The following is a 46,431-nucleotide window of genomic DNA, read 5'->3' on the forward strand; positions in this document are numbered from 1 at the left end:
CCAGCGGACCTCGGCGCCCAACGCGACGAGGGTCTCGATGAGCACCGCGGTCTGCACCGTCATGTGCAGCGAGCCGGTGATCCGTGCACCGGCCAGCGGCTGCGACGCGGCGTACTCCTCACGGATGGCCATCAGACCCGGCATCTCGTGCTCGGCGAGGACGATCTCCTTGCGGCCGAAGGCCGCCAGGGAGAGGTCGGCGACCTTGAAGTCCTGGCCGTTGACAGCTGTCGTCATGCGGTCTGCTCCTCATGGTTTCGAGCGGGAGTGGGTTCGAGGCGCGCGCCTAGAGCGCTGCGGGGCGCAGGTCACTGCATGTGCAGTTGGGCTGTGGCGGGAGGAGGCCGATGAGTTCGTGGAGCACGCCTGTGAGTCGCTTGAGGTTCCGGGCGAAGGCATCCATGACTTCTTCTTGTGTCACGCCTTCGCCGGCCTCAACGCCCGCGTCGAGGTCTGTGACAAGGCAGAGCGGGATGTAGCAAAGACCCAGTTCGCGGGCCAGCACGACTTCTGGATGTGCGGTCATACCGACGATCGACCACCCCTGGTCGGCGTACCAGCGGGATTCTGCACGAGTGGAGAAGCGGGGTCCCTGAATGACTACTTGGGTGCCACCGTCTACCGCACGCCAGTCGCAGCGCTCGGCAGCTTCAAGAGCAGTGTGGCGGCTATCGGAACAATAGGGGTCAGCGAAGGGGGCGTGAGCGACGTTTGGTCCTTCGAAGTACGTCTGGTCTCGTCCGTTGGTGCGATCGACGAGTTGGTCCGGCACGACGAGACTTCCAGGCGGGATATCGGCCGTGAGACTGCCTACGGCGCCTATGCCGACTACCTGGGAAATGCCCAGTTCTTTGATGGCCCACAGGTTGGCTCGGTAGTTTACGCAATGTGGGGCGAATTGATGCTTTCTCCCGTGTCGCGGCAAGAAGGCGACTCTCCGGTTGCAGATGGAGCCGATAGTCAGCGGATCGCTCGGCTTCCCATAGGGCGTGTCCGGGTGAATCTCTTCGGCTTTGTCCAGCAACGCATAGAGGCCGGACCCTCCAATTACGGCAATTTCTGCAGACTGACTGGTCATGGGGCTCCGTCGTATGCGTTATCGGTGGTGCTGGAAGCAGGTGACTATGCGCTGGGCAGCGACCTTCATTACTTCGTCGTTCTTGCAGAACGCGAAGCGGACGAGGGAGCTGTAGCGTTTCGTGTTTTCGGGTGCCGAGAATGCCTGGGTGGGAATGGCGACGATCTTTCCCATATGCGGCAGATTCCGGCAGAAATCTAGGGCTTCGGGTTGGTCGGTGGGTGACACGTCGGCTTGGAGGAAGTAGCCACCTTCGGCCGGCAGCACGTTGAAGCCTGCTTTGCGGAGCCCTTGGGAAAGAATCTCCTGATTCGCTGCGAGGTTGCGTCGGAGTCCGGCTACCCAGCCTTCTTCACTGGTCAGCCCTATGGCCACTGCATCCTGCAGCGGGGCTGCGGAGGCGAAGGTCAGGTACTGCTTGACAGATCGCATCGCGCTCACCAAATGGGTGGGGCCGCAGGCCCAGCCGACTTTCCATCCTGTGAGGCTGAATGTCTTGCCGGCTGACGATACGGTGAGAGTGCGCTCCTCCATGCCAGGGAGTGATGCGAGCGGTGTGTGCTCGTAATCCTCGTAGGTGAGGTATTCGTATACCTCATCGGTTACCGCGATGAGGTTATGACGAATGCACACATCTGCGATGTTCTGAAGTTCAGCTGAGGTGAAGATCTTGCCGGTGGGATTGTGGGGGGTGTTGAGGACGACAAGCCTCGTTTTGGCATTGACTGCCGCGGCAAGTTCTTGCGGATCGAATTCGTATCCGTGAAGGGTTGGGCACAAAGGAATGCGTCGACAACGTGCTCCGGCGAAGCGTGCAGCTGCTGGATAGACGTCGTAGGCGGGGTCGAACGTGATTATTTCTTCGCCGGGTTCGCAGAGTGCAAGTATCGCTGCGGTGATGGCTTCTGTGGCTCCGGTAGTGACGACTATCTGCTCTTGAGGGTTGTAAGGGGTTTGATAGCGGTGCTGTCGCTGGTTCGCGATTGCTTCCCTGAGAGGTGCCGTCCCGTTGAGCGGTGGGTACTGGTTCGCTCCGTGAGATAGGGCTTGTCTCGCAGCCTCGATGACCTTGGAGGGGCCGTCCGTGTCCGGGAACCCTTGCCCCAGGTTGATGGATCCGGTGCGGAGAGCGAGGTCGGTCATCTCAGTGAAGATGGTCGTCCCCAGACCTGCGCCTCTGCGCGTGGCCTGAGTGGGCGTCCTCGTCATGAGGTCTCCCTTCGAGCGACTGAGAGCAGATCAGGATATGTGGCGTGATCACTTGATTCTGGGGACGGATCTTCCTGGGGGCGTTTCACCCAGCCGGTGCGCCATTGCGCTCGACGGGCGGCATCGAGCTCTTGACGGCTGTCGGAGACGAAGAGAATGAGCTGAGGCTGTACGTCGATGCATTTCGCTATGGCGTGGTATGAAGCAGTTTCACGCTTCGGGCCCGCTGTCTCCGTGTCGAAGTAGCCGGCCAAGTGGCCCGTGAGGTCGCCATAGGGTGTATGAGTGAACCACTGCTGCTGCGCCAGAACCGACCCTGAGGAGTAGATGAATAGGGGCGTTCCGCTCACCCGCCACGTCTGGATCGCTTGTACGCTGTCGGGATAGATGTGTCCCTGCAGGTCACCGCGGGCATAGCCTTCTGACCAGATCATTCCCTGCAGGGTCTTGAGGGGTGTGACCTTGCGATCCTCGTCCGACCATTGTTCGAGTACTCTGACGAGTTCAGCTTGATCCCCCGACTGACGGACAGAGTGCTCCCGGATAAGCTCGCGCGCTTCGTCCAGGGCGGCCTTGACCCGAGGTTCGTGGCCGCGGTCGTTGACCCAGTCCGCGAGCCGTTTCCGCGCGTACGGGAAGAGCAGGTTCTTGACGTGAGCGGCTGCGCTGGTGGTGCCTTCTATGTCGAGAACGACAGCGCCGTTCATGCGGAGCGCAGTTCATCAAGGGTGGGAAACCGCGAGGCGATGCTGTGGGGCAAGAACTGGCCGACCCAGCCATCCTCTTCTTGGAAGAAGCGTATGGCGGTGAAATGCGGCTCACTGCCCATGTCGAACCAGTGCACGGTTCGACTGGGGACGGACAGCAGGTCACCCGAGGTGCACACCATCGCATAGACCTTGCCGTTGACGTGGAGGTAAAAGCACCCTGTTCCCTCCACGAAGAACCGCACCTCGTCCTCGGTGTGGAAGTGTTCCTCCAGGAATTTCTCTCGCGCCTTGCGGGCAAGTGCCGGCCAGTTTGGGTCTTCTGGGGCGGGTGTCATACGCGCGACGTCGACGAGTCGGTACCCCTCTTCGGCGCAGATGCGGTCTATGTGACTGCTGTAAGCATCGGTGATCTCGGAGTCGGCGAGGTCGGCCGGCAGCGGGTGGTCAGCTGCCCATCGCTCGTATCGCACCCCGATGTTGCTCAGTTCGCCCTGAATGACCTCTGCGTCGTCTGTGCGGAGCGTCACTTCCTGCGGGGCCTCATCAGGCATGATCTGCAGAAGGGTCATCGGAGGTCCTCCATCTTCTGGACAGTGTGCGCACTGGTAAGGATCAGCTGGTGGCAGAGTGCTTCGATGCACTCCATTCGGTTGCGCGCCTGTTCGAGATCCCGGCCCCAGGTGGTCACGCCGTGTCGGGCGATCAGCAGCACTGGGGGCTGGGTGCTCTGGGTCTTGAGGTATGTGCTGACCTCATCAGCGATGCGCTGCACTTCGAACCAGTTGGGGAACACAGGGACTCGCACGTCGTTTGGGTCCTCGACGCCCAATCCCTTGGCGAGCTCCAGTTCCTCGAACCGGGCGTAGCCAAGGGTGTTCGCTTCTGCCGTCAGGGAGGCCAGAGCTGTCGCGTGCGGAGAATGCGTGTGGACGACCGCTCCACTGTCAGGGATGTTCTGATAGATGGCCAGGTGAATCGCTGTCTCTGCCGATGGCCACTCGACTTCTCCGACGAGAGGAAGCCCGCTGTCTCCGTCCACGATGACCGTGTCCTGACGGGACATCTGTCCCTTGCTGCAGCCGCTTGCGGAGATGACGACCGCTTCCCCGGACCTCGTGGAGACGTTGCCTGCGGTGCCTTCCATCCACCCCCGCCGGTACAGCTCTCGGCACGTTGCGGCGATGAGTCCTCGATGCACTTCCACGGAGGGCTCAAGCTTCACGGGTTTCACTCTCGGTCCTTTCGGGTTATTGCTGTGGTGGGGGCACGGTTCGCAAGGCGTCCACGGGTGTGGGAGCCAGTCGGCTGGCCCCGCCCAAAGCAGCGATCTGGGTGATCACACCGAACCGGCTGACTCGTGCTCCGCATGCTTCGACCAGCAGGCGGGCTGCCTCGAGAGTCCCGCCTGTGGCCAGGACGTCGTCGATCACGAGAACGTCGTGCTGGGGTCCGAGTGCGTCAGCAGGTATCTCCAGCTGATCCTCGGAATACTCGCTGCGGTAAGTGGTGGATTGGATCTTTCCGGGTGTTTTTCCGGGCTTGCGCGCCAGTACAAGCGGTACGCCAGCGTCCGCTGCCAGTACGCTGGCAAGGATGAAGCCTCTGGCTTCGATTCCGACTACGGCGTTGAAGGTGCCGCGTGCTCGGCGGGCAAGCTCGCGGCCGGCGGCTCTCAACAGCCCAGCATGTCTATAAGCGCCCGCAAGATCCTGGAAGACCACTCCCGGCGTGGGGTAGTCGTGCACTACCGCGGTGAATCGCTCCAGGTCTCTCTCGAGGTCAGTGGGCCGAGGGGTCCAGATCCCGCGCTCTGTCACGATGGCACTGATCAAGTCGTGCGGAGTCACGTCGAAGGCCGGGTTGTATACGGCGGTGCCAGAGGGAGCGACCTGAACTCCAGCCACCGAGGTGACCTCTTCCGGGCCTCGCTGTTCTATGGGAATTGTTGTTCCGTCGAGCAGTGAGACGTCGATGGTGGACTCAGGGGCGACGACGATGAACGGAATGTGGTGCCGAGCGGCGGCGAGCGCAAGCGGGTAGGTTCCGATCTTGTTTGCCACGTCACCGTTAGCAGCGATCCGGTCAGCGCCGACGATGACGCAGTCCACATCGCCCGCCTGCATGGCTGAGGCTGCTGCGGAGTCAGGCCCGAGCCGTACGGGGATGTTCTCTTCCTGAAGTTCCCAGACAGTCAGTCGTGCGCCCTGGAGCAGTGGGCGCGTCTCTGTGGCCAGGACCTCCCGGACAAGGTCGCGTTCGTGCAAGTCGCGTATGGCACCGAGAGCAGTGCCCCATGCGCCGGTGGCCAACCGCCCAGTGTTGCAGTGGGTCAGGATCCGCAAGCGATCGCCCTGCGCAACATTGGCTATGAAGTCAGCGGCATGTCGGGCTGCTGCGCGATTGAGGCGTTCATCATCTTCGAGCATGGTGAGGGCTTCGGCGAGTACTGCCTCGGCGCCCTCTGCAACTCTCTTGAGAGCGCGCTTGACTCCCCATGAGAGGTTGACGGCTGTGGGGCGTGATTGAGCGATGCGGTGTGCGTCAGCACGTACAGATGTGTGATCGACTCCGGCCACGGAGGTATGTTTCGACGCAGACAGGGCCACGCCAAGTGCGCCGACCAGTGCCAGGGCTGGTGCACCGCGCACGGCGAGCGTCGTGATGGCTTCGATGAGTTCGTCGACGGTGGCGATGCGCAGCCAGGAGTGGGTTCCGGGGAGCGCGCGTTGATCCACTAAGTGGATCTTTCCGTCCTGCCAGGCGATTGATCGGGACACCCTTTGCTCCTTAAGAGACCGACGCCGGCCCCCTGTGCCGGGGGGTGGCTGCGGGGGCCGGGCCGGGTGGGGGGCGGGTCAGAGCTTTTGGGTGAGCTGGAAGACGACGGAGTCGTCGGCAGTGGTGCGCTGGGCGAGCACCTTGAGCCGTCCCGAGCTCTCGCGGAGGTGGCGGTACTCGTCGAGAGCGAACTTGAGGCAGTAGTTGGTGACGAAGATGCTGTCGTCACCAGTTTGGGAATTGCGTATGCGCTCCGCGGTGACCGCGGCCATGGTCGGCGCCCCGTCTGTACCGAGGGACAGTGGCACCAGGTAGACCCCGTATTCGGACTCCACACGCGGCTTGCTGCGCTCGAGAGCGAGCTTGGAGAACCTGCGCATCAGGTCGTTCTGATAGAAGTTGAAGATGGGGTGCCACCCCGCATCGGAGAGGATCTGCATCTCCGAGAGGAAGAGGTCACCCGGCTCAAGGATCCGGTCCAGCATCTCGTTGATGGCTGCGGGGTGTTCGTTGCCCTCTTCGAAGCCGAGCATCGTGATCAGGTTTCGAACCCCGGGCAAGCGGTACTCGCGCTCGCCGAGCTCTTCGAAGAGGGTCTGCTGGTAGGCGAAGCGCTCGGCCGGGATGATGGAGGATAGTTCGCGGGCCATCGTCTCCTTCGACGCCGGATTGATGTCGACGCCGTTGTAGCGCTGGATATCGACGCCACGTTCCTTCAGGCTACGCAGGATGTACTTGGTCTTGACGGGCTCCGGTCCCAACTCGGTGTACTGGAGCGGCTCGCCGTCCAGCTGCTTGGCGATGTCGTCCAGGGTCTCATCGAGTGCTGTGGTCAGCGATCGGGTTCGAAGCTCGGTGTTTCCGATCTGCTGATCGGAGAGGCCTCGTTCGTTGAGGGCCCACATGAGGCGGAAGACTTCTTCCAGGGCGGGGTCCGACTTGGTCGGGGCGTTCTTGTCGTGGTACTTGTCGACGTTCTTCGGAACGTCGATGCTGTCTTCGGGAACTCGCAGATAGGTGGAGAGGCCGCTCCTGATCTGCTCGATGAGATTCGATCCGGACTGCACCGGGGCTGCAACAGCCTGAGACATGGACATTCCTTCACTTCGGGCCGCTGTGCGGCTGTTTTTTCGCAGGGCTGAGCCCTCGCGAAACTGGGTGAGGATGATTGAGTGCTTCCCTGGACCTGTCGCCTTGGCGGGCTTCGCAGATTCTGGCTACTGAAGGTCCGACCAGGTGATGGCAGGGCTGCCGGCTCGCAGGCTGAAGTCTATGGACGGATTCTTGGTCGGCCACTTGAGGCGCAACCAGTTGGGAATTGTGGCGAGGATTCCGTCATCGCCGGCCAGGTGCCAGAAGGTGTTGGAGTCCTGGCTGGAGAAGTAGGGGCAGAACAGGGAGAGCACGAAGGTGACGCGGCGCCCGGAGGTCACTGGTGTGACGGCGTGGTACATGTGGCTGCCGTGGATGAACAGGGTCGCTCCGAGGTCGTCACACGGAGCTTCCTTGATGCGCTCGTCGCTCTCGGTGACACCGTCGAAGTCGTCGGTGCGGCCCTGGAAGTATTTGAAGCGGCCGCCCTCGTATTCGCTCGCGTCGTTCAGCTGGATGGTGAAGACGTAGTCCATGCCATCTCGGTGCCACTTTGCGATCTCGCGCTCGTCTCCTGAGCGCCCTTCGAAGTAGTTGATCTGCACTGTCGGCGTGCGCAGAGGGTGCGGGATGAGGGGCACTCCCACCATGCGGGAGCACGCCAGGAGGAAGTTGCGGTCGCGGATCATGTTGTTGATGAAGGGCGACATGAGATCGGCGCCGCGCACCCGGCGCGTCACGATGAATTCGCTGCTGCCAGCGTAGGCTTCGAGCTTGTCGCATACGCCCTTGAGGGAAACGACCCCTTCGGGCGTCAGGAGTTGGGTGGGGCCGGCGAGGGCGGTCTCATCGATCGTTCCGTAGCCGCGGTTGAGTTCGCCTGCCTCGTAGCCGAAGTCCTGCAGTTTCAGGGTCGGCGGTTTGATGTCCTGGAGGACGAAGTCGCTCCTCCACCGAGGTTCGGTCGGGAGTTTGCCGTCATAGCGCGGCTTACGTGCACGGACGGCATGGAACACCTGGTCAAACCCGGTTGCCGTCTTGGGGAGCTCAAGCGCTCCCTTCCTCTTGTTGCCTGAAAGGTCGATCGCCATGGTGCATCTCCTTAGGCGTACACCCTAGGTATACTCACCGGTGTGGATACAGACAGTAGAGGCGTTTCCCCGGGGGCGTCAACCGCCTTCGGAAGAAAGGATTCCGCCAAATGCTCAAGACACGTCGAGCGACATGACACTGTGAACTGCACGGACAGGGAAAACGCCAGGCCTATGGCGTCTCCTCACTCGCCTTCTCTCCACCGTCGACGCGAGATGGGCGATAGGCAGTGGACAACTCGGGCAGCTCCATCTGGGGCGCCGTGGGGGGCATTGACGACGGCTGCTCGCTGGTCGCGGCCGAGTTTCGTCGGTGCACGAGGTAGACGCCGGCGACACAGACGACGAGACCGACGGCGCTGACCAGGCTGATCCGGTCACCGAACATGACGTATCCCCAAATCATCGTGGCCGGCGCCGTGAGATAGATGAGGCTGCTGACATAGGCAACGCCGTGCCGCTGGAGGATGATCCAGTACAAGCCGTATCCACCCATGGTGGAGAGAATGATGAGCCATGCGATGGCCAGCCAGAACTGACCATCCGTTGACATGGGGGCTTGTCCGGTCCAAAGACCCACAACCGTGAAGAAGACCGCACTGGCGCCGCATTGCACCGCGAGCGAGTCAGAGAGCGAAGTGCGAAGGTTCGCCTTGCGTTCGATGATCGTTGCCACGGTCAGGGCCACCATGCCTACGAAGGGAATGGCGTAGGCCCAGGTCGGCACTCCAGGGCGCAGCCCGAGGTCTCCACTGATGACCACGCCGACACCCAACAGCCCGATGGCCAGACCGGCCCACTTGCGCAGAGAGATGTACTCACTCAACAGGAGGCTGGCAAGCGTGCTGGCCAGCACTGGTTGCAGAGCGTCCACGAGCGAGACGATCCCGCTGGTCACCCCCAGCTCCACCGCCTTGAACATGCTGAACAGATAGATGCTCTGAGAGAAGATGCCGAGCAGCGCAAGCACTGCGACTTCACGGAGGGTCAGCCGTCGGCGCCTGATTACGAACTGCCAGGTCACCAGCAGGACACCTACGACGATGAAGCGCCACATCAACAGGGTGACCGCACTGGAAACCGCGGTTCCGATGGCAGCTCCGATGAAGCCGGAGCTCCACATGATCACGAAGACTGCGGCGACGACCGGTTGAGCCTTGAGTCCTGCACGTAGCCCATCCAAGATCTCGACTCCTTGCAGGTATACACACCGGTTTACCTAGTGACGTAAGCATACCGTTGGGTGTAACGTCAAGGGCATGAGCGAGGACGGCAGCGCGGCAAAGCGGCCGGGAAAGCGTCGTGATGTGCAGCACCAGACGCCAGCCGGCCTGAAGATCCTGGAGACCGCTTCGCGGCTCTTCTACGAGCAGGGCATACGCGCTGTCGGCGTTGACACCATCGCCGAGGAGTCCGGCGTCACGAAAAAGACGATCTACGACCGATTCGGCTCCAAAGAAGATCTGATCCTGGCTTACCTCCGCGCTCGCGACGGGTTGTGGCGATCGACCCTTGTCCAGCACATGAACGGCATCGACGGCCCTGCAGAGGACAAACTGCTCGCCACGTTCGCGGCTCTGCGGAGCTGGATGCAAGAGCGCAACCCCCGTGGCTGTGCCTTCGTTAACGCCTACGTCGAACTACCTCAGGACCACGCCGGCCAGGAGATCGCGCGCGATCAGAAGGCTTGGCTGCACGCTTACCTGGGTGATCTGGCTGCTGAAGCAGGAGCCAAGGAGCCGGAGCGGCTCGCCAGCCGTCTGCTGATCCTGCATGAAGGTGCCTGCATCGCCAACTCAATGCGCTCCGTCGAAGACGCTGCCGACCTTGCCGAACAAATGGCCGCTGTCCTGATCCGGGAAGAACTCAGCGCCTCTTGAGTCTGCCTGATCGAAGCTGAAGGTAGGCGGCGCTCATCAATCGATGACGCCACTGCCCGACATTAGAGGCTGTTGTCTTTCCGTACTTGATCGCTGACTTTTTGCTGGTCAGGCATGGTGTCGTGGGTTTCGTGGCATGCAGGACACGTTGTGTCGTTGCGGTCGTGGAGGTTCGGGATGCCGTCGGTGGTCGGGCTGCTGGAGGAGCGGGAGCGCGGTGCCCGGGAGCGGGTTGAGGCTTTGCGTGAGGAAGTCGACCGGGTTCGTGCCGAGTTGCGTGACGCGGAGCTTTTCTGGGAGCGCTTCGTGACGGCGCGAGAGGTTCTGGCCGAGGTGGTGGCTGGTCCGGTTGGTGGCGGTCTCGAGGAGGTTGCCGCGGCGACCGCGGCGCCGGTGTCGGGAGACGGTGCCGTGCCGGGGGCGATCGTGCCGGTGTGGAGTGAGGGCCTTGGGGTGTCGGTGCTGTCACCCGCCTATCAGCGGATCATGGGGATCCTGGCCGGCTCGGGGGCGGCGTTGGTCTGCCGGGAGATCGCTTCGGAGCTCGGGCTGGAGCCGGTGCCGGCGAAGGTCGAGGGAGTGCGCTCGAAGTCGAACCGGCTGGCGGACCGGGGCTGGCTGGTCAAGGAGGGCTCGGGGCGGTTCACGCTCGCGCCGGGGCTGCGAGGCGGCGGGTCATGAGCATGGTCATTGACCAGAGGATCATCACCTCGCTCGTGTCGGGGCGGCGTTCGTAGTCGCGGGCCAGGCGGCGTGAGCGCATCAGCCACGCGAACGTGCGCTCCACCACCCACCGTCGCGGCAGGACGACGAAGCCGGCGACGTCGTCACTACGTTTGATCACCGTGACGACCAGGTGCAGGGCGGCCAGGGCCCAGGTGATCAGGGTGCCGGTGTAGCCGCCGTCCGCCCACAGTCTGGCGATCGTGGGGAAACGGTCGCGCAGGACGGGCAGCATGTCGGCGGCCGCCTGGCGGTCGGTGACCGAGCCAGCGGTCACGTTGATCATCAACAGCACGCCGGTGGTGTCGCAGATCAGGTGCCGGCGCCTGCCATTGATCTTCTTCCCGCCGTCGTAGCCCCGGCTGGTGGAGCCGACGACCGCGTCTGCCTTCACGGACTGCGAGTCGATCACCGCTGCCGTGGGTTCCGCGTCCCGCCCCTGTGCCTCGCGGACCGTGCCCCGCAGCCGGTCGTGGAGCTCGGCGACCAGTCCGGTCTCCCGCCAGCGGCGGAAGAAGGCGTAGACCCGGTGCCAGGGCGGGAAGTCCACGGGCATCGCGCGCCACTTGATGCCACCGTCGACCACGTAGAAGATCGCGTCCAGCATCACGCGGTGGCAGTAGCCTTCCGGCCGTCCGCCCCGCCCCTCCATCCACGCCGGAACCGGCAGTAGCGGCCGGATTCTCTCCCACTCGGCATCGGTCAGGTCCGTGTCATAGGCCCGGGCACGATCAGGCCGGTCGGCGGCGTTCCCGAACCGGTGAGCGAGGCAATCGCACGACACGTCGGACGAGTTGAAGTCCACGGGCGTCAGCACGTACAACAAGGACAACAGGGCCTCCGGGCGCATTCGGTGTCTCAGCAACTCCGAACTGCACCAGGGGCCCTGTCTTCATGCACGACCGCCGCAAAATCACCCGCCCCACCAGCCACTTTCGATCACACCGCACTCAAGATCGATAGGACTACAGCTTCTTAGCGATACTGCGTACGTTTCGATCTCTGTGACGAGACGTTGGTCTCGGAGGGGGCAGCGGCAACAAGCTCCGACCGGCCTCTTGGTGGCCCGCATGCGTCGGAGCGGCAGGTGACGCTGCCGGTTGACGCCTACGGCCGCTCGCGTGCTTCGACAAGCCCTCGAGGTGATCCGCATCGATGCGGGCATGCCGACCACCCTCGGCCACCCTCGGCCACCCCCACTCACCCCCGGCTCGGCCTGCCGGCCCATCGTCAGTTTCGACGGCTCCGAACCGGCTGACCAGGTACGATCACGGCTGTCCGCGATGCTCGAATAGGTCCGTCACTCCGCTTTGGGCAGGGTCGGGTGACCGGTGGGGTAGATGCCGATCGCGAACCCGTACATGGTTTCGCCGGACCTCGGCATCCGGTCGAACTCATCAACAAGTTCGGCCATCCGGTCCCAGAACTGAGAGGCCTGATCCTCCGAGATGCGCGCATGCCGGATGAAGCCCCAGAGCCTTCCCTGCTCGAACGCCTTCGCGGACTCGCGTGCAGCCACCTCGAAGTCGTTGAAGTCGCCCGGCACCCCTTCTCCAGCCGATGATGGCTCCGCTGCCACGTGGAACATGCGCGCGGTGCGCCCGTAGAAGCGCTCCTCGATCGCCCGCACCTTCCGTGTGCGCACCACTTGGAGCAGGCCGTTGCGGGTGAGCACGTCCACGTGGTGCGCGACCGTGCTCTTGGGGCGCTCGACCGCGGTCGCGAGGTCGGTGACGGTCGCGGCCCGCTCGTGGAGGAGCTGCAGGATCGTGGTGCGGAGCGGATGGCCGATGGCCTTCACCTGGGCCGGCCTGGTCAGGGCCATCCGGTCGGCCAGCTCGTAATCCGGGGGGTTGTCGACCATGGAAGAACAGACTAGCATCCCGGAATGTTCCAAAAGAGTCGAACAATGGGCGAGGGAAACCGCTGACATGGCCGAAGTGCTGCTGTTCCACCACATCCAGGGCCTGACCGACGGAGTGCATGCCTTCGCCGACGGCTTGCGACAGGCCGGGCACACCGTGCACACGCCCGACCTGTTCGACGGCCGCACGTTCGGCAGCATCGAGGAGGGTTTCGGATTCGCGCGTGATACGGGGTTCGACGCGATCCGTGAGTGCGGCGGCGCCGTGGCCGACGAACTAGGCCCCGGGCTCGTCTACGCCGGGTTCTCCTTCGGCGTGACGATCGCCCAGCGGCTTGCGCAGACCCGTCCCGGTGCCCGCGGGGCGCTGCTCATGGATTCCTGCATCCCCGTCGCGGAGTTCGGGGAGGCGTGGCCGATGGGGGTGCCGGTGCAGATCCACGGCAAGGAGGGCGACGAATTCTTCAACGAGGACCTGCCGGCCGCACGCGGGCTCGCCGGCTCCACGGCGGCCGCCGAGCTCTTCGTCTATCCGGGCGACCAGCACCTTTTCGCCGATGCCTCGCTCGACGCGTACGACCCGGAGGCAGCCGCGCTGCTCATGGAGCGGGTGCGGGCGTTCCTTGCCTCCGTCTGACCGCCGCAGCCCAGCCAACTGGCCCAGGCTTCGTCCTGAATGCGGAATGTTGAGTGACCGTATCGCGGCTATGTCCGTGCGCCTTGGCATCCGGAGCCCGCAGACGGGCCCCACGTACGCCTGTCCGTGCTGTGGTTACCAGGCCCTGCCGGGCAGAGGCGATAAGACCTGTGCCCCGTGCGCTGAGGGCGATGGCCATAGCGGCGGCAAACCCCCCACCTGCCGCCACCGAACAGGCAGGCTTGGCGGGCTCAGGCCGGCTTCTGCCGGCGTTCAGCGGCCTCCAGACGCTCGCGCTGCGGCACAACGGTGTACCGGGGGTCCTCGGCGGACGCCACCCCGGCGTAGAACACGCCGAAGCGGGTGCACGCCGAACCGCACAGCAGCGCGGCTCCGCCCACGGCGGCCGCGAGGCGGCTGCGCCCGCCCATGAGCCCTGCAACGCCCATACCTGCTGCCGTGAGGGCCTGCGCGGCCCGCATCAGCCGGCCCGCTTTCCCGTCACGGTAGGCCTGCCCCACCAGGCCGAGCCGCCGCTCCATCACCCCGCCGATCGCCAGGTCCAGGGAGCCTCCCAGCAGGGCTGCCGCCCGGGCCGGGCCGTTGTCGTGCAAGGGGGACACCGCCAGCGCCATTCCGGAGGCTGCAGCCGTCGCCGACGCAGCAAACAGGTAGGGCAGTTCCCGGTAGGCGTCATGCCAGGCGGGTACGGCCGTGTCGGCGGCCAGCACACCGGTGTAGGTGGCCACCGCGGGCCCGAGGACAGCGGCCGCCAGCGTCGCCGCGGCTCCTGCCCGGGGGAGCCTGCCGGTCACCGCACTGGCCGCCGCCGCGCCCGCGGCCGGACCGTAGACGGCCAGCAGCCAGGAACCCACACTCATCGGCGAGGTGGGTTTGACCACGCGCAGCATGTTGACGAAGCGTTCCGGTTTGCCCAGGTCGTGGACCAGAGCGGCCGCCGAGAGGGACACCGCCCCGAGCGAGGACAGCTTCATCGCAGTGGCGAAAGCACGGCGCCCGGTCAGCTGCGCCCCGGCGGCGAGCACCGAGCCCGCCCCGGCCAGCCCGCCGAGGAAGAAGTAGCCGGCGATATCCCGTGCCTGCCACGACGGCGGCTTGATCACCGGCTTGCCGTAGTACGAGGTGAAATCGGCGCGGGGAACCATGTGTTCCTCACCGCGCCTGCGGCGGCGCCGAGTGCGCGGTGCACCGTCCTGGGGGCTCATCCGGCAGACCTCCGAGATGTGAACGCAGCAGCAGCGAAAGACAGAACCGACCCTGCGACCAACGACAGCGCGGCAAGACCAGCGTGCTTCCACATGGCCGGCAGATCACGAGTCGTCACAACGGGATCCGGCGGGAGACCGTAGACCTCCGGCTCGTCCAGCAGCAGGAAGAAGGCGCCGTCGCCGCCGACACCGTCCTCCGGGTCGTGCCCGTAGAGCCGGGCGTCCTCCACGCCGGCCCGGTGCAACTCATCGACCCGCAGCGCGGCGCGCTCGCGCAGTTCGTCGAGTGGTCCGAACTGGATGGACTCCGTCGGGCAGGCCTTGGCGCAGGCGGGTTCCTGGCCGGCGCCGAGCCGGTCATAGCACATGGTGCACTTGAACACCCGGCCGTCGTCCTTGCGCTGCTCGATGACCCCGTACGGGCAGGCGGGCACGCAGTACCCGCACCCGTTGCAGATGTCCTCCTGCACCACGACCGTGCCGAATTCGGTGCGGAACAGCGAGCCCGTGGGGCACACGTCGAGGCAGGCGGCGTGCGTGCAGTGCTTGCACACGTCGGACGACATCAGCCAGCGCAGCTCCGTGCGTCCTTCGGGCTCAGGTGATTTCGCCGCAGGAGCGTCCTGCTCGATGAAGGCCACGTGACGCCAGGTGGAAGCGCCCAGCCCCTCGCTGTTGTCGTAAGACATGCCGGTCAGCGACATGCCGTCCTCAGGAATCGCGTTCCACTCCTTGCACGCGACCTCACACGCCTTGCAGCCGATGCAGACCGACGTGTCCGTGAAGAAGCCGACACGCGGCGGATGCCCGTCATGGCCGGCATCTCCCGCAGGGTCGTGCTGCGGACCGGACAGCTGGCGATGAATGTCGGTCATGTGGCAGCCCCCGTACCGGTCGTCTCGCTGATGCCCGCACGTTCGCGGTAGGACGCGACAAGCCGCGGCAGGTCGGGACCGCGCGGCCGCCGCCCGGGGCGGATATCGGCCGAGAGCGCCTTGTCCTCCTGGATGTGGGCGTTCGGATCGAGGGCGATGGCCACGAGCTCATTGACGGCGTCGCCCGGCGCGTGGCCGTTGGGGCCCCAGTGGAAGGGCAGGCCGATCTGGTGGACGGTCCGGCCGTGCACGGTCAGCGGCTTGCTGCGTCCGGTGACCATGACGCGGGCTTCGATGGCGTTGCGCGCGGTGATGATGGTCGCCCAGCCGGTGTGCTCCAGGCCGCGCTCGGCGGCGAGTTCGGGCGAGACCTCGCAGAACAGTTCGGGTTGCAGCTCGGAGAGGTAGGGCGACCACCGGCTCATACCACCGGCGGTGAAGTGCTCGGTGAGGCGGTGGGTGGTGACGACGTAGGGGAAGACGTCCGCGCCCGGCTCGTCCCCGCTGGGGTGGTAGCGGTTGCCCTCCCGTGAGTAGAGCTGCCGGGCCGGAGAACGCGGCCGGTCGGGGTACAGCACACTCGGAAACGGCGAGTCCTGCGGCTCGTAGTGCGTGGGCATCGGGCCGTCGACCATACCCGCGGGCGCATACAGCCAGCCCTTGCCGTCGGCCTGCATGATGAACGGGTCGTCACCACGCAGCGCGTCCGTGCCGATCGCGTCGTCGTCGGGCACGTAGGAGGGGGCGCGGTCCGGGATGAAGTCGGGCACGTCCCGGCCCGTCCAGCGGTTGTCCGTCTCGTCCCACCACACGTACGCCTTGCGTTCGCTCCACGGTGTGCCGTCGGGGGCGGCGGAGGCGCGGTTGTAGAGGATACGGCGGTTGGCCGGCCATGCCCAGGCCCACTCGGAGGCCACCCAGTCCTGCTCGGTGTGCGGCTTGCGGCGGGCCGCCTGGTTGACCCCGTCGGCGTAGACACCGCAATAGATCCAGCAGCCGCACGAGGTGGAGCCGTCCGCGCGCAGCTCGGTGTACGCGCTGAGCGGGGCGCCGTCGGGACCGCGCCCGTTGATCTCGGCCAGGACCGCCTCGGCGCTCGGCTCGTCCAGCGGCCCCTCCACCGGGTAGTCCCAGGCGAGGTCCAGGATCGCGCGGTCGGCGGGGTCGGTGGAGCCGTGCAGCTTCTCCCTGATACGCCGCCCCAGGTGGTAGGTGAACCACAGGTCGCTGCGCGCGTCACCCTGCGGTTCGATCGCGGCGTGATGCCACTGCAGCCACCGGTTGGTGTTGGTGAACGAGCCGGACTTCTCGGTGTGGGAGGCGGCGGGGAAGAAGAACACCTCCGTGGCGATGTCCTCGGTGCGCAGCTCGCCCGTCTCGATCTCGGGGCCGTCCTGCCACCAGGTCGCCGACTCGATGAGGGAGAAGTCCCGCACGACCAGCCAGTCCAGGTTGGCCATGCCCAGGCGCTGCAGCCGGGTGTTCGCGGATCCGACAGCCGGGTTCTCCCCCATCAGGAAGTAGCCCTTGCAGACACCCTCGAGCTGGGCGATGACGGTGTCGTAGGTGGAGTGGGAACCGGTGAGCCGAGGAAGGTGGTCGAAACAGAAGCCGTTCTCGGGGGTGGCAGCGTCACCGTAGTAGGCCTTGAGCAGACTGACGAAGTAGGCGTCCATGTGGTGCCAGAAGCCCTTGCGGGTGCGGTTGGCAGCGATGAACGTGGCAAAGTCCTGTTCCGCCTGGGCATGCGGCATCGGCAGATAACCCGGCAACAGGTTGAACAGGGTGGGGATGTCACTGGAGCCCTGGATGCTGGCGTGGCCGCGCAGTGCCTGGATACCGCCACCGGTCCGGCCGATGTTGCCCAGGAGAAGCTGCAGGACGCTCGCGGCGCGGATGTACTGGGCGCCGACCGTGTGCTGCGTCCAGCCGACCGCATAGACGAAGGCGCTGGTGCGCTCCCGCCCGGAGTTCGACGTCAGTGCGTCGCACACCTCGAGAAACGTCCGACGCGGGACACCGCACGTCGTCTCGACGAACTCGGGGGTGTATCGGGCGTAGTGGCGCTTGAGGATCTGGTACACGCACCGGGGGTGCTGCAGCGTCTCGTCACGCCGGGCGCCCGGGTCCGCGTACGGCCCGCCGGATCCGTGGGTCTCGGGACGGCCGGTGGATGCGAGGTCGCCGGGGTCACTCGTGGTGCCGGATTCCCTCGCCTGTTCGTCGGGGTCGCCTGCGGGTGCCCGTACGGTGCTTCCCTCGTACTGCCAGCTGACCGTGTCGTACTGGTGAGACTCTTCGTCGAAGCCGGAGAAGATGCCGTCCAGGTCCTCGGTGTCCCGGAAGTCCTCGCTGACGATGGTGGCGGCGTTGGTGTAGGCGAGGACGTACTCGCGGAAGTCCTTCTCCTCGGTCAGGACGTGGTTGATGATGCCGCCGAGGAAGGCGATGTCGCTGCCGGCACGGATGGGCACGTGACGGTCGGCCAGGGCGCTGGTGCGGGTGAAGCGGGGATCGACGTGGATGATCCGTGCGCCCCGGGCCTTCGCTTCCATCACCCACTGGAAGCCGACGGGGTGGGCCTCGGCATAGTTGGATCCCTGGATGACGATGCAGTCCGAGTGCTGCAAGTCCTGCATGAACGTGGTGGCGCCGCCGCGTCCGAACGAGGTACCAAGACCCGCCACCGTCGAGCTGTGGCAGACCCGGGCCTGATTTTCGACCTGTACCACTCCCAGCCCGGTCAAGAGCTTCTTGATGAGGTAGTTCTCCTCGTTGTCGAGAGTCGCCCCGCCGAGGCTGGCGATACCCATCGTCCGCGCCGTGCGGGCTCCCTCGTGCTCCCACTCCCAGGTCTCCCGGCGAGTTCTGATCACCCGGTCGGCGACCATGTCCATGGCCGTGTCGAGGTCCAGACGCTGCCACTCGTGACCGTGCGGCGGCCGGTAGAGCACCTGGTGACGGCGGGCCGAGCCTGTCGTCAGCTGCAGGGTCGCCGAGCCCTTGGGACACAACCGGCCCCGGCTCACGGGCGAGTCGTCATCACCCTCGATCTGCACGACCCGCTCGTCCTTGACATAGACATTCTGACCGCACCCCACAGCGCAATAAGGACAAACAGACTTCACCACCCGATCAGCGGTGGCGGTTCGCGGGGTGAGGGTTTCGGACGCCGGTGACTTCGCGGCAGCTCCTCTGCCCAGCCGGTCCCGTCCGGTGATCTGCCGGTATGCCGGCCAGCTCTCGAAGCGCTCCCTCATGCCCATACGAGTCTCCCCGGACGTCGTTGTCGGCCCGTCGGGAGGCGAGTGCCCGATGGCGCGCCTTTCATGCACCTGTCCAGGCGGACGGGTGCATACAGGCGGGGCGACGGGGAACTCGTCCGGCCGGTTCTCCACCCGACACCGCCGCTGCTGCCGGGCCGGGCCCGTCCGCCGTGCGCTGCCGCGCCGGCCGCGTGAGCGTCATGGCCGGACGGATTCGCGGGTTGCCGATCCTCCGGTTTGCCAGGCATCGAGAAGTCGGTCCTCCAGGCGTCCTTCGAGCCACACCGTCGCGTCGATGCCGAAGAGAACGTCGGAGGCGAGGTGCGGTTCGTCCTCGAGCAGTCCGTCGATGACTTCGTGCCGCACGAGTTGCTCGTGCACGGCGTCCGCCTCCACGTGCTCGGTGTAGAAGTGCACGGCCGCCGGGCCGGCGTTCAGTCTGGTCATCGCGTCCGCCAGCCTGCGTGAGGCCGGGGAGGAAGTGATCTCCACGGTGGCGAAGTGTCCGACGAGCGCGCCGCGCAGCGAACGGTGCAGTCCCAGCAGGGACATCAGATTGACGGTGGCCAAGGTCTCCGCGGTTGCCGCCTCCAGGTAGCGGCCGTACGAGGAGTCGATCCCGAGGTCCTCCATGAGCCGGGCGAACAGCCGGGCGTGTACGCGGTCGGCACGTCCGGCTCCGAATTCGTCGTACTCGACGGCCATCATGCCCGCCTTGGCCCGGTTCCGGATCCGCGGAATCACCCAGACATGCGGGTCGGCCTCTTTCAGGTGGTACAGGGACCGTAGCGCTGCGTATTCCCTCAGCTGCCAGGTCTCACCCTCGTCCCGCAGGAATCGCGAGACTCCCGTTCCGCCCACGGGCACCGTCAGCAGATCTTCGAGCGCCGTGGAGAGATCGGGATGCCGGGGGACGTCGTCGCGCAGGGCCTCGAGGAATCTGCGTTCGAGAGAGTGCCGCAGGCGCAGCAGCTCCGGGTCCCATTCCCAGTTCGCATCGACGCCGTCGAAGCCGCGGTAGTGCAGTTCGTAGCAGAGGTAGAGCGCGAGTTGGAGGTCGTCTCCGTACGGGTGGGTGCGGGGGCCTGCGGATGCCTCGATCCGTCGGCCGGTACCCGGTCGCCGGCCCAGGTGGTCGATCACCGTGGCGGAGAGGTCTCCGCGGGCTCGGGGCAGTCGCATCGGCTTCCTCCGGTCGGGTACTGCGCATGGAGTACCCGGTGACCATTCGTCGAAGCGCTGCTTCGGGCCCGGTTGCTCACGACCGAGTGGTTGAGCATGCTGGTGCTCTGACCGCGTAGGTTCGCCGGGTTGGCGGTGACGTCCGGTGCGATGCCTGGGCCGTGTTCTGTCACTCCTTGGAAAATCTCGCGGGCCGCTGTCGATCCGGCCACGTCCCGTTCGACGTGATGGTGTGCGGCGCATCGCCACACGATGACGCGACAGGACGGACGAGGACACAAGTGGATCAACTGCTGAGAGTCATGAACTTCAACGTCTCAAGTGACGGAATCGGTGCCGGTGAGCACCAGAGTCTCGAGCGGCCGTTCGGTCAGGATCATCCCGAGAGGCTGTTCGCCTGGGCCGGCGCCACGGCGAGCTGGCCCATGCGCACGGATCCTGGGGGGAGCCGGGGCCTCGACGACTACTTCACGCGGGATTTCGCACGCAACATCGGTGCCGAGATCATGGGCCGCAACAAGTTCGGGCCCCAGCGCGGGCCCTGGCAGGACCATGAGTGGCTCGGATGGTGGGGAGAGGAGCCCCCGTTCCGCACGCCGGTGTTCGTCATGACCCACCACAAGCGTCCGTCGTTCAAGCTCTCCGACACCACGTTCCACTTCGTCGACGGCAGCCCGGCCGAGGTCCTCGAACGGGCGCGGGAAGCGGCGCAGGGCAAAGATGTCCGGCTCGGCGGTGGGGTTACCACCATCCGGCAGTTCCTTGATGCTGACCTCGTCGACACCCTGCATGTGGCGGTCTCGCCGGTAAAGCTCGGGTCTGGGCTGCGCCTCTGGGAGTCGCCCGACGAGTTGCTCGACCGGTTCCACCTGGAGGTCGCGCCCAGCTCGAGTGGCGTGAGGCACCACCTGTTCTGGCGAAGGTGACGCGAGGGCACATTCGAGTTCAGGCTGCGGCTGCTGCGAGGGGGGGGGCGTCCGCCTCAGCGGATGCCCTTCTCGCTGCGGATACGGGCGCGTTCCTTGCGGCACCCGATTGGCGGCACTAGGGGAGCATGTCAGCGCGCAGATCCTGCAGGAGGCGGGTCAGAAGTCGTGAGATGTGCATCTGGGAGTAGCCGAGTTCGGTGCCGATTTCAGCCTGGGTCATGTCCTGCCCGAAGCGCAGCTCCAGGATGGCCCGCTCCCGCTCGTCGAGGTCTTCCAGGAGTGGCTTGAGCGCATGGAGATCCTCGACAGTGTCCAATCGGCTGTCCCGTTCGCCGAAGGTCTCGCCGTAGCTGTGATGCGAACTGACGCTGCTGCTGTCGGCGTCCTCGTTCTGGGTGAGGTCCAGCGATCCGGCGGTGTGCCGTTGCCGGCGACGAGGCCTTCGCGTACCTCTTCCTCGCCCAGCTGCAGGTGATCGGCGAGCTCGCCGGTGGAGGGCTCACGTCGCAGCTCCCGGGGACTTCGCTGCTCCTGGCCAGCTGGATGCGGAGTTCCTGCAGCCGCCTGGGGACGTGGACAGCCCACGTCGTGTCGCGGAAGTAGCGCTTTATCTCACCGGTGATGCAGGGACGGCGAAGCTGTTGAACTCCACTTCGCGGGACACGTCGAAACGGTCGATGGCCTTGATCAGTCCGATCATGCCGGCCTGGCGCATGTCCTCGCGCTCTCGTGTGTGGCTGTGGAAGCGGCGGCAGGCGAAGGTCACCAAGGCCATGTTCAGTTCGATCAGTGTGTTGCGTACCTGCTGGTGTTCGCTCGTGCCTTCTTCCAGGATCGCGAAGCGGTTGAAGAACGTCTTCGACAGCCTGCGCGCATCTCGCGGGGCGATCCGTTCCGCATGCTCGATCCGGGGAAGCGGCTCAGCGGGGTCGGTGTGAATGTGCACGTCTGCATGGTCGATCGTCGAGGTGCTCATAGGGCCCCCTTCGATTCCGGTCGGTCCCCCGAGGGCATTACGGCTCGCCTACCCGTGGGGCCCAGGGCACACAGGACTTTCCGCGGCATTCATGAACGGCTCTCTTGTTCGGCTCCTCCACTCGTTGAGGGAGTGGCCCGGGCGGCCTCCCGAGGCGGCGTCGCCTCGGGAGGCCGCCCCTGCTCATCGAGGAGCGGGTGGGCTCTGCGGTCTTCGGTGCCATGGGCGAAAGCGGGTTGCCGCCACGTTGCTCTGCCTTCTCGGGCGTCTACCGGTCGGGGCGTTCTTTTCCGGCGGGGCGGTGTGGTCCTGTCACCAACTCCCGCACTTTGGCCTTGAGTCCCTGTTTGACCACACCCTTGCGTTCGGGGTCACCCTTGATCAGGGACTTGGCGGTGGCCTCCATCTGCTCCCAGGTCGCGTGTGGCGGGATCGGGGGTACGGAGGGGTCGGTGATGAATTCCACGACCGCCGGTCCTGGGGCGGTCAAGGCCTCCCGCCATGCCGGTTCCACGTCGTCCGGCTTCTCGACCCGGATGCCGGTCAGGCCGAGCTGGGCGGCGAAGGCCGCGTACGACACGTCGGGGAGCGTCTGGGACGGGGTGAACTGAGGGGCTCCACCCATTGCCCGCATCTCCCAGGTCACCTGGTTCAGGTCCCGGTTGTTGAACACACCGATGACGAGACGCGGGTCGTCCCAGTCGTCACTGTAGCGGGCTGCGGTGATCAGTTCGGCCATGCCGTTCATCTGCATCGCGCCGTCACCGACGAGTGCGACCACCGGCCGGTCCGGGTGGGCGAACTTCGCTCCGATCGCGTACGGCACGGCGCAGCCCATCGTCGCCAGGGTTCCGGACAGTGACCCGCGTATGCCGTCGCGGAAGCGAATGTGCCGTGCGTACCAGTTCGTAGCGGAACCGGAGTCCGCGGTGAGGATCGTGTTGTCGGGCAGCAGCGGGCTCAGGGCGTGCGCCACATACTCGGGGTTGACCGGGTCGGCCGATGTTTCGGCCCGGCGTCGCGTCACGTCCTTCCAGCGCGTGACGGAGGCACAGATGCTGTCGTGCCAGGCGCGGTCCTTGTTGCGGTGCAGCAGCGGCAGCAGTTTGCGCAGGGTTGCCGCGGCGTCGCCGACGAGGTTCACCTCGTAGGGGTAACGCATCCCGATCATGTGCGGGTCGATGTCGATCTGGACGGCGCGGGCGTCGCCGAAGTCGGGCAGGAACTGGGAGTAGGGGAAGCTGGAGCCGATGGTCAGGAGTGTGTCGCAGTCCCGCATCAGTTCGTAGGAGGGGCGGGAGCCCAGCAGTCCGATCGGTCCGGTGACGTTGGGGAGTTCGTCGGGGAGGACGTCCATGCCGAGCAGGGCCTTGGCGATGCCGGCGCCGAGTGTGTCTGCGACCTCGATGACCTCGGCCTGTGCACCGGCGGCGCCTTGGCCGACCAGGACGGCGGTCCTGGTGCCGGCGTTGAGCACGTCGGCGGCGCGCTCGAGCGACTCGTCCGAGGGCGCGGACTCCCAGCCGCTGCGGTCGATGCTGGATGGGACCATCTTGAAGGCGTGGGACGGCGGGGTGTAGGTGAGGTCCTGCACGTCGGCAGGGATGATGACGGCCGTGGGTGCGCGGCGCGCGTAGGCAGTGCGGATGGCCCGGTCCAGGACGTTGGGCAGTTGTTCGGGGACCGTGACGGTCTCGAGAAAGTCGGATGCCACGTCCTTGAAGAGGGTGTGGAGATCGACTTCCTGCTGGTAGGAGCCTCCCATGGCGGAGCGGTGGGTCTGGCCGACGATTGCCACGACCGGGACGTGGTCGAGTTTGGCGTCGTACAGGCCGTTGAGCAGGTGGATGGCTCCGGGCCCGGAAGTGGCGGCGCAGACGCCGACACGGCCGCTGAACTTGGCATAGCCGACGGCTTGGAAGGCAGCCATCTCCTCGTGACGTGCCTGGATGAACCTCGGTTGGTTGTCGGCGCGGCCCCAGGCGGCCAGCAGCCCGTTGATGCCGTCACCGGGGTAGCCGAAGACGTCGGTGACTTCCCACTGGCGCAGCCGGGCGAGAATGTGGTCGGCAACGGTCTCGGTCATCGAACGAAATCTCCTTTCAGACCGTCAGCTGCGGCAGGACGTCGGTGCGGTGGGCGTCGACGAAACCGCGCTGGTCGGGACCTGTCCGGCCGATGTGGGCCGGTCGGACCCCGTTCCGGTGCAGGCATGGGGTGCGGCCTCCTTGCATATGGGGATCGTCACCGCACGGCACGGCGTCGGCGGCATGCTCCGGGGAGAGAGGTGGGGAGGCTTGCTGGAAGTGCCGTGGGGTGGGCATGTCGTGTCCGTGCCACCGCCGCTCTTGCAGGAGAGGGTGACGCTTTCCTCGTCCGGTGCCAGGGCGGGGGCGGTCGGCGCTGATGTGTCCGGTCGGTTCGGTGGCGGCCGGCCCCGAAGCCTGAGAGGGCGACGGGTGCCGACTCGTCGGGGAGGACCCTGCGGAGGCATGCGCCTCCGCGCGGTGCAGTGGTTGCCACGACGGTCGACCGCACGTCCGGTGAACAGTTGTCCCATCACCGTGACGGCCTCTTCCGGCCTCTCCGGGCATACGCCGTCATCCGTCATTCGAAGACCACCTCCACCGGGCCGCGTTCCTGGTGGCTCGGGTAACCGGGCCCGGCGGGAGGAAACACGTCGCTGGTGAGACGGCAAGTGCACCACACCCGCGGCAGGGCTGTGTCGGCGTGCTTCGTCCTTGCCGGGGACAGGGGGCGGCAGGTCCCGCGAGGCCCTGCCGCGCCGCTGCAGGCGGATATCGCCGCCGCCGGTGGGCCGGATGCCGTGCGCCGCGATCACGTCGCGTCCTGCACGCTCCCGCACACGCAGTCCGGTCCCCAGTCACGGAGACAGCGGTTCACGCCGGGCCGCGGACGCTGGTGGGCGTGGGAGGCGGGCCGTCATCACGCACACAGGTCCGGTGCGGCGGGAAACTCACCGACAGCTCGCCGAACAGCACGGAGGGTACCGGGTGCCACTGGAGCTCTCGGATCGCTTGGCCCCGTCCCTGCTCGCCGGTCCGCGTCACGACCTGGGACTCGTTCGCGGCGTGCAGCACAGTCCACCGCTTCGTGGTGCGCCTTCAGCCCCCGGCGTCGCCCCGCCATGGGCCCCTGCTGCCGCAGGACATCGAACCCGGCCGTCAGGACAGGTGCACCACCAGCGTCGAACGGCCGTCGGCGGAACCTGCCTCGGCGACGGCCTGCTGACCGCGGGCGGTGGTGACGATCCGGTACGCCACCGGCTTCCCGTCGAGCGTCACCGAACCGACCTTCGCCCCGGCGGGCAGCACGTGCCCGATGGTCAGGGCCGAGTCCAGGCCGTGCCGGGTGACGGCCGTGGTGAGCGTCTTGCCCGAGCGGGTCGCGCGGACGTCGACCGCGCCCTTGGCCAGCCGGATGTTGCTGCCGGCCACGCGCTGCCGGCCCTCCGGCACCTGCGGGACTACCGAGAGCGTGTCGCGTCCCATGTCGGGCGCCACTCCGAGCTGGTGGTGGACGACCGGCCACAGCACGCCGTAGGCACCCCAGGCCTGCAGCACCATCGAGCGTTCCGTGAGATGGCGGTCGATGTTCGGGGTGAAGTCGGGACTCGGCGCGATCTCCGGCATCGCCCCCGGCATCTCCCACACCCCCGGGTCGAGCTGGATCCGGGCATTAGCCGTGGTGTATCGCTGCTGCTCGCCTCGCCCCAGCCGGCCGTAGTTGCCCTCGGCCACCGCCATGATCCCCGTATTGAGGGAGAACGCCGAACGCTCGCTCTGCACACCGGAGACCGCGCTGTCGCACGAGGGGCCCTTGTTCCCGCCCTCCGCCGACGTCGGCCCCGTTCCGGTGTGGAAGAGTCCGAACTCACCGGAATAGCAGTTCTGTTGACGCTTCGCCAGAGCGGCCCTGCCGTGACCGGCCGGGGCCAGGGGCACAGTGGGTTCGCCCGGGCGGACCAATTCCGCGTCCATGGGGGTCACGCCGATCCAGTGCCGCTGGAGGATGGGAACGTTCGACGGGTTCTCCAGCGAGTCCCCGTACTGGTCGGTGTCCCCGCCGGCCCACCAGGTCCTGTCGAACTTCCTCTCCAGATTCTCGGCGCGTTCCGTCGCCCAGGCGGCGGTCTTGGAGTCGTCCTTGCTGCGCGCCATGTCCGCGAGGTCGCGGAAGCCGCGGATCGTGTACACGGCGTTGTCCAGCTTCTCCGGACCCATGCCCGGCCGCTCGACGTTACCGGTGCCCTCGGGCCATCCGTCGCTGTCGTCGTCGAGCGTGCGGTCGATGAAACGCATGTTCCGCACGCTGAAGTCGTACAGGTCGTCGCGGAAGGCCTCGTCGCCGGTCCACCGCCACACCAGGGCGACGGCGCTCGGGAACTTCGCGGTCTCGTCGGTGTTCCCGGGGTCGTCGTTGGCGCCGTAGTAGACCGAGCCGTCGGGCGTCATCTCGTGGATGACCTTTCCGCTGCGGTCGTTGATGACTTCGCTGACGTCGCGCAGCGAGCGCAGATGCCCCTTGATGTCGCGGAACTGTCCCATGGCAACACTGGCGAAAGCGGTGTACTCGCCGTCGGTGCCGAACAGCCAGGGGTAGTCCGGCCAGCCCGCGCCGAGCCAGCGGGCCGAAGGCAGGGTGCCGCTCGGCTCCGGGTACTGCTTGCCCTCGCGGGTGCTGCGCAGGCGCAGGTCACGGGACTCCTGCGCGGAGTCGGCGAGGTTCTGCTTCGACCACTCCACGCTGCGCTGGAGCAGCCTGTCGCCGGGGAGGTCGACGGACGTGCGACCCGATATCGCGCGCCGCTTCCCGATCTTGTCCTTCAGCAGTCCGAGCGGATCGGCCAGTGCCTTGTCGTACTGGGCTCGTGCCTCCGCCGGGCCGTTGTCCGAGCCCGCCACGGCGAACCACAGGGTCATGGGTGCGTCGGCGTCGAGTGTGACGCGGTAGGTCATCCGCCCGCCGGTGCCCTTGCCGAACGAGCTGTCGTCGCACGTGGCCGGCTTGTCGCCCTCGGCCGGGCAGATGGCAGGGTCGCTCTGCGGGCCGCGGAAGTCGGAGCCCAGTTTGTGCGTGGTTGCCGGCATCCTGGCACCGACGAGGGCCGCGTAGTCGTGCGGGGCGGCGTTGGGTACGTCCGGTGTTCCCGTTTCGCGGAAGGCGAGCGCCTTTCCGTCGAAGCTGGAGCTGTCGGGGAGGTTGAACTCCGACTGGCCGGGCGCGGTCCAGCCCCAGGGGTAGGCGTTCATCAGTTCCGAGTGGGCGTCGAGGGACAGTGTCACCTCGCTGTCCTTCTGCGCGGTGAGCGTGAGCCCGACCAGTCCGGCGCGCAGGCCGTCCGGTGCGAAGTCGGTGCGGCTGGCGTCGATACCGCCGGTCGGGGCGTAGTCGATGCGGTTGTAGCCCCATCCGGAGGTGAACCGGGTGGCCTCGGCCTGCTTTCCCAGCCATGCGTCGTCCAGCCCGAACCACATGCCGTCGAGCAGCTTGATCGGCTGGGTCCACATGCCGCCCATCTCGCCCGTGGTGTGCCAGCCGGCGGCGGGGTAGAGACCGTCCTCGGTGCCCATCGAGGAGAAGCGGTCCCCGACGGTGAGCGACCGCCGGTCGGGCAGCCGTTTGGTCTCGGACTGCTCGGGCGAGCGCGGCAGCGAGCCCTTCGTCGCGGCCGGATCGGGCTGGGCGGCGGCGGGAGGGGCGAGGCCGCCCGCCAGGAGCATGCCGACTGCCGCCATCAGAAGTGCGATCCGTGGCCGCATACTGCACCTCGCCGGATTCATCGTCCATCCGTCGGTCCAACCGGATTCATCGGGGTGCGACGGAATTCAACGTACGAACGTGTGGGCGACGACAGTCAACTCGTGCGCACAGGCGTGCGTCAATCGTGCGGTACGGACCTCTTGTGATCCGCCTCGTGCAGACGTGACTGCGCAGCGCCGGGGCACGGCGGCGTGTTGATGGTCCGGTGCGCCGGTTTGCTCCGGTCGTTCGCCCGCTGTCGGCGGCAGCGAGCCGTGCGACGGCTCAGCGGGGCAGCCGTGGCGGCGGCCAGGCCGCCCAGGCGCCGGCGTCCGCGAAGGGGCCCGCACGCATCTCGAGCATCGCGACGGCCCGCTCCCGGGCGGCTCTGACGGCCCGGCCCTCGTCGTCACTGACGACTCCGAGCCGTCGCACGTGCGCGTACTCGTCTTGATCCTTCCACCGCGGCTGTTCAGGTCGGGAGCGATGACCAGGTCCACGACCAGGTCCAAGGTGTCGAATCCGAGCCCGGTGCGGCGGGCGGGATGCTCGAAGTTCACGTACCAGCACTGCAGTCGGTGCGCACCGCCGGTACCGATGGCGAAGAAGGCGTTGATGCTGAACCAGACGTCCTGCGGCTTCCACTGCAGGAGCTCGGTTTCCTGCCACGCACCGGCGTGAAGTCGTCTATCGCCTCCGGAGTCACCTGCGCCATCGCCGCCGGCAACGGCAACTTCCTGGGCATGCCGCAGAACGCCTGCAACGCGCCCGCGGCCCCACCCGCAACCGGCAGTCGCCGACCGGAGCGTCACACCTGATCCCCGGGGACCCGCCGGGACGGGTTCCCGCCGCCGTCCAACCTCTGCTACTGATAGGTAACCAAGCGGTCGGCCGGGCCGCGGGGAGAGGGGCAAGGCATGAGTGCATCGTCCGGGGAAACCGCCTTCTACGTGCGGACGGACGCGGACCGCTACGCGCCGACAGCGTTCACGCGCGGGCCCTGGGACGCCGCGTCGCAGCACGCGGGTCCGCCCGCCGCGCTCCTCGGCCGGTCCGTGGAACGACGGCCGGACGGGCGGGACGACATGCGCCTGGCCCGGATCACCTACGAGATCCTGCGACCCGTCCCGATCCGGCCGCTGGAGATCTCGGTCGAGGTCGTACGGGCGGGCCGGGGCACCGAGTTGCTGGAGGCCTCGCTGACCCCCGAGGGCGGCGAGGCGGTGATGCGGGCCCGTGCGCTGCGCATCCGCCGGACCGCGGAGTCCGTCCCCGAGGTGCTGGAAGGGCCTGCGGTCCTGCCGTGGCAGGATTCGGCCGAGCTGCCGTTCTTCGACGTGCCGTGGGACGTGGGCTATCACACGGCGATGGAACTGCGCTTCGCCGCCGGTTCCTTCACCGAGCGCGGGCCGGCGACCTGCTGGATGCGGCCGAGGGTCCCGCTGGTCGCCGGGGAGGAGACCGGGGCGCTGGAGCGGGTTCTGGTGGCCGCGGACTCCGGCAACGGGATCAGCAGTGAACTGGACTTCCGCACGCACGTCTTCGTCAATCCCGACCTGACGGTTCACCTTCACCGGCATCCGATCGGCGAATGGGTGTGCGTCCAGGCCAGGACCAGTATCGACACCGCCGGAATCGGAACCGCGGACGCCTCGCTGCACGACGAGAAGGGGCCGATCGGGCGGAGCGTGCAGAGTCTGTTCGTCGCGGCGCGGTAGCAGGGGCACCGAGGACCGGGACCGGCTCCCGGCGCATTCCCGCCCCACCGGCTCGCCCGTCGAACTCCCGGACGGGCCGTCGTGGTCGACCGTGAGCGCGGTGGTTCCCGGGAACCACTGACGGCCCGGGCGCGAACGTCAGACGCATACACGGGCCCCGGGCCGACGGACGCCGGGCGGTCCCGCAGTGCAGCCCGCCCGGCGTTGGTTTCCGCTCAGCGGCCTCCTGCAATCTTCCGGCTGCGCTGCTCCGTGCCGGGACCGCCGTACGGATAGTCGGCCGCCCCCGGATCACTGACCGCGTCCAGCCGCTCCCGCTCCTTCTCGGACAGGTGCAGGCCGGCCGCGCCGAGGTTGTCGTCGAGCTGCTCGACGGTCCGTGCCCCGAGAATGACCGACGTCACGGAGGGCCGGTCGACCAGCCAGGCCAGCGCGACCTGCGCCGGCGTCGTACCGCGTTCCCCGGCGACCGCGTGCACTTCGTCCACGACGGCCCAGGTGCGTTCCACCCTGCTCCGCCGGTCGTAGGCCTCCACACCGCGCTCCGGGTTCTCGCCGAGCCGGGTCGCGCCGACGGGCCGCTCGTCCCGCCGGTACTTACCGGTCAGCCAACCTCCGCCCAGCGGGCTCCACGGCAGCAGGCCCAGGCCTTCGGATGCGCAGGCCGGCACGATCTCCCACTCGATCTCCCGGGCCAGCAGGTTGTACTGCGGCTGAAGGGTCACCGGCCTGCTGAGTCCCCGGAAGTCGGCTATGTCGACGGCCTTCTGCACCTGCCAGCCGGTGAAGTTCGACAAACCCACGTAGTGGATCTTCCCCTGGCGCACGGCGTCGTCGAGGAAGCGCAGCGTCTCCTCCATCGGCGTCAACGGGTCCCAGGCGTGGACCTGGTAGAGGTCGACGGTCTCCACGCCGAGCCGCCGCAGGGACGCGTTCAGTGCACGGTCGAGATGGCGACGCGAGAGGCCCACGTCGTTGGGGGCGGTGCCCATGGGGAACCGGCCCTTGGTGGCGATGGTCACCCGGTCGCGCACATCGGCCGGACGGTCGGCGAGCCAGCGTCCGATGATCTCCTCGGACACCCCGGCGTTGTAGACGTCAGCGGTGTCGACGAGGGTCCCGCCGGCCTCGACGAAACGGTCGAGCTGGGCGTGCGCGGTGGCTTCGTCGGTTTCGTTGCCGAACGTCATCGTTCCGAGCGTGAGGGCCGAGACGCTGCAACCGCTGCGTCCCAGTGTGCGGTACTCCACTGTTGCCACTCCTGGTGTCGTCGATCTGTTGCGCTGCCGGGCGGGGCCCGGCAGCGGTGTCCATGCTGCTTGCGGACCCGGCCGATCGTCCACATCAGAGAGGTCACGCATACGGGCGAAGGCATCGAAGCGTCACGGATCGTGCGGTCGTCTCCGTCGCGGGCCGACGTCATTGCGTCGGGGAGCCGCCGTCGTCGGAGCCCCTGTTCACCGCGGCCGGCAGCGCCCCGGCCCGCAGGACCTGGTGACGATAGTCGCGGGGAGCGATGCCGTACGCGGCGCGGAAGGCCCGGCTGAACTCGGCTGGCCGGGGGAAGCCCCACCGGGCGGCCACGGCGTGGATGGGGACAGCGAGCAGGTCGACGTTGGCGAGGTCGTGGCAGATCCGCTCCAGACGCCGGGTCCGGATCCATGCCGCGACGGTGACGCCGTCCTCGTGGAAGATGCGGTGCAGGTAGCTCAAGGAGATGTGGTGTGCGGCGGCGACCGTGCTCGGGGAGAGCGCGGGGTCGTGCAGGTTCTGCTGGACGAAGGCCTTCATACGCAGCAGCAGTGTCCGGTGACGGCTTTCCGGTTGCAGGCACCCTTCCGCCTCGAGCGTTTGCGCCCAGACGGCGGCGAACAGGTCGGTCAGGACCGTGCCCAGCCGGGGCGCGTCGCCGGGCTGATAGGTGCCCGCGTCCGCGGCCAGGCGGAGGAGGAACTGCGTGAGGAGGGCTCCGATGCCTTCACGTCCGGACATCGGCAGACCGACGACGCGTTCCGCCCGACCGCGGGGCAGCGGAAGCACGCTCTTGGGAACTTCGACGCCGATCGTCCTGAGGAGCCGCTCCGGACCGGACCCGTCGGACCAGATGTCGTAGGGGCGCGAGGAGTGGTTGTTGTGCAGGTCGTACGGGCCGAGGGAGCGCTGATGCCCGCCCCAGCTGACCACGCCGGTGCCCTGCAGCACGAGCGAGATGTGGTAGGTCTCCGGATCGGACTGCCGGATGAGTTTGGGCGTCCGCCGCCACGTCACCGGCCGGAACGTGGCCGGCCACACTGCCACAGGGCCGAGTTGGATGCAGCGCACATGGGCGGTGAAGTCGACGGCGTGGTCGGTCGTCAGATCCAGGGGGCATGCGTGTCACTCATCAGTTCGCGCCACAGATCGAAGCGGTCCTCGGCATCGACGTCCTCGCTCCGGTACACCGTCTCGGCCAGCATGTCACTCCCCCTGTGCCCTCGCGAAAGGCGCGGGGAAAGGATAAGCGGCCATGGGCCCCGTGACACCGGGTATGACGTGAAGGCGATGTTCGTTGCAGGTGCGTGGAGGTCCTCTCAGCCCTCGTGCAGCTGCGTCCAGGAACAGGGCTCCACCAGCAGGTCGTCGATCGTGCCCCGCCCGTCGGTCTGGTGAGCCCAGGCTTCCAGCAACTGGCTGACGACGGCGCGGGCGGTGAGCCGGAACTCCGCGCGGTGCACCTCCTGCTGGGCGAGACGGTTGATCTGCCGGGTGTGTGCGTGCACGGCGAGCAGTTGGGTGATCAGCGGAGAGAAGGCCGTCGGCATGGCTTCCACCGAGGCGCAGGGTGGCACGACCACCGTGTCCGAGGTGCTTCTGCGGCGCCGGGGGGAAAAGCGGTGCCAGTTCACATGCGCTCCTTCCGGGGAGCGCCCCGACGAGAGGCGCGGCGGCGGGCAGGCCGGGCGGCACTACGGGGACGCGCCGGCTTTTCGCGTGCCTCAGGATCCCCGGGTTTTCCCGCGTTGTCCTGTGCACTGCGTGCAGAGTCTCTTGGCCGTCGGTCCACTGCCGGGAGCCGCCGCCGTGGACCGGAGAATCCGGCGAACGGACGGGAACTCCTCTGCTGGGAACGTGCGTTGAGTGGTTGCTGATGCGGCCGTGAACGACCACGGGCGTCAGTCGGCCGGGCCTGGACACCGGCCGCACCGGAACGCCCCTGGTGAAAGAGGGGCCGAGGAGACCGAGAAAAGGGGTCGGACGTGGACGACATCTTCGGCGAGTTCATCGAGGAGATCGTGGAGGAGACGGTGGAGGAGGTCGCCGGTGAGGCGGCCGAGGAGGTCGTCGAGGGGTTCTTCGACTGAACCGAGCCCCCACCCGGGGGAACGCCGGGAGCCCACCCGCCGCGGTGCCCCCGGGCACAGCAGGACGCCGGTGGCCGGTCCGCGCCCGCGGCCGGCCACCGCAACGTTCCGGTCCCCGTTCAGTCCAGCGTGCCGGCCGCTTCCTCGATCACGGCGCGGACCTGCGCCGTGATCGCCAGCCGGTTGGCGACGAACGTGTCGTCGGTGACGTCACCGGTCGCCGGGTCGGTGTTCCCCTCGCCGAACTCCAGGACCGGCGTGTGCAGATGGCCGCCGGGGATGCGCAGGCGCAGCGCGTCACGCAACAGGGTCGCCCGGTAGGCGATCTCGTTGGACAGGTAGTTGCCGCCGCCGCCCGCGCGGGCGACGGAACCCTCGGTGGGGCCGTCCGGCCGGTTGACCGGCTCGCTCTGCCCTGCCGGAATCTCGGTGACGGCCGTGTTGTCGTACACCGGGAAGCGGCCGGTGCCGGCTTCGACGATCTTCTTGTACGGCAGGGAGGTGGTCGTCCACTGCGGCTGGGGGTGGACGGTCGGGAGCCCCTCGGGGACGGGGATCATCTCGGTCAGGGACGCCCGGTTGTTGTCCGGATAGCCGCCGCGCCAGGCGCCGTTGAAACGCTCGACGTCGAACCGGCCGACCCTCCCCTGGCTGATGGTGGTGAACATGTCGGCGTCGCGCGGGCCCTTGCGGAAGTGCGGGAGCAGCGTCTTCTCGACGGTGCCCTGGCCGAAGTCCTCCCAGCGCACCGGGAACACGGCGGTCTCGATGCGGGCCGGGCCGGAGGCGGTGCGGACGGTGACGCCGTCGAGTGCGAGCGCCGCGGCGCCCGAGGGATTGCTGCGGCGGGCGTCCGCGTCGAGCTGGAAGGGGTCGAATCCGGTGAGGACAATCCGCTTCACGTCGTGACCGGCCGGCAGGTCGATCGTGTCCTGGCCGCGCGAGGAGCGTTCGATCCGGTCGATGATGCCCTGGTGTCCGGCGTCGTCCAGGGCGAAGGACGGCTGCCACTGGCGCACGGCCTTGGTCATGCCGAGGCGGGCCCAGTACAGGGGGCGGTCGTCGTCGCGACTGAGGTCGCCGCCCGCCGGGCCGCGTCCCTGGGCCCTGTCCACCGCCCTCCGCCACAGAGCCTTTCCTGCCGTGGTGGCCAGGCGCTGTGCTCCTGCCTCGGTGCGCACGTGTGCGAGTGCCCGGGTGAACAGTGGCGCCACCTGGTCGAAGCCGCTGCGCTGGAGGATCTCCTCCGGGACGGGTCCGGTCAGCCGTTGTTCCTCGACGGTGAGTTCCGCACCCGCGGAGGCCTCCGCCGCCGCGGGGGCGGCCACGGTCAGGGGTGCGCAGGCCGCCATGACGACGCCGATCACGACGAGACGGGTGGGTGGGTGTGGACGCATGGGAGGTCCTTTCGGTCCGGTCGTGTCGGACATCGAGCGGATGGGCGCAACGGTGGATGTTGCTGCGGATCTTTCACAGCGTCAAGGGACCCGGTGCAGACCGGTCCTGCCGGATCCGCCCGGTCTTCCGGCCCCCGGGGTGTCACGGTCGGTTGCAGGCCACCTCGCTCAGCAGCTCGAGGTAGTCCGCGCCCCACCTCTCGACCGTGGGGTGCTCGAAGAGGTCGGCGGCGTAGTTCAGGGTGCACGTGATCCCGTCGGCGTCGGGCGTCAGCACCAGGCACAGCTCGGCCACCGCGCGGTTGACCGCGACGTCGTGGACCTCACTGGTGATGCCCGGCAGGTCCAGCACCGGGATGCCCTGCGTCTGCATGACCACAATGACCTGCGGGAACGGCGAATCGTCCAGGAGTTGCCGTTCGGTGAGGTCGGCGCGGAGCATCGGCAGCGGATAGTCCTGGTGGTCGGCCGCGGCGAAGAACGTCTGCGCGGTCTCGGCCACGAGGGCCCCGAAGCCGCCGGTCTTGCCCCCGCCACCGGCCGGCCCCGTCCCGCCGGAGCCCAGCCGGAGCATCACGTTGTTGGTGAAGTGCCCCACCAGCGGCTCGTGTTCGCTTCGGATGCGGTTGGCGATGTTGCAGGCGACGAGCGTTTCCGCCCGGCCGGTGAGCCGTCCCAGCAGGATCCCGAAGGCGCTCAGAAGGACGGTGAACACGGTGGTGCCGTGGCCGGCGGCCAGTGCGCGCAGCCGGGCGGCCGGCTCCCGGGGGATGCGCAGGGTGACGTCGCCGCCCCGTCCGGTGGGTTGCTCGGGGCAGGGACGGTCGTAGGGCAGGGCGGCCCTCAGCTCCGCTCCGGCCAGGACGTGTTGCCAGTGGGCGCGCAGCTCCCGGCCGCGCGGTCCGGCGAGGTGCTGCTGCTGCCATCGCCCCACCTCTGGAGAGGTGACGGTGAGCGGCGGCAGGCCGGCCCCGGCGTCGGTGGGCAGCCCGGAGCCGGGGGTGCGCAGGGCGGCGGCGTAGAGGGCGCCGAGGTCGCGCAGCAGGACGTCCAGTCCCCAGCCGTCGATGACGATGTGGTGAACGACGACCAGCAGCACCCACTGATCGTCGGCGGAGCGCAGGAGTGCCGTGCGCCACAACGGTGCGGTGGCCAGGTCGAAGGGTTGCTCGGCATGGAACCGGACCCACTCCCGGGTTGTCTGTTCGTGTTCCCCTGGCAGGAGGGTGCGCAGATCGGTGACGGGAACCGGTACGGGAGCAACGGGCACGACCTCCTGGACCAGCCGGGTGCCGTAACCGATGAAGCGGCAGCGCAGGGCGGACTGCCGCCGGGAGAGGGCCGTCAGGGCCCGGCCGAGGGCGTCGGCATCCAGCGGCCCGGTCATCGGGATGCGCTGGGCGACGTTGAATCCGGCGGGGTTCTGCCCGCCGGTGTGCTGCTGGTGCATGCGGCGCTGGTAGACGGTGGCCGGGCCGCTGGTCTCGGGTTGCGGGCCGGCGGTGGGCGCGGTGAGCCATTGCAGGAGTTCGCCCTTGTGCTTCCGCAGGCCGGACAGCAGGTCGTCGGTGACGGCGGCGGCGGGCGCGTCGTAGCCGAGGGTGTCGCCGTCGGCGGTGAGGCGGACATCCGACTCCCGCAGCAGGCCGAGCAGTTCGAGCAGTTCGCCGCCCCCTTCTGCCCGGGGGTCCTGCTGCCCGTTGCGGGGGGCCGGTGTGCCGGTGGCGGTCACAGGGTCCCCCTGACGCGCTCGGCGGGACGGGGAGCGGGCTGCCGGTCCTCGGCCGGAACAGGCGGGCCGGTGTCCGGACCGGCTGCGGTCTGCTGCTCGTCCCGGATACGTGCGGCAGTGCCGCGGATCGTCGGCGCTCGGAAGAAGTCCAGCACCTGTACTTCGGTGCCGAGCTCGGCGCGGATGCGGTTGAGCAGACGGACCACTGTCAGGGAGTGGCCGCCCAGTTCGAAGAACGAGCGGTCGGCGGGGACGGACTCGAGTCCGAGTTCGGCCGCCCACAGGTCGTGCACCCGGCGCTCCAGCGGGGTCGCCGGCGGACAGTCGGCTGCACCGGAGGAGAAGTCCGGCCCCGGCAGGGCGGGGATGTCCACCTTGCCGTTCGTGTTGAGCGGCAGACCGGCCAGGAACACCCAGGCCTGCGGGACCATGTGGTCCGGCAGCCACTGGCCGAGGGCCTCACGGATCTGCTGTCCGGCACGCCGCTCGTCCGCCGCGGTGACTGGCTCGGCCGGCACCACGTAGCCGGTCAGGCAGGGCCGGCCGTCCCGGTCGGTCCTGGCCACGACCGCGGCCTGCTCGACCCCGGGCAGCCGCAGCAGCGCGTGCTCCACCTCGCCGGGCTCGACCCGATGGCCGCGGACCTTCACCTGCCGGTCTGCGCGGCCCACGAACTCCAGCTCCCCGTCGGCCCGGCGTCGCACCAGGTCGCCAGTGCGGTAGAGATCCCCCGGGATCCGGCCGCTCGGGTCGGTGACGAAGTGTTCACGGGTCAGCTCGGGCCGGCCGATGTAGCCGGAGGCGAGCTGGGCCCCGCCGACGTACAGCTCGCCCGTTGTCCCGGATGGCAGGGGACGCAGTCCGTGAGGGCCGCGGTCGAGCACGAGGGCGGTGGTTCCGGGTAGGGGCCGGCCGATGGGTGGCAGGCCCTCGCGGCCCTGCTGTTCGGGGACGTCGGCCCAGGTGGACAGGACCGTGTTCTCCGTGGGCCCGTAGATGTTGACGAGCCGGAACGGTGCGCCGGCCGGGCGCCACTTGCGCAGCCGGTCGCCGCCGGTGACGAGCAGACGCGGGCCGGCGCCGGGGGCCCAGTCGAGGTCCAGCAGCAGCTCGGCCAGCGGAGTGGTGAAGAACGAACTGGTGATGCCCTCGGCGAGCAGCCAGTCCCGCAGCGCCTCGGGCGCGGTGCGCACCGCGTCGGGCACGGTGTGCACGCTCGCCCCGACAGCGAGGTGGGCCCACAGCTCGAAGCTGCTGGCGTCGAATCCCGGGCTGGAGATCCAGCTCGCCCGGTCCGCCGGGCCGGTGGCGAACTCGCGCTGGTGCCAGTCCGCGACGTTGGCCATGGCGGAGTGGCGGATGCCGGCCCCCTTGGGCCGCCCGGTCGACCCCGAGGTGTAGAGGATGCACAGCAGGTCGCCGGGTGCGGGCTGGGCGTCCTCGAACGGCAGGTACGGCTCCCGCTCGGTGCCGGACCCCACGGTGAGCACGGGGACGGCTCCGGCCGCCGGGGCTGTCTCCGGCTTGTCGCCGGTCAGCAGCAGCCGGGCGCCGCTCTCGCGGAGCATCCAGGCCAGGCGTTCGGCGGGAAGGGTGGGGTCCAGCGGCAGATACACGGCTCCGGCCCGGACGGCCGCCAGGGCGGCAACCGCCCACTGCGGGCCGCGCGGCAGGAGCAGGCCGACCACACCGCCGTGTCCGCAGCCCGCCTCCCGGATGCGCCGGGCGAGCGCGGCGGACCGGTGGTCGAGGTCGCCGTAGGTCAGTCGGGTTCCGTCACCGGTGACGGCGAGGGCGTCCGGGTCGGCTGCTGCCCGGCGGGCGAACCTGTGGTGCAGCGGTTCCCCGGGTGCCGTGCCGTCGTACGCCTCGGTCCAGGGGGCGGCCGTCCCGTCCCGGGGCACGGGCTTCGCCTCCGCGGTGTCCGTCCGGATCAGCTCCGAGAGCGTCCGGCCGGGGGTTTCCAGGCCGGCGGCGAGGACGGCTTCGAAGAGGGCGAGGAAGCCTCGTACGGTCGCCTCGTCGAACAGGTCGGTGCTGTATTCGACGCGGCAGCGCAGGCCGTCGTCCAGATCCGTGAGGAAGAGGGTGAGGTCGAAGGGCGCCTTCCGGGTGGGGATGTCGAGGGCGGTGGCCCGGATTCCGGGCAGGTCCAGTTCCAGGACCGGCTCGGTCTCGTACTCGATGCACACCTGGACGACCGGGGTGCGGGAGGGGTCCCGCTCCGGGTTGAGCTCGCGCACGAGCCGCTCGAAGGGCAGCTCCTGGTGCTCGTACGCCTCGAAGGCGGTGGCCCGCACGCGGGCCAGGGCGTCCTCGAACGTGGGGTCGCCGCCGAGGTCGGTTCGCAGCGCCAGGGTGTTGACGAAGAACCCGACCAGGTTCTCGGTACCGGCCGGGCGGTTGGCGACCGGTGTGCCGACGACGATGTCGTCGCGGCCGGTCAGCCGCTGGACGGTGGCGCAGAAGGCGGTCAACAGGACCATGAAGGCCGTGGACCGCCGGCGGCGGCCGAACTCGCGCAGGTGAGTGGTCATCCGGGCATCCAACCGGGCGTGGACGGAACCTCCCTGGCCGCTCGGAACCGCTGGGCGCGGGCGGTCGGCGGGCAGTTCCAGGTACGGCGGTGCGCCGTCCAGTTGCCGCAGCCAGTGCTCCAGGCTGCGACGGCCGTCCTCGCTGTCGGCTGCCCGGCGTTCCCGCTCGCCGAATCCGGCGCCGGCCCGGGAGGACGGGGGCAGCCGGTGGGGGCGTCCTTCGACGGCGGCGGCGTACAGCTCGCTCAGATCGGCGGTGAGCACCGCGGCGGACACGCTGTCGAAGACGATGTGGTGGACGGTCAGCACCAGGACGTGCCGGTTGCCGGACAGACGCAGCAGCCGGGTGCGCAGCAGGGGGCCTTCGGCGAGGTCGAAACGGTGGGTGTTCTCCTCGGCGACGATGCGGTTCAGCGCCGATTCCTCGTCCTGACCGGTGCAGTCGAGGAGTTCCGGGCCGTCGTGCGGGTCGTCGAGGACGATCTGCACCGGTTCTCCGTCCTGTTCACGGAAGACGGTGCGCAGCGCGGGGTGCCGTTCGACGGCCTGTTGCAGTGCGGTGCGCAGGGCACCGGTGTCCAGGGGGCCGTCCAGCCGGACGGCGGAGCACTCGTTGTACGACGTGCGTCCGGGGTGGAGCCGGTCGAGGAACCAGATGCGCTGCTGGGCGTGGGACAGCGGCTCGCCGGCGGGCTCACCCGGGGCCGGACCGGCCTCGGGGGCCGGGGTCTCCTGGTAGCGGCGGCGCAGTTCGTCGAGGTACGGCAGTGAGGCGCGGGCCTGGTCGGGGGTGACGCCGAAGTCGACGAAGTAGGCGATCTCGTCGGCGCCGGCGGCCAGGACGGTGTCCAGAACCCGGGCGGCGCTGTCGGGGGTGCCGATGAGGGCGCGCTCGTGGCAGTACCGCTCGAAGGCCCGGCCGAGGAGGAACTCGAGGTCCTCCTCGGGGGTGTTCTTGTAGTCGATCTCCATGCCGAGGCTGTTGCTGACCTGGCCGAACAGGGAGAGGGAGGAGCGCATGTAGCGGCTGAAGGCGGGCAGGGCCTCGGCGCGGGCGCGTTCCACGTCCGCGCCGAGGTAGCTGTGCAGCAGGACGACGACCCGCCCGGCGGCCGGGTCGAGACCTGCTGCGGCCCGCTCGCTGCGGTAGAGCGCGATGTTGCGGGCGAGGTCTTCCACGGACTGGGTCATCAGGTTGGTGATGACGCCGATGCCGTTGCGGGCTGCCTCCCGGTAGCTGCCGGGGTTGCCGACGATGGCGGTGTAGAACGGCGGCATGTCCTGGACCGGCCTGGGGAAGAGCCGCAGGGCGATGTCGTCGCCGTGGCCGTTGCGGCCGGGGATCTCCTCGCCGCGCCAGAGTTTCTGCACGGTTCGCAGGTGCTCGTACATCACCTCCTTGTGGCGGCCGTAGCTGTCGGGCTGGAAGACGAAGTCGTTGGGGTGCCAGCCGCTGGCGCAGCCGATGCCGACCCGTCCGCCGGAGAGGTTGTCGATGACCGACCACTCCTCGGCGACCCGCACCGGGTGGTGCAGGGGCAGGACGACGCAGCCGGCGTTGATGCGGATGTTCTGTGTCTCGCGGGCGATGGCGGCGCCGAGGACGGCCGGGTTGGGGAAGACGCCTCCGAAGGAGTGGAAGTGGCGTTCGGGCAGCCACACCCCGGTGAAGCCGTGCCGGTCGGCGAAGCGGGAACCGTCCAGGACGATGCGGTACTTGTCGTCGCTCTCGCTCTCCCGGGGATAGTCGCCGAAGAAGTACAGACTGAAGTCGGGCGAGCCCGCGCGGCGCGGCCGGCGGGCGGGCGCATTGGCCGGGGTGCGGGGGGCGGGCAGGGTACCGGCGGCCGTGCCGCTGTCGGGCAGGTCGCCCGCTGCAGGATCCGGGTGGCCGGAGACGGGCGCGGGGGCCTGCTTCGCCGGGCCGGCCGGCACGGGGAGCGCTGGTGCGTGCGGCGGTACGGGGCGCGGGGCACCAGCGGGGGTGAGGAATCCGCCGCGGCGCATGTCGAACAGGGCGTTGCGCACGGCGTGGACGAGGAATTCGAGGTCCTGCTCGCTGTGGGCGGTGGAGAGGAAGAAGTTGCGCCACTCCCACACGTAGACGCCGCGCAGCAGCAGGTGGTGGAAGAACAGTTCGAGGTTGCCGCGGTACTCGAACCGGAACAGCGAGCCGAAGTGGGCGATGCGGACGGGGAACTCCTCGTCCTCGAAGAACCGGTTGAGGGTTGCCACCAGCCGTTCGGTGGTCGCGTTGAGGTTCTCCTGGAGACCGGGGCCCTGCTGCTGGAGGTGGCCGAGGACCGCTTCGGCCGCGACCATCGCGACGGGGTGCTGGATGTAGGTGCCGCCGAAGAAGGTGGTGTCGCGCGGCGGGTAGCTGGCGTCGCCGTAGCTCCAGTGGCCGCCGTCGATGCCGTCCATGAGGTCGGCCCGGCCGGCGATGGCCCCGATGGGATAGCCGCCGCCGAGGCATTTGCCGTAGGTGGCGAGGTCGGGGGTGACGCCGAAGACGCCCTGGGCGCCCTGCTGGTGGGGGCGGAATCCGGTGAGCATCTCGTCGAAGAACAACACGATGCCGTGGCGTTCGGTCAGTTTCCGCAGGGAGTGCAGGAACTCCTTGGGCTGCAGGCCGGGGTGGCGGCTCTGGACGGGCTCGACCATGACTGCGGCGACCCGGCCGGCGATCTCCTCGATCGCGGTGAGGGATTCGGGGGCGCCGTACTCGAGGACCACGAGGTCGCCGACGGCGCCCGCGGGGATGCCGGTGGAGACCGGTACGGTCTCGCGTCGCCCGTTCTCCAGGACGGGGCGGCCGAGGACGTTGTCGGCATGTCCGTGGTAGGAGCCCTGGAACATCACGACGGTGTCCCGGCCGGTCGCGGCCCGGGCCAGGCGGATGGCCGCGGAGTTCGCCTCGGTACCGGAGTTGGCGAAAGCCACCCGCTCGAAGCCGGTGAGTCCGGCGAGGAGCTCGGCGGCCCGTCCGGTCTCCTCATTGCGCGGGCCGAGGCGGATGCCGTCGGCGAGGTACCGGTTGACGGCGTCGTTGACGAACTCGGGCTCGTGGCCGAAGAGGAGCACACCGAAGCCCATGGTGATGTCGACATAGCGGTTTCCGTCGACGTCCTCGAGGTGGGCTCCGCGGGCCGCGCGCGCGGCCAGGGGGTACTGCATCTCCTTGGTGGCACTGCGGAATCCGACCACGGCTCGGCTGTCGGCGAGCACCTTGCGGTACCGCTGGGTGCTCGCCTTCGAGCCGGCGGTGCGCTCGGTCAGCTGCCGGGTGAGGTCGTCCAGATGGGCCTGCTGCCCGGAGGTGAGCTTCCCGGAAGCCATGCCGGAGCCGCGGGGGACGGCGACGCGGGGGCCGTGCAGGGTGGGGGCCGGTGCGGCGGCGGGGGCGGCAGGTCCGGCAGCGGGCGCCGGGGCCGCAGCGGGGGCCTGCTGTGTCGCTGCCGGAGCCGACTGCGCGGTTGCCTCCGTCGGGGTGGGGGCGTGGACCGGTTCCGAGGCGGTGACCGGCGGGGCTGGTGATGCGGCCGGGACGGGGCCGGCCGCGGGCGTTCCGCCGAGCAGGGCGAGCTGGTTGCTCATCAGTTGTGAGAACCCGGCCATGAGCTCGAGTTGACGGTCCACCAGTCGGCCTGCCTCCGAGACCGCCACCGGCGCGCCGGCAGCGGGCAGGGCCGGCAGTCCCGGATCCGGAACGGCGGCCGGCGGTGTGACCGGGGCGGGCAGCGCGGCGTATGCGGGCGCAGCGGCAGGCAGGACGGGCGCGGGGGCCGCCTCCGGTGCGGCGGTCGCCTCGGCCTGGGTGGCCGGATCGGCCGGGGCGGCCGTGACGGGCAGCGGCGCGGAGCCGCTCGGCGCCGTGGGCGCCGTGGGGACGGTGGGGACCGTGGCCGGGATCGCGCACGCTCCCCCGGCTGCTGCGGCGGGTGCCTCGTCCGGCATGCCCCGCAACGTCGCCGCGCGCTCCGGGGAGACCCGCTCGGCGAGGAGTGCGCTCAGCCGCTCGGGGCTGTCGGCTTCCTCGAACAGCTCACGCATCGCGATCCGCACTCCGAAGGCCTTCTCCAGCCGGCGGATCATGTTGATCATCAGCAGGGAGTCGGCGCCGAGATCGAAGAAGGCGACCTCCGGAGCGACCTCCTCCACCGGCAGGGAGAGCTGATCGGCGGCCAGCTCCCGTACCTGATCGAGGATGCGGGCCTGCAGCTCGTCCTGCGACGCCCGCCGGTCGGGGTGCGGGTCCGGCTGGGGGGCGACGGATTCGTTCGTCATCGGGGGGCCTCCGGCCGGCCGGTGGTCGGTGCCGGCACTGATCCAGTGGGACGTGCCGTGGAAGGGGTGGAGCGGCAGGCGCACATGGCGGCCCGGTTCGCCGGGCGCGGCGAACGCGCCCCAGTCGAGGGCGGTTCCGCCGCAGTGCAGCAGCGCGGCGGCCTTCAGCAGTCCCTCCGTGCCGCTCTCGCCGCGTGGCTGGGACGCGGTCCATCCGGCGGACGGCAGCGCCCGCCGGCCGAGCGAGGTGAGCGTGGCGTCCGGGCCGATCTCCAGATGGGTGGTGGTGCCGAGGGCCGCGAGCCGGGACAGGACCGCCGCGTAGTCGGCGCAGTGACGGGTCTGCCGGAGGAAGTAGCCGGCATCCGGCGTGTGACCGGCCGGCAGCAGCTCCCCGCCCAGGTTGCTGACCAGCGGGATCCGCAGCGGTTCCAGACGCACCTGTTCCAGGTGGGACCGGAACTCCTCGAGGGCCGGCTCCACGAGCGCGCTGTGGAAGGCGCGGTCGCCGGGGAGCAGGCGCACCGGGTGCCCCGCGGCCTCCAGCCGGCGCACGGCCTCGGTCATTTCTTCGGGCGGCCCTGCCAGGACGTGGCTCGTCGCGCCGTTGACGACCGCGAGTTCGACGCCGCTCAGACCGTCGGCGGCCCGCTCGGCCGCCTCGCGTCCGGCGAGGACGGCCGCCATCGTCCCGGGCGGGCAGCGCCGGCGCATCACGTGACCGCGTACCGCGGTCAGATGGAAGCCGTCGGCGACGGACATGGCGCCGGCAGCGCAGAAGGCGGCGTACTCGCCGACGCTGTGTCCCGCGACGTAGTCGGGGCGCACGCCCAGGGATTCCCACAGCCGGGAGAGCGCCGTCTCGAAGGTGAACAGGGCTGGCTGGGTCAGGTCGGTCGTCCAGGGCCGGTCCGCGTCCGGACCGTTGGCCGCGCTGTCGCCGCCGAGGAGGACCTCGGTGATGCTCCGGCCCCAGGCGTCGCGGTAGTGCTGCTCGCACTCGTCGACGACGCGACGGAAGGCCGGGAAGCGGTGGTAGAGCTCCCGGGCCATGCCACGGCGCTGGGTGCCCTGGCCGGCGTACAGGAACGCGAGGAGCCCGGTGCCCTCGGGGGCGGCCGTGCCACGGACCCAGCGGGGACGCGACGGGGCGGGTCCGTCGGCGTCCGCGGCCAGGAACTCGTCGAGGGAGCGGGCCAGTTCCCCGGTGGTGCGGCCCAGGACGACGAGCCGGTTTCCGTGGTGCCGGCGACGGAGCGCGGCGGTGGCGAACACGTCGGCCGGGCGCAGGGCGGGGTCCGTGCGCAGCCGGTCCCGGTAGGCACCGGCGAGTTCGGCGAGGGCCCGTGGGCTGCGTGCCGAGAGCGGCAGCAGGCCGGGGCCGTCCGCGGCGGCCTGCGGGCCGTCCTGGCCCGGTTCCGGCTCCGGCGCCTCCTCCAGGACGACATGGGCGTTGGTGCCGCCGACCCCGAGGGCGCTCACGCCGGCCCGCCGGGGGGTCTCCCCCCGCTCCCACGACCGGCCGGTGGCGGACAGGCAGAACGGGCTGGTGTCCACGTCCATGGCCGGGTTGGGCCGCTCGAATCCGGCGAGGGGCGGGATGTAGCGGTGCCGCAGCGCCAGCACGGTCTTGATCAGCCCGGCCATGCCGGCGGCGCTGTCCAGGTGGCCGATGACGGGTTTGGCGGAGCCGAGGGCGCAGTACGTCCGGCGGTCGGTGCTCTCGCGGAACGCCTGGGTGAGGGCCTGGAACTCGATGGGGTCGCCGAGTTCGGTGCCGGTGCCGTGCGCCTCCACGTAGCCGATGGTGTCTGCGCTCACCCCGGCCGACTGCAGGGCACGGGAGATCACCCGGCGCTGTCCGGTGACGCCGGGGGCGGTGAATCCGACTTTTCCGGCGCCGTCGTTGTTGACGGCGGACCCGAGGAGGACGGCGTGGATCGTGTCGCCGTCGGCCAGCGCCCGGTCGTAGCGCTTGAGCAGGACCGCGGCGACGCCGTTGCCGCCCACGGTTCCGTCGGCGGCGGCGTCGAAGGCCCGGCATTCGCCGCGCCGGGACAGGATCGATCCGGGGACGTAGTGGTAGCCGGTGTTCTGCGGCACGTGCACGGCCGCGGCCGAGGCGAGGGCGACTTCCGCGTCGCCGGAGAGCAGTGACTGGGCGGCCAGGTGCACGGCGACGAGCGAGCTGGAGCAGGCGGTCTGCACGCCGACGGCGGGCCCGTGCAGGCCGAGCCGGTGGGCGACGCGGCCGGCGGCGAAGTCGGCCTGGTTGCCGATGGCGAGCTGGAGCGCGGTGACCGGGTCCTGCGTGTCCTGGGTGGGCAGCAGGTTGTTGAGCAGATAGGTCTGCAGGGCATGCAGGGTCATCCCGGTGCCGGCGAACACGGCGACGCGGGTGTCCTCACCGGCCCCTGCGTAGCCGCCGTCCTCGAGGGCCTGGTGACAGACCTCCAGCAGGAGCCGCTGCTGGGGTTCCATCACCTCGGCCTCGCGGGCGCTGATGCCGAAGAACGCTGCGTCGAACCGGTCGGCGTCCTCGAGTGCCCCGCCCACGGGGACGTGGTCGGGGCGGGTGCGCTGCTGCTCCGTGACGCCGGCGGCCTCCAGTTCCTGCGGGGTGAACGTGCGCAGGCCCTTCTCCCCGGAACTGACGAGCCGCCAGTAGGCGTCCAGGTCGGGAGCGCCGGGGAATCGGCCGGCCATGCCGATCACGGCGATCCGCCGGTCGTCGCCGCGGAGGTCGGCGGACGCCGCGGCCCGTTCGGTGGTCTCCGGCTGCGCGCCGCCGGTCAGATGGCCGATCAGTTCGGCTGCGGTGGGGTGCTGGAAGAGCACCGTCTGCGCAACCTTGCGGCCGAGGGCCTGCTCGAGACTGCCGTGCACCCGCATGAGCTGGATGGAGGTGAGCCCGATCTCGTAGAACGGCCGCTGCTCGTCGACGTCTTCGCCGACCGCTTCGGCCAGTGTGTCGAGGACCAGCCTGCGGATGCGCGCGCTGTCACCGGGCAGGGCGGTGGAGCGAGAGGCCGCCGTTGCCGGCCGGGGTGCGCTCCCGGCCGGACAGCCGGCGGATTCGGCCCGCTGCGGCAGAACGGTCACCGGCACCTCGAGTCCGCGCAGGTCGGTCAGCGGCGGCAGGACCGTGTCGCGGGCGGGACGGCCGGTCCGGGCGACCGGCCGTTCGAGGGGCGTGGGGTGGTCCGGCCGCAGCAGTCCGCGCAGCGCGGGCGAGGCGTCGTCGAGCCCGGCGAACCAGCGGCCGGGCGGCTGGGCGAGGACGACCCGGGCCAGGCGCCGTCCTTCGGCGGCGCTCAGCACGTGCATGCCACGGCGGGCGGCCACGTCCTCGTACGGGTTGCCGCGGTTGATGCCGATGCCGCTCCACAGTCCCCACACCACGCAGGTAGCGGGCACGCCCAGGGTCTCCAGGTGGTCGTGCAGGGATTCGAGGAAGCGGTTTGCGGCGACGTACGAGGCGGACTCGGCGGAGGGTGTGACGGTCAGCAGGGAGGAGAAGGACACGAAGCGGGCGCCGGGCCGCTGCCGTACGAGCGCTGCGAGGTGCAGGGCGGCGACGGCCTTGGCTTCCAGGGACTCCCTCCAGTGCCGCGGTGTCTCCCGCTCCAGCAGGGCGGGTCGGTAGGCGCCCGCCAGGTGCAGAACGCCGTCCAGCGAGCGTCCCCAGTGCCGTTCGGTCTCCTCCACGGCGGCGGTGACCGCGGCCGCGTCGGCGACGTCGACGCTCCGGTAGCGCACCTCGCCGCCGAGTGCCGCAAGGCCGTCTAGGGTGCGGGCGGCGGCTGCGGAGGCCGGTGTCCCGCTGCTTCCGTCCGTCTCCGGCAGGGGTGTGCGGCCGAGGATCAGCAGCCGCAGCCGGAACCGCCGCAGCAGTCCGGACAGCATCTCGGTTCCCACTCCTCCCAGTCCGCCGGTGACGACGAGGCAGGAGCCGTGGGCGAACAGGGGCCGTCCGGCGGCATCGGTGGAGGGCGGGAGCGGGGTGGCCTTCACCAGGCGCCTGCGGTAGGTCCGTCCGCCGCGCAGAGCGGCCTCGGTGGCGTACGGGTCACCGGGCCGGGCCCGCGGGAGACCGGCGAGCGCCGCGGCGAGGTCGCGCGCGTCCCCGGCCGCGCT

The 46,431-nt window shown here is 68.9% G+C and carries 30 protein-coding genes and 2 pseudogenes; 6 read left to right on the forward strand and 26 right to left on the reverse strand.

The window, feature by feature from the left end; genetic code table 11:
• The 10 genes from M1E25_RS19970 to M1E25_RS20015 all read right to left on the reverse strand — a co-directional run.
• A partial coding sequence (locus tag M1E25_RS19970; protein ID WP_251417586.1) for an adenosylhomocysteinase occupies window positions 1-237 on the reverse strand: 237 nt, incomplete at its 3' end.
• A 49-nt stretch (window positions 238-286) separates the two neighbouring features.
• On the reverse strand, window positions 287-1,078 hold the full coding sequence (locus M1E25_RS19975) for an S-methyl-5'-thioadenosine phosphorylase (protein WP_251417589.1): 792 nt from the start codon (window positions 1,076-1,078) through the stop codon (window positions 287-289).
• Window positions 1,079-1,096: 18 nt separating this feature from the next.
• Window positions 1,097-2,221: an aminotransferase class I/II-fold pyridoxal phosphate-dependent enzyme gene (locus M1E25_RS19980; RefSeq protein ID WP_251417591.1), complete on the reverse strand. Its 1,125-nt coding sequence runs from the start codon at window positions 2,219-2,221 to the stop codon at window positions 1,097-1,099.
• A 62-nt stretch (window positions 2,222-2,283) separates the two neighbouring features.
• Window positions 2,284-2,994: an acireductone synthase gene (gene mtnC / locus M1E25_RS19985; protein ID WP_251417593.1), complete on the reverse strand. Its 711-nt coding sequence runs from the start codon at window positions 2,992-2,994 to the stop codon at window positions 2,284-2,286.
• On the reverse strand, window positions 2,991-3,566 hold the full coding sequence (locus M1E25_RS19990) for a 1,2-dihydroxy-3-keto-5-methylthiopentene dioxygenase (protein WP_251417596.1): 576 nt from the start codon (window positions 3,564-3,566) through the stop codon (window positions 2,991-2,993). Before M1E25_RS19990 ends, mtnC begins: the two co-directional genes overlap by 4 nt.
• Window positions 3,563-4,228 (reverse strand): methylthioribulose 1-phosphate dehydratase, encoded by a 666-nt coding sequence (gene mtnB / locus M1E25_RS19995; protein WP_251417598.1) that lies wholly within the window; start codon window positions 4,226-4,228, stop codon window positions 3,563-3,565. Before mtnB ends, M1E25_RS19990 begins: the two co-directional genes overlap by 4 nt.
• 16 nt (window positions 4,229-4,244) lie before the next feature.
• A complete protein-coding gene (mtnA, locus tag M1E25_RS25810) occupies window positions 4,245-5,774 on the reverse strand; it encodes an S-methyl-5-thioribose-1-phosphate isomerase (protein WP_251417600.1) in 1,530 nt (509 codons plus the stop codon).
• A 78-nt stretch (window positions 5,775-5,852) separates the two neighbouring features.
• A complete protein-coding gene (locus tag M1E25_RS20005) occupies window positions 5,853-6,866 on the reverse strand; it encodes a hypothetical protein (RefSeq protein ID WP_251417602.1) in 1,014 nt (337 codons plus the stop codon).
• Window positions 6,867-6,992: 126 nt separating this feature from the next.
• Window positions 6,993-7,958, reverse strand: coding sequence for a 2OG-Fe(II) oxygenase family protein (locus tag M1E25_RS20010; protein ID WP_251417604.1), 966 nt, complete (start codon window positions 7,956-7,958; stop codon window positions 6,993-6,995).
• Between the two features lie 172 nt (window positions 7,959-8,130).
• A complete protein-coding gene (locus M1E25_RS20015) occupies window positions 8,131-9,141 on the reverse strand; it encodes a DMT family transporter (protein WP_251417606.1) in 1,011 nt (336 codons plus the stop codon).
• A gap of 76 nt (window positions 9,142-9,217) precedes the next feature.
• On the opposite strand from M1E25_RS20015, the gene M1E25_RS20020 reads away from it, so the two are divergent.
• On the forward strand, window positions 9,218-9,838 hold the full coding sequence (locus M1E25_RS20020) for a TetR/AcrR family transcriptional regulator (RefSeq protein WP_251417608.1): 621 nt from the start codon (window positions 9,218-9,220) through the stop codon (window positions 9,836-9,838).
• Window positions 9,839-10,015: 177 nt separating this feature from the next.
• The gene (locus tag M1E25_RS20025; protein ID WP_251417610.1) at window positions 10,016-10,519 is read left to right on the forward strand and encodes a hypothetical protein; all 504 of its coding nucleotides are present in this window, start codon (window positions 10,016-10,018) and stop codon (window positions 10,517-10,519) included.
• Here the strand turns inward: M1E25_RS20025 and M1E25_RS20030 are convergent.
• Window positions 10,482-11,393: an IS5 family transposase gene (locus M1E25_RS20030; protein WP_251417611.1), complete on the reverse strand. Its 912-nt coding sequence runs from the start codon at window positions 11,391-11,393 to the stop codon at window positions 10,482-10,484. The two genes, M1E25_RS20025 and M1E25_RS20030, sit on opposite strands and share 38 nt — an antisense overlap.
• 468 nt (window positions 11,394-11,861) lie before the next feature.
• The gene (locus M1E25_RS20035; RefSeq protein WP_251417613.1) at window positions 11,862-12,425 is read right to left on the reverse strand and encodes an ArsR/SmtB family transcription factor; all 564 of its coding nucleotides are present in this window, start codon (window positions 12,423-12,425) and stop codon (window positions 11,862-11,864) included.
• 67 nt (window positions 12,426-12,492) lie between these two features.
• Between M1E25_RS20035 and M1E25_RS20040 the strand changes: the two genes are divergently transcribed.
• Window positions 12,493-13,062, forward strand: a complete 570-nt coding sequence (locus M1E25_RS20040; protein WP_251417614.1) for a dienelactone hydrolase family protein — start codon at window positions 12,493-12,495, stop codon at window positions 13,060-13,062.
• Between the two features lie 251 nt (window positions 13,063-13,313).
• Here M1E25_RS20040 and nrfD read toward each other — a convergent pair whose 3' ends face one another.
• The 4 genes from nrfD to M1E25_RS20060 form a co-directional block, all read right to left on the reverse strand.
• Entirely contained in the window at window positions 13,314-14,228 is a 915-nt protein-coding gene (gene nrfD, locus M1E25_RS20045; RefSeq protein ID WP_251417617.1) for an NrfD/PsrC family molybdoenzyme membrane anchor subunit, read from the reverse strand.
• A gap of 56 nt (window positions 14,229-14,284) precedes the next feature.
• Window positions 14,285-15,166: a 4Fe-4S dicluster domain-containing protein gene (locus tag M1E25_RS20050; RefSeq protein ID WP_251417619.1), complete on the reverse strand. Its 882-nt coding sequence runs from the start codon at window positions 15,164-15,166 to the stop codon at window positions 14,285-14,287.
• Window positions 15,163-18,432 (reverse strand): formate dehydrogenase, encoded by a 3,270-nt coding sequence (gene fdh / locus M1E25_RS20055; protein ID WP_251417621.1) that lies wholly within the window; start codon window positions 18,430-18,432, stop codon window positions 15,163-15,165. The genes M1E25_RS20050 and fdh overlap by 4 nt, the downstream gene beginning before the upstream one ends.
• 198 nt (window positions 18,433-18,630) lie before the next feature.
• Complete coding sequence (locus tag M1E25_RS20060; protein ID WP_251417624.1) at window positions 18,631-19,614, reverse strand: iron-containing redox enzyme family protein; 984 nt, start codon at window positions 19,612-19,614, stop codon at window positions 18,631-18,633.
• A gap of 281 nt (window positions 19,615-19,895) precedes the next feature.
• Here M1E25_RS20060 and M1E25_RS20065 point away from each other — a divergent pair, with 281 nt between their 5' ends.
• Window positions 19,896-20,540, forward strand: a complete 645-nt coding sequence (locus tag M1E25_RS20065; protein ID WP_251417626.1) for a dihydrofolate reductase family protein — start codon at window positions 19,896-19,898, stop codon at window positions 20,538-20,540.
• 118 nt (window positions 20,541-20,658) lie between these two features.
• Here the strand turns inward: M1E25_RS20065 and M1E25_RS20070 are convergent.
• From M1E25_RS20070 to M1E25_RS26035, 4 genes and pseudogenes are all read right to left on the reverse strand, one after another.
• A pseudogene (locus M1E25_RS20070) lies at window positions 20,659-21,519 on the reverse strand (SigB/SigF/SigG family RNA polymerase sigma factor).
• A 268-nt stretch (window positions 21,520-21,787) separates the two neighbouring features.
• Entirely contained in the window at window positions 21,788-23,605 is a 1,818-nt protein-coding gene (locus tag M1E25_RS20075; protein WP_251417628.1) for a thiamine pyrophosphate-requiring protein, read from the reverse strand.
• Window positions 23,606-24,704: 1,099 nt separating this feature from the next.
• On the reverse strand, window positions 24,705-27,278 hold the full coding sequence (locus tag M1E25_RS20080; protein ID WP_251417630.1) for a glucosidase family protein: 2,574 nt from the start codon (window positions 27,276-27,278) through the stop codon (window positions 24,705-24,707).
• Between the two features lie 90 nt (window positions 27,279-27,368).
• Complete coding sequence (locus M1E25_RS26035; protein WP_251417646.1) at window positions 27,369-27,932, reverse strand: DUF402 domain-containing protein; 564 nt, start codon at window positions 27,930-27,932, stop codon at window positions 27,369-27,371.
• On the opposite strand from M1E25_RS26035, the gene M1E25_RS20090 reads away from it, so the two are divergent.
• Both M1E25_RS20090 and M1E25_RS20095 read left to right on the forward strand, forming a co-directional pair.
• Window positions 27,828-28,100, forward strand: coding sequence for a hypothetical protein (locus M1E25_RS20090; RefSeq protein ID WP_251417648.1), 273 nt, complete (start codon window positions 27,828-27,830; stop codon window positions 28,098-28,100). The genes M1E25_RS26035 and M1E25_RS20090 overlap by 105 nt on opposite strands.
• A 99-nt stretch (window positions 28,101-28,199) precedes the next feature.
• On the forward strand, window positions 28,200-29,000 hold the full coding sequence (locus M1E25_RS20095) for a thioesterase family protein (RefSeq protein ID WP_251417633.1): 801 nt from the start codon (window positions 28,200-28,202) through the stop codon (window positions 28,998-29,000).
• 215 nt (window positions 29,001-29,215) lie between these two features.
• Here the strand turns inward: M1E25_RS20095 and M1E25_RS20100 are convergent, their stop codons facing one another.
• The 6 genes and pseudogenes from M1E25_RS20100 to M1E25_RS20125 form a co-directional block, all read right to left on the reverse strand.
• Window positions 29,216-30,250: an aldo/keto reductase gene (locus M1E25_RS20100; RefSeq protein ID WP_372501175.1), complete on the reverse strand. Its 1,035-nt coding sequence runs from the start codon at window positions 30,248-30,250 to the stop codon at window positions 29,216-29,218.
• Between the two features lie 169 nt (window positions 30,251-30,419).
• Window positions 30,420-31,456 (reverse strand): annotated as a pseudogene (locus M1E25_RS20105) (AraC-like ligand-binding domain-containing protein).
• Window positions 31,457-31,570: 114 nt separating this feature from the next.
• Window positions 31,571-31,885 (reverse strand): hypothetical protein, encoded by a 315-nt coding sequence (locus tag M1E25_RS20110; protein WP_251417636.1) that lies wholly within the window; start codon window positions 31,883-31,885, stop codon window positions 31,571-31,573.
• A gap of 575 nt (window positions 31,886-32,460) precedes the next feature.
• Entirely contained in the window at window positions 32,461-33,738 is a 1,278-nt protein-coding gene (locus M1E25_RS20115) for a pyroglutamyl-peptidase I (RefSeq protein WP_251417639.1), read from the reverse strand.
• Window positions 33,739-33,880: 142 nt separating this feature from the next.
• Window positions 33,881-35,470 carry a condensation domain-containing protein gene (locus M1E25_RS20120; RefSeq protein WP_251417641.1) on the reverse strand — a complete coding sequence of 530 codons (1,590 nt, stop codon included), beginning with the start codon at window positions 35,468-35,470 and terminating at the stop codon, window positions 33,881-33,883.
• A complete protein-coding gene (locus M1E25_RS20125) occupies window positions 35,467-46,308 on the reverse strand; it encodes a non-ribosomal peptide synthetase/type I polyketide synthase (RefSeq protein ID WP_251417643.1) in 10,842 nt (3,613 codons plus the stop codon). Before M1E25_RS20125 ends, M1E25_RS20120 begins: the two co-directional genes overlap by 4 nt.
• Window positions 46,309-46,431 lie beyond the last annotated feature (123 nt).

The sequence above is a fragment of the Streptomyces meridianus genome (assembly GCF_023703325.1).
Classification (GTDB): domain Bacteria; phylum Actinomycetota; class Actinomycetes; order Streptomycetales; family Streptomycetaceae; genus Streptomyces; species Streptomyces meridianus.

What these genes read in the sequence shown, in the direction of transcription:
- M1E25_RS19980 (WP_251417591.1), bottom strand. Translation starts at nt 2,221, where the DNA reads ATGACCGACCTCGCTCTCCGCACCGGATCCATCAACCTGGGGCAAGGG.
- nrfD (WP_251417617.1), bottom strand. Translation starts at nt 14,228, where the DNA reads ATGGTTCCCCGCGCCGATTTCACCTCGTACTACGGCAAGCCGGTGATC.
- M1E25_RS20035 (WP_251417613.1), bottom strand. Translation starts at nt 12,425, where the DNA reads ATGGTCGACAACCCCCCGGATTACGAGCTGGCCGACCGGATGGCCCTG.
- M1E25_RS20020 (WP_251417608.1), top strand. Translation starts at nt 9,218, where the DNA reads ATGAGCGAGGACGGCAGCGCGGCAAAGCGGCCGGGAAAGCGTCGTGAT.
- M1E25_RS20005 (WP_251417602.1), bottom strand. Translation starts at nt 6,866, where the DNA reads ATGTCTCAGGCTGTTGCAGCCCCGGTGCAGTCCGGATCGAATCTCATC.
- M1E25_RS20115 (WP_251417639.1), bottom strand. Translation starts at nt 33,738, where the DNA reads ATGCGTCCACACCCACCCACCCGTCTCGTCGTGATCGGCGTCGTCATG.
- M1E25_RS20095 (WP_251417633.1), top strand. Translation starts at nt 28,200, where the DNA reads ATGAGTGCATCGTCCGGGGAAACCGCCTTCTACGTGCGGACGGACGCG.
- M1E25_RS20010 (WP_251417604.1), bottom strand. Translation starts at nt 7,958, where the DNA reads ATGGCGATCGACCTTTCAGGCAACAAGAGGAAGGGAGCGCTTGAGCTC.
- M1E25_RS20040 (WP_251417614.1), top strand. Translation starts at nt 12,493, where the DNA reads ATGGCCGAAGTGCTGCTGTTCCACCACATCCAGGGCCTGACCGACGGA.
- M1E25_RS19990 (WP_251417596.1), bottom strand. Translation starts at nt 3,566, where the DNA reads ATGACCCTTCTGCAGATCATGCCTGATGAGGCCCCGCAGGAAGTGACG.
- M1E25_RS20075 (WP_251417628.1), bottom strand. Translation starts at nt 23,605, where the DNA reads ATGACCGAGACCGTTGCCGACCACATTCTCGCCCGGCTGCGCCAGTGG.
- fdh (WP_251417621.1), bottom strand. Translation starts at nt 18,432, where the DNA reads ATGGGCATGAGGGAGCGCTTCGAGAGCTGGCCGGCATACCGGCAGATC.
- M1E25_RS20080 (WP_251417630.1), bottom strand. Translation starts at nt 27,278, where the DNA reads ATGGCGGCAGTCGGCATGCTCCTGGCGGGCGGCCTCGCCCCTCCCGCC.
- M1E25_RS20060 (WP_251417624.1), bottom strand. Translation starts at nt 19,614, where the DNA reads ATGCGACTGCCCCGAGCCCGCGGAGACCTCTCCGCCACGGTGATCGAC.
- M1E25_RS20050 (WP_251417619.1), bottom strand. Translation starts at nt 15,166, where the DNA reads ATGACCGACATTCATCGCCAGCTGTCCGGTCCGCAGCACGACCCTGCG.
- M1E25_RS20025 (WP_251417610.1), top strand. Translation starts at nt 10,016, where the DNA reads ATGCCGTCGGTGGTCGGGCTGCTGGAGGAGCGGGAGCGCGGTGCCCGG.
- M1E25_RS20090 (WP_251417648.1), top strand. Translation starts at nt 27,828, where the DNA reads ATGCTCGAAGTTCACGTACCAGCACTGCAGTCGGTGCGCACCGCCGGT.
- mtnC (WP_251417593.1), bottom strand. Translation starts at nt 2,994, where the DNA reads ATGAACGGCGCTGTCGTTCTCGACATAGAAGGCACCACCAGCGCAGCC.
- M1E25_RS19975 (WP_251417589.1), bottom strand. Translation starts at nt 1,078, where the DNA reads ATGACCAGTCAGTCTGCAGAAATTGCCGTAATTGGAGGGTCCGGCCTC.